Origin of the sequence: Ensifer adhaerens, from assembly GCF_001270265.1 — a bacterium.
In the GTDB taxonomy this organism is placed as follows: Bacteria; Pseudomonadota; Alphaproteobacteria; order Rhizobiales; family Rhizobiaceae; genus Ensifer; species Ensifer adhaerens_B.
Window position 1 is genome coordinate 679,133 of sequence record NZ_LGAP01000001.1, and the last position, 55,890, is coordinate 735,022.

52 protein-coding genes, 4 tRNA genes and 2 pseudogenes (2 of these 58 only partly in view) are annotated in these 55,890 nt (G+C 60.9%); 27 read left to right on the forward strand and 31 right to left on the reverse strand.

All coding sequences use genetic code 11. The annotated features are described in order from the left end of the window. On the reverse strand, positions 1-1,062 hold the 5' portion of the coding sequence (locus AC244_RS03280; protein ID WP_053247355.1) for a D-alanine--D-alanine ligase family protein. Its footprint begins 15 nt before the window's first position; 1,062 of the gene's 1,077 nt are visible here — the first part of the coding sequence; it begins with the start codon at positions 1,060-1,062; the stop codon falls past the left edge of the window. A gap of 118 nt (positions 1,063-1,180) precedes the next feature. Next, positions 1,181-1,771, reverse strand: a complete 591-nt coding sequence (locus tag AC244_RS03285; RefSeq protein ID WP_053247662.1) for a histidine phosphatase family protein — start codon at positions 1,769-1,771, stop codon at positions 1,181-1,183. 721 nt (positions 1,772-2,492) lie between these two features. Here AC244_RS03285 and AC244_RS03290 point away from each other — a divergent pair. Further along, the gene (locus AC244_RS03290; protein WP_053247356.1) at positions 2,493-2,789 is read left to right on the forward strand and encodes a hypothetical protein; all 297 of its coding nucleotides are present in this window, start codon (positions 2,493-2,495) and stop codon (positions 2,787-2,789) included. Between the two features lie 40 nt (positions 2,790-2,829). Here AC244_RS03290 and AC244_RS34960 read toward each other — a convergent pair. The 4 genes and pseudogenes from AC244_RS34960 to AC244_RS03305 all read right to left on the reverse strand — a co-directional run. Next, a pseudogene (locus AC244_RS34960) lies at positions 2,830-2,919 on the reverse strand (flavin-dependent oxidoreductase); the annotation flags it as partial. Between the two features lie 195 nt (positions 2,920-3,114). Further along, positions 3,115-3,191 (reverse strand) — tRNA-Arg (locus AC244_RS03295). A gap of 37 nt (positions 3,192-3,228) precedes the next feature. Further along, entirely contained in the window at positions 3,229-3,534 is a 306-nt protein-coding gene (locus tag AC244_RS03300; protein WP_053247357.1) for an ETC complex I subunit, read from the reverse strand. 291 nt (positions 3,535-3,825) lie between these two features. Then, a tRNA-Pro gene (locus tag AC244_RS03305) sits at positions 3,826-3,902 on the reverse strand. Positions 3,903-4,121: 219 nt separating this feature from the next. Between AC244_RS03305 and AC244_RS03310 the strand changes: the two genes are divergently transcribed. From AC244_RS03310 to AC244_RS37900, 3 genes are all read left to right on the forward strand, one after another. Continuing rightward, a complete protein-coding gene (locus tag AC244_RS03310; protein WP_053247358.1) occupies positions 4,122-5,303 on the forward strand; it encodes a GGDEF domain-containing protein in 1,182 nt (393 codons plus the stop codon). Positions 5,304-5,582: 279 nt separating this feature from the next. Continuing rightward, on the forward strand, positions 5,583-6,587 hold the full coding sequence (locus AC244_RS03315; protein ID WP_053247359.1) for a GlxA family transcriptional regulator: 1,005 nt from the start codon (positions 5,583-5,585) through the stop codon (positions 6,585-6,587). Positions 6,588-6,952: 365 nt separating this feature from the next. Beyond that, positions 6,953-7,291 (forward strand): hypothetical protein, encoded by a 339-nt coding sequence (locus tag AC244_RS37900; protein ID WP_082366715.1) that lies wholly within the window; start codon positions 6,953-6,955, stop codon positions 7,289-7,291. Positions 7,292-7,311: 20 nt separating this feature from the next. Here the strand turns inward: AC244_RS37900 and AC244_RS03320 are convergent, their stop codons facing one another. From AC244_RS03320 to AC244_RS03335, 3 genes are all read right to left on the reverse strand, one after another. Beyond that, a complete protein-coding gene (locus tag AC244_RS03320) occupies positions 7,312-7,500 on the reverse strand; it encodes a hypothetical protein (RefSeq protein WP_053247360.1) in 189 nt (62 codons plus the stop codon). A 355-nt stretch (positions 7,501-7,855) separates the two neighbouring features. After that, positions 7,856-8,683 carry a DUF4238 domain-containing protein gene (locus AC244_RS03330; RefSeq protein WP_053247362.1) on the reverse strand — a complete coding sequence of 276 codons (828 nt, stop codon included), beginning with the start codon at positions 8,681-8,683 and terminating at the stop codon, positions 7,856-7,858. Positions 8,684-8,841: 158 nt separating this feature from the next. Beyond that, a tRNA-Lys gene (locus tag AC244_RS03335) sits at positions 8,842-8,917 on the reverse strand. A gap of 191 nt (positions 8,918-9,108) precedes the next feature. On the opposite strand from AC244_RS03335, the gene AC244_RS03340 reads away from it, so the two are divergent. Then, positions 9,109-9,855, forward strand: a complete 747-nt coding sequence (locus tag AC244_RS03340; RefSeq protein ID WP_053247663.1) for a cytochrome c biogenesis CcdA family protein — start codon at positions 9,109-9,111, stop codon at positions 9,853-9,855. 210 nt (positions 9,856-10,065) lie between these two features. After that, a complete protein-coding gene (locus AC244_RS03345) occupies positions 10,066-11,028 on the forward strand; it encodes an AEC family transporter (protein WP_053247363.1) in 963 nt (320 codons plus the stop codon). On the opposite strand, the gene AC244_RS03350 is transcribed toward AC244_RS03345, so the two are convergent. Beyond that, positions 10,996-12,207, reverse strand: coding sequence for a UbiH/UbiF family hydroxylase (locus AC244_RS03350; protein WP_053247364.1), 1,212 nt, complete (start codon positions 12,205-12,207; stop codon positions 10,996-10,998). The genes AC244_RS03345 and AC244_RS03350 overlap by 33 nt on opposite strands. A 280-nt stretch (positions 12,208-12,487) precedes the next feature. On the opposite strand from AC244_RS03350, the gene pcsA reads away from it, so the two are divergent. The 8 genes from pcsA to AC244_RS03390 all read left to right on the forward strand — a co-directional run bounded on the left by pcsA (position 12,488) and on the right by AC244_RS03390 (position 21,494). Continuing rightward, complete coding sequence (pcsA, locus tag AC244_RS03355; RefSeq protein ID WP_053247365.1) at positions 12,488-13,213, forward strand: phosphatidylcholine synthase; 726 nt, start codon at positions 12,488-12,490, stop codon at positions 13,211-13,213. A gap of 10 nt (positions 13,214-13,223) precedes the next feature. Continuing rightward, a complete protein-coding gene (locus tag AC244_RS03360) occupies positions 13,224-14,201 on the forward strand; it encodes a quinone oxidoreductase family protein (RefSeq protein WP_053247366.1) in 978 nt (325 codons plus the stop codon). A 49-nt stretch (positions 14,202-14,250) separates the two neighbouring features. Next, complete coding sequence (locus AC244_RS03365; protein WP_053247367.1) at positions 14,251-15,825, forward strand: ABC transporter ATP-binding protein; 1,575 nt, start codon at positions 14,251-14,253, stop codon at positions 15,823-15,825. Then, positions 15,815-16,909: an ABC transporter permease gene (locus AC244_RS03370; protein WP_053247368.1), complete on the forward strand. Its 1,095-nt coding sequence runs from the start codon at positions 15,815-15,817 to the stop codon at positions 16,907-16,909. Before AC244_RS03365 ends, AC244_RS03370 begins: the two co-directional genes overlap by 11 nt. Beyond that, positions 16,909-17,829 carry an ABC transporter permease gene (locus AC244_RS03375; RefSeq protein WP_053247369.1) on the forward strand — a complete coding sequence of 307 codons (921 nt, stop codon included), beginning with the start codon at positions 16,909-16,911 and terminating at the stop codon, positions 17,827-17,829. The genes AC244_RS03370 and AC244_RS03375 overlap by 1 nt, the downstream gene beginning before the upstream one ends. A 48-nt stretch (positions 17,830-17,877) precedes the next feature. After that, a complete protein-coding gene (locus AC244_RS03380) occupies positions 17,878-18,948 on the forward strand; it encodes a BMP family ABC transporter substrate-binding protein (protein ID WP_053247370.1) in 1,071 nt (356 codons plus the stop codon). 330 nt (positions 18,949-19,278) lie between these two features. Then, positions 19,279-20,025, forward strand: coding sequence for a FadR/GntR family transcriptional regulator (locus tag AC244_RS03385; RefSeq protein WP_053247371.1), 747 nt, complete (start codon positions 19,279-19,281; stop codon positions 20,023-20,025). Between the two features lie 176 nt (positions 20,026-20,201). Continuing rightward, positions 20,202-21,494: a hemolysin family protein gene (locus AC244_RS03390; protein ID WP_053247372.1), complete on the forward strand. Its 1,293-nt coding sequence runs from the start codon at positions 20,202-20,204 to the stop codon at positions 21,492-21,494. Between the two features lie 253 nt (positions 21,495-21,747). Here AC244_RS03390 and glp read toward each other — a convergent pair whose 3' ends face one another. The 5 genes from glp to AC244_RS03415 are packed head-to-tail and all read right to left on the reverse strand — an operon-like array spanning position 21,748 to position 27,226. After that, positions 21,748-22,959 carry a gephyrin-like molybdotransferase Glp gene (gene glp, locus AC244_RS03395; RefSeq protein WP_053247373.1) on the reverse strand — a complete coding sequence of 404 codons (1,212 nt, stop codon included), beginning with the start codon at positions 22,957-22,959 and terminating at the stop codon, positions 21,748-21,750. Between the two features lie 6 nt (positions 22,960-22,965). Further along, complete coding sequence (gene moaC, locus AC244_RS03400) at positions 22,966-23,454, reverse strand: cyclic pyranopterin monophosphate synthase MoaC (RefSeq protein WP_053247374.1); 489 nt, start codon at positions 23,452-23,454, stop codon at positions 22,966-22,968. Beyond that, entirely contained in the window at positions 23,454-24,269 is an 816-nt protein-coding gene (gene trpC / locus AC244_RS03405; RefSeq protein ID WP_053247375.1) for an indole-3-glycerol phosphate synthase TrpC, read from the reverse strand. The genes moaC and trpC overlap by 1 nt, the downstream gene beginning before the upstream one ends. 31 nt (positions 24,270-24,300) lie before the next feature. Beyond that, positions 24,301-25,314, reverse strand: a complete 1,014-nt coding sequence (gene trpD, locus AC244_RS03410) for an anthranilate phosphoribosyltransferase (protein WP_053247376.1) — start codon at positions 25,312-25,314, stop codon at positions 24,301-24,303. Between the two features lie 19 nt (positions 25,315-25,333). Next, on the reverse strand, positions 25,334-27,226 hold the full coding sequence (locus tag AC244_RS03415) for a peptidylprolyl isomerase (RefSeq protein ID WP_053247377.1): 1,893 nt from the start codon (positions 27,224-27,226) through the stop codon (positions 25,334-25,336). A gap of 362 nt (positions 27,227-27,588) precedes the next feature. Between AC244_RS03415 and AC244_RS03420 the strand changes: the two genes are divergently transcribed. Further along, positions 27,589-29,235, forward strand: coding sequence for a Na/Pi cotransporter family protein (locus tag AC244_RS03420; protein WP_053247378.1), 1,647 nt, complete (start codon positions 27,589-27,591; stop codon positions 29,233-29,235). Positions 29,236-29,238: 3 nt separating this feature from the next. Here the strand turns inward: AC244_RS03420 and AC244_RS03425 are convergent, their stop codons facing one another. Beyond that, the gene (locus tag AC244_RS03425) at positions 29,239-31,002 is read right to left on the reverse strand and encodes a hypothetical protein (RefSeq protein WP_053247379.1); all 1,764 of its coding nucleotides are present in this window, start codon (positions 31,000-31,002) and stop codon (positions 29,239-29,241) included. A gap of 206 nt (positions 31,003-31,208) precedes the next feature. Here AC244_RS03425 and glmU point away from each other — a divergent pair, with 206 nt between their 5' ends. The 4 genes from glmU (at position 31,209) to AC244_RS03445 (ending at position 35,759) form a co-directional block, all read left to right on the forward strand. Beyond that, positions 31,209-32,579: a bifunctional UDP-N-acetylglucosamine diphosphorylase/glucosamine-1-phosphate N-acetyltransferase GlmU gene (glmU, locus tag AC244_RS03430; RefSeq protein ID WP_053247380.1), complete on the forward strand. Its 1,371-nt coding sequence runs from the start codon at positions 31,209-31,211 to the stop codon at positions 32,577-32,579. Between the two features lie 145 nt (positions 32,580-32,724). After that, entirely contained in the window at positions 32,725-34,551 is a 1,827-nt protein-coding gene (gene glmS, locus AC244_RS03435; protein WP_053247381.1) for a glutamine--fructose-6-phosphate transaminase (isomerizing), read from the forward strand. Next, positions 34,551-35,048, forward strand: a complete 498-nt coding sequence (locus AC244_RS03440; RefSeq protein ID WP_053247664.1) for a GNAT family N-acetyltransferase — start codon at positions 34,551-34,553, stop codon at positions 35,046-35,048. The genes glmS and AC244_RS03440 overlap by 1 nt, the downstream gene beginning before the upstream one ends. 18 nt (positions 35,049-35,066) lie before the next feature. After that, positions 35,067-35,759 carry a DUF502 domain-containing protein gene (locus tag AC244_RS03445; RefSeq protein WP_053247382.1) on the forward strand — a complete coding sequence of 231 codons (693 nt, stop codon included), beginning with the start codon at positions 35,067-35,069 and terminating at the stop codon, positions 35,757-35,759. Positions 35,760-35,763: 4 nt separating this feature from the next. Here AC244_RS03445 and recG read toward each other — a convergent pair whose 3' ends face one another. Beyond that, positions 35,764-37,869 carry an ATP-dependent DNA helicase RecG gene (recG, locus tag AC244_RS03450; RefSeq protein WP_053247383.1) on the reverse strand — a complete coding sequence of 702 codons (2,106 nt, stop codon included), beginning with the start codon at positions 37,867-37,869 and terminating at the stop codon, positions 35,764-35,766. A gap of 118 nt (positions 37,870-37,987) precedes the next feature. On the opposite strand from recG, the gene AC244_RS03455 reads away from it, so the two are divergent. Further along, complete coding sequence (locus tag AC244_RS03455) at positions 37,988-38,293, forward strand: succinate dehydrogenase assembly factor 2 (protein ID WP_053247384.1); 306 nt, start codon at positions 37,988-37,990, stop codon at positions 38,291-38,293. A 4-nt stretch (positions 38,294-38,297) separates the two neighbouring features. Next, the gene (gene mfd / locus AC244_RS03460; protein ID WP_053247385.1) at positions 38,298-41,807 is read left to right on the forward strand and encodes a transcription-repair coupling factor; all 3,510 of its coding nucleotides are present in this window, start codon (positions 38,298-38,300) and stop codon (positions 41,805-41,807) included. A gap of 49 nt (positions 41,808-41,856) precedes the next feature. Here the strand turns inward: mfd and AC244_RS03465 are convergent, their stop codons facing one another. Together AC244_RS03465 and AC244_RS03470 are read right to left on the reverse strand one after the other, a co-directional pair. Continuing rightward, a complete protein-coding gene (locus AC244_RS03465) occupies positions 41,857-42,522 on the reverse strand; it encodes a DsbA family oxidoreductase (protein WP_053247665.1) in 666 nt (221 codons plus the stop codon). Between the two features lie 193 nt (positions 42,523-42,715). Beyond that, positions 42,716-44,530 carry an extracellular solute-binding protein gene (locus tag AC244_RS03470; RefSeq protein ID WP_082366716.1) on the reverse strand — a complete coding sequence of 605 codons (1,815 nt, stop codon included), beginning with the start codon at positions 44,528-44,530 and terminating at the stop codon, positions 42,716-42,718. A gap of 271 nt (positions 44,531-44,801) precedes the next feature. Between AC244_RS03470 and AC244_RS03475 the strand changes: the two genes are divergently transcribed. Continuing rightward, entirely contained in the window at positions 44,802-45,431 is a 630-nt protein-coding gene (locus AC244_RS03475; RefSeq protein WP_053247386.1) for an invasion associated locus B family protein, read from the forward strand. 85 nt (positions 45,432-45,516) lie between these two features. Here AC244_RS03475 and hspQ read toward each other — a convergent pair whose 3' ends face one another. The 3 genes from hspQ to AC244_RS03490 form a co-directional block, all read right to left on the reverse strand. Continuing rightward, positions 45,517-45,846: a heat shock protein HspQ gene (gene hspQ, locus AC244_RS03480; protein ID WP_025427014.1), complete on the reverse strand. Its 330-nt coding sequence runs from the start codon at positions 45,844-45,846 to the stop codon at positions 45,517-45,519. Positions 45,847-46,061: 215 nt separating this feature from the next. Then, a complete protein-coding gene (gene glnA, locus AC244_RS03485) occupies positions 46,062-47,471 on the reverse strand; it encodes a type I glutamate--ammonia ligase (protein ID WP_053247387.1) in 1,410 nt (469 codons plus the stop codon). 66 nt (positions 47,472-47,537) lie between these two features. Continuing rightward, entirely contained in the window at positions 47,538-47,876 is a 339-nt protein-coding gene (locus tag AC244_RS03490; protein WP_025427016.1) for a P-II family nitrogen regulator, read from the reverse strand. Here AC244_RS03490 and AC244_RS36225 point away from each other — a divergent pair. Together AC244_RS36225 and AC244_RS03495 are read left to right on the forward strand one after the other, a co-directional pair. Then, positions 47,854-48,126 (forward strand): hypothetical protein, encoded by a 273-nt coding sequence (locus tag AC244_RS36225; protein WP_152975825.1) that lies wholly within the window; start codon positions 47,854-47,856, stop codon positions 48,124-48,126. The genes AC244_RS03490 and AC244_RS36225 overlap by 23 nt on opposite strands. A gap of 93 nt (positions 48,127-48,219) precedes the next feature. Beyond that, positions 48,220-49,695, forward strand: coding sequence for a bifunctional ADP-dependent NAD(P)H-hydrate dehydratase/NAD(P)H-hydrate epimerase (locus tag AC244_RS03495; protein WP_053247388.1), 1,476 nt, complete (start codon positions 48,220-48,222; stop codon positions 49,693-49,695). Between the two features lie 80 nt (positions 49,696-49,775). On the opposite strand, the gene gpt is transcribed toward AC244_RS03495, so the two are convergent. Next, entirely contained in the window at positions 49,776-50,273 is a 498-nt protein-coding gene (gene gpt / locus AC244_RS03500; RefSeq protein WP_025427018.1) for a xanthine phosphoribosyltransferase, read from the reverse strand. 164 nt (positions 50,274-50,437) lie between these two features. Continuing rightward, positions 50,438-51,193: a competence/damage-inducible protein A gene (locus tag AC244_RS03505; RefSeq protein ID WP_053247389.1), complete on the reverse strand. Its 756-nt coding sequence runs from the start codon at positions 51,191-51,193 to the stop codon at positions 50,438-50,440. Positions 51,194-51,339: 146 nt separating this feature from the next. On the opposite strand from AC244_RS03505, the pseudogene wrbA reads away from it, so the two are divergent. The 3 genes and pseudogenes from wrbA to AC244_RS03520 form a co-directional block, all read left to right on the forward strand. Beyond that, positions 51,340-51,657, forward strand: a pseudogene (gene wrbA, locus AC244_RS03510) (NAD(P)H:quinone oxidoreductase type IV); the annotation flags it as partial. 231 nt (positions 51,658-51,888) lie between these two features. Next, positions 51,889-52,131, forward strand: a complete 243-nt coding sequence (locus AC244_RS03515) for a DUF2188 domain-containing protein (protein WP_053247390.1) — start codon at positions 51,889-51,891, stop codon at positions 52,129-52,131. 92 nt (positions 52,132-52,223) lie between these two features. After that, the gene (locus AC244_RS03520; RefSeq protein ID WP_053247391.1) at positions 52,224-52,442 is read left to right on the forward strand and encodes a hypothetical protein; all 219 of its coding nucleotides are present in this window, start codon (positions 52,224-52,226) and stop codon (positions 52,440-52,442) included. A gap of 93 nt (positions 52,443-52,535) precedes the next feature. On the opposite strand, the gene AC244_RS03525 is transcribed toward AC244_RS03520, so the two are convergent. The 7 genes from AC244_RS03525 to AC244_RS03550 all read right to left on the reverse strand — a co-directional run. Then, positions 52,536-52,620, reverse strand: a tRNA-Leu gene (locus AC244_RS03525). 378 nt (positions 52,621-52,998) lie between these two features. After that, complete coding sequence (locus AC244_RS37400; protein ID WP_202596038.1) at positions 52,999-53,163, reverse strand: hypothetical protein; 165 nt, start codon at positions 53,161-53,163, stop codon at positions 52,999-53,001. Positions 53,164-53,583: 420 nt separating this feature from the next. Next, complete coding sequence (locus AC244_RS03530) at positions 53,584-53,829, reverse strand: DUF982 domain-containing protein (protein WP_053247667.1); 246 nt, start codon at positions 53,827-53,829, stop codon at positions 53,584-53,586. 202 nt (positions 53,830-54,031) lie between these two features. Further along, positions 54,032-54,289 carry a hypothetical protein gene (locus tag AC244_RS03535; RefSeq protein WP_053247392.1) on the reverse strand — a complete coding sequence of 86 codons (258 nt, stop codon included), beginning with the start codon at positions 54,287-54,289 and terminating at the stop codon, positions 54,032-54,034. Between the two features lie 114 nt (positions 54,290-54,403). After that, positions 54,404-55,123, reverse strand: coding sequence for an HAD family hydrolase (locus tag AC244_RS03540; RefSeq protein WP_053247393.1), 720 nt, complete (start codon positions 55,121-55,123; stop codon positions 54,404-54,406). A 4-nt stretch (positions 55,124-55,127) separates the two neighbouring features. Next, positions 55,128-55,718 carry a hypothetical protein gene (locus AC244_RS03545; RefSeq protein ID WP_053247394.1) on the reverse strand — a complete coding sequence of 197 codons (591 nt, stop codon included), beginning with the start codon at positions 55,716-55,718 and terminating at the stop codon, positions 55,128-55,130. A gap of 80 nt (positions 55,719-55,798) precedes the next feature. Beyond that, positions 55,799-55,890, reverse strand: partial view of a TrkH family potassium uptake protein gene (locus AC244_RS03550; protein WP_053247395.1) — the final stretch only. Its footprint extends 1,363 nt past the window's final position; the window shows 92 of its 1,455 coding nt (coding positions 1,364-1,455); the start codon falls outside the window, past its right edge — the gene reads right to left on this strand; the stop codon is at positions 55,799-55,801.

Consider the following 55,890-nt stretch of genomic DNA (forward strand, 5'->3'; position numbering starts at 1 on the left):
GGCTCTTGCCAATCCATGCTCGATCAACAGGCCGACAAGCTCAGTGTAGCGCACGCCGCTCGCGGCCATGGCCTTCGGGTACATGCTGATATCGGTAAAGCCGGGCATGGTGTTGACCTCGTTGATCACAACGCTCAAGTCCGGCCGGACGAAAAAGTCGACGCGTGCCAAGCCTTCGCAGCCGAGCGCGATGAACGCTTGTCCGGCCATGTCCTGCAAGCGTTGCGTTACCTCGTCTGGCAGAACTGCCGGAATGCTGATGGCGGCGCCATCTTCATCAAGGTACTTAGCCTCATAGGTATAAAAACCGTGGCTGGCACTGGTCGCGATCTCGCCCGGGACGGAAACCATCAGGCTTCCGTCTGATCTTTCGAGCACGGCGCACTCAATTTCCCGTGCCTGGACGAATTCCTCGATGAGAACCTTCGTGTCGAACTTGAAGCCTTCGTCGAGCGCTGCGTTGAACTCTTCGGCAGTTCGCGCCTTGCTGACGCCGACCGACGAACCCTGTCGTGCAGGTTTGACGAAGACCGGCTGCCCCAATGCGGCCCTTACACTCTCGAAGTCCGGACGCTGATCGGGCCTTGCGGTGACGGAGCGGGCAACCGGCAAACCTGCCTCGCGCAACAGGCGTTTGGCCATTTCCTTGTCGATGGCCGTGGCGGAGCCGAGGATGCCGCAGCCGACCAGCGGGATATTGCAGACCTGAGCGAGCCCCTGGATCGATCCGTCCTCGCCATGCAACCCATGCAGAACGGGAAACAGAATGTCGATCGCCGGTGGGTGCATCATCGCGCCGGCAGCTTCGTCGAAGGCGATCAGGCGACCGCGGCCGCCGGGCACCAGGCAGACTTTCGTGCCGGCATAGGTGATGTCAGCAGGCAGGCTGCCAGCCGTCATCTCGATCAACAACCATTGTCCGGTACGATCGATGAGGATCGGCACGATCTCGTATTTGGCCGAATCGATCGCTTTCAGGACATTGCGTGCGGAAAGAATGGAAACGTCATGCTCGGCGGATTGCCCGCCAAAGAGCACGCCCACGCGCAATCTCGAGGTCATGAAAGTTCCTTTCCGGGAGAGCGGTTCAATGGATACGCCCCCCGATGTATGCGACCAATTGCAACAGAATTGAGGTGTTCGACGTCAGCGTCGTTTCCCGGCGTTAGGCGCTCTCCGGCTACGCGAACATGGGTGCCGAACCGCTTACAAGACTGAATTCACCGTCGCAAAGGCGATAGAACGCGTCCTGAGGAACGGGCAGCTCCAACATTTCCCGCTTCGAAAGGCCGGAATACACGCCGCGTACCAATCTACCAAACAGCCCGTGAGAAATCGCAATGCTTGGTGAAAGCGTATCTGCGAGCCAGTCCTTTGCACGGCCACAGGCAGCATCAAAACTCTCTCCGTCCGGAGACTTAAAATACCAATCAAAAGCGTCCGAGCCATCCAGCATTGTCGGAAACTCATTGTCGATCTCGAACTTCGTCATACCATCCCAAGAACCGACAGAAACCTCCATCAATCGGGCGTCGTCACGAGCGACCAAGGGCAACACTCGCATCAGGCGATCAGCTGTCTGTCGAGTTCGGCCCAAGGGGCTGACGTCCATTTGGAATGATTGCTGGCTGCCTGAAATCTCTTTCTGAAGGAGTTCAGCGGCGCAATCCGCCTGTTCAATACCGCGCGCCGTAAGCGGGGAATCCAATTGACCTTGGAATCGACCCAAGGTGTTCCACATCGTCTCGCCATGGCGAAGCAGATAAATCAATTGTGTCGCCATATAAGCAGATACCCGCCGCAGTTCACTTCAGAGGTTCGATATCCAGTAGAGCCCGGGATCTATCGAGGATAGGTTCGTCAGCCCCGTAGAACCCGAACAAGGAGAAGTGATGGCGAGCCCTGCAGGATTCGAACCTGCGACAACCCGCTTAGAAGGTATGGATGCGTTTTCCGATTTCATGATTATTTTGTAAGCCGTTAAGCGACATCCGTACCGGTGGTACGGGACTTTTTCCGGGACTTTGCGACCTTTTCCAATGCGTCCGCCACTTCCTCATCGAGTACATGGGCATAGCTTGCGAGTGCGATGCGAGGTGGACCGCAATCCGAGTGCCTCTCTACGGCTGTTGAGAATAGTCAGGAAGCTCCGGCTTCTAGGTCCGATTGCGGTTCTAAATGTAAAGCCGACAGAAGGAACGACCCATATTGCGAGTGCGAGGATGCGCGCGAGGCCGACCCAGACGAACAGTAGCCAATGTAGTGCAGTCAGATCGGTTTGCCGCCATATCCGTTCGTAATACATGAGGCAGCCATGCATCACAGGTACAAGACAAAAGAACATCAAATTTGCCACATTGAAACCGACTGATTGGTGGAACGGTTGCAGCGATCAAGCGTTATTCTTGCCAGGCAGCGTAAGCCCGCAGGCAGAGGCTGCCGGGTATCTCGTTAGGCGGGGCTGAATCCCGACCGGAGATAGGAGCAACGCCATGAGAATTTCCACGAAGATGTCATGGGTCGCATTTGTCGTCACCGTTGCCGGGACCACGGCACCGGCTTTTGCCGATAACTACTATTACGAGCCGGCACCCGGCGGCGTCTATGTCGATCCCATGCCGACGGGCAGTGTGTACCTGGAGCCGGTGCCGATGTACGGTGCTTACGGTTTCTATCGTCCGCCGGCGCGGACTTTGGGTGACGAACGCGAACGCTACACCAACGAGTACATGGGTGGCGGTGAAGGTGATTACTACCAGGGGATCACGCACCCGGCACCAGTTCCCTGAGCGCCCGATCGTTCAGTATGAGGGTACGAGCAGTTGCGGCTCAGCGCCAGCCGAGAGCCGGTGCGAGGTGATGTAGGGTCGCCTCGTTCACATGTGCATTGTGGTCGACGCCCAGCTGGTTTGGGACCGCCTCTATGCCGACAGCATGCGCCGAGGTGACTAAGCGCTCTTGACCTGATTGCGTTTCGGCAACTGGCATCCGCAAAACATAATGGGAACACTCTACGGGATTTTTCCGGGATTCGGGGTGCCAAAACGTTCCGGTTTTGGGTACTTCGCTCGCCGCGCCGATTCTGGAAAATAGGTGTGATTTCCAGAAGGTAGATGGCGACCCCTGCAGGATTCGAACCTGCGACAACCTGCTTAGAAGGCAGGTGCTCTATCCAACTGAGCTAAGGGGCCGTTCCGGGCAGGGCCCGTCGAAAACGGCTCGAGGACCTCAATGGGTCCAGGGCTGCATCCGGCTAAAACGGAAGTTGTCCGGGTAGGACACAGCCTTGCGCGTCGCCTCTTTCGGAGCGATCACACGGTATTCGATGCCGTTGCGCTCGGCATAGGCGATCGCCTGTTCGGCGCTTTCGAAAGTCAATCGCAGCTGCTGCAGCGTATCGCCGGAGCTGGTGTAGCCCATGATCGGATCGATGGTGCGCGGCTTTTCCTGATCGAACTCCAGCAGCCACAGATTCGTCTTGGCTTTGCCAGACTGCATGGCGGTCTTTGCTGGACGATAGATCTTTGCGGACATGGTCTCGAACGGCTCCGTGATTTTCCTGGTGGAGCACTTTTCGGCCCCAGCATGCGTCTTCCCATAGCGCAGAATGATTTAAAACGGAATGACTTTCAGATGGATAAATCTGGCTTTCGTCCGCATTTTGTCGGCAATGGTCGAGCGATCGCTTTGCCATGAGGGGCCGACGGCACCGGCGTGTCGCATGACCTTCGTCTCGACGGGCATAATAGGCTCGCACTGCTCCCACAGATTCGTGGTCAGCAACATTGTGCGCAGCTAATAATCTAATACTTTTGGGGATTTCGTTGGTCGGAGTGGAGAGATTCGAACTCCCGACCCTCTGGTCCCAAACCAGATGCGCTACCAGACTGCGCTACACTCCGTGCCAACGGCGCCGGAGATACACGCTTCACCCACGCCCTGCAACATGAAATTTCGCCTCGACCGAAACGAGGGGCCAAAAGTCATGCGATGGCAGGGTGCAGGGATGATCGACATGCCGGAATTTCGGGCTTTGCAGCCGGTTTCTCATTTCCATTTAGTAATCGCTAAACTCCATGCGATAGAGGCGCGGCGACAAACAACCACGCCGAGCCGGACCGATGACTGCCCAACTTGACCTCGCAACTGTACTGCTGCTTCACAAGTCGTCGTTTCTGGTCGGCGCCCTGTGCTTTCTTTACCTCCGGTGGCAATCGCCCCGGAACGAGGGGCTTGGCATCCTGGCGATTGGTTTTCTCTTTCTTGCTCTGGCTTCAACGCTGGCAGGTTATGGCGAACAGAAGCTGCTGCCGGCTTTTTTATGGACGCTCTCGAGCTTCACGCTCGGCCTTAGCGGCTACGCCCTGTTCTGGATCGGTTTGCGCCGGCTCAGCGGTCAAAGGCTCCGTCGGGCCGATTGGCTGGCGCTCGCCATTCCCTTGATCGGTGCGATCGCCGGCCTGATCACGCATTTCCACGTCGTCAACTACGTGCGCGCAAGCGTATTCAATACCGGCGCCTTCCTGTACCTCGCCGCTTCCGCCTTGGCAGTCGTCTCGGATCGGAAAGACGAGCCGCTGCCGGTGCGGGCAATCTTCGCGGCTTCGCTGGCAGTTGGCGCCGGTCTGTGCCTTGCAGTGGTGGTTGGACTGCTCAAGCCGGACGCACTGCCGATCACGACGACCTACGCCTTCTTCCTCCTGATCATCAGTCACTTCGCGATTGCGCTGTTCGCGCTCGTGTTGGTCAAGGAGCGAGCAGAGGCCGCATTGCGTCGGACCGCCGACACCGACATGCTGACGGGGATCGGTAATCGCCGCTGGTTCCTGTCGCAACTACCGCGTTTCGATTGGAAGGGCGACGCCCTTGCGGTCATGGATTTGGATTTCTTCAAGCGCGTCAATGACCGTTTTGGCCACCAGGCGGGTGACCAGGTGCTGATCGCTTTTGCCGAACTGGTGCGCGCGAACCTGCGCGCGACCGATTGCTTCGCCAGGCTCGGCGGCGAGGAGTTCGGGCTCTATCTTCCGAAAACGAACGAGGCGCAGGCGCGGGCGATTGTCGAACGGCTCCGCCTTGCCACCGAACAATTGGATGTCCGTTTCGACGGCCAGCGCGTTGCCCTCAGCGTCAGCATCGGGGTTGTCGTCGGTCGGGGAGCGGAACACAGCTGGGAGGAGCTCTTCAGCATGGCAGATGCCGCGCTCTACCAGGCCAAGGATGCCGGCCGTAACCGCGTGATCACCTATGCCCCGCCACCGGCTTCGTTCGCCATTGATATCTCGATTGCACGGACAGGTTGAGAGTTGCGTCAAACGGGCGGCGATTTGCCTGTCCGTGCTTCTCTGCCATCTTTATCGGCATCGGCGCATCACTGTTCGTTCGGTGGGCATGGGCGGTGGGATAAAAAAACGGGCCGGCGGAACTGGATCCGGCCGGCCCGTTCCGGCAATCTCGCGGAAAGGGGAACGTCTCTGCGCGGGGCTGCAGCGCCGCGCGAAGGGAGATCGATTGCCACCTGATAATGCCTGAATGCGGCCTAACCAATTGACATTTCACGCCGGAAATTTGACATTTCTCGCATGTCCGCCGCTGAGAAAATACAATCTGTGATCGATGTCGTGGTCGTCGTCCTGCCAGAGTCGTCGATCATGTCGCTCGCATCGGTGCTCGATCCGATGCGCGCTGCCAATCGCGTCTCGGGCCGCGAGGTCTTTCGCTGGCAGCTGCTGTCGGCGGACGGTGAGCCAATCACCCTGACATGCGGCATTCCGATCGCGGTCGACGGCATGTTCACACTGCCACTTGAAGGCGATGTCCTGCTGGCGATCGGCGGCTTCAATCTCGACAGGCATGTCGGACGCAAGTTCATTGCCACGCTTCAAGAAAGCGCCCGCCATTTTGACGTCGTTGCTGGCATCGAATCGGGTTGCTGGCTGCTCGGTCGCAGCGGTCTGCTCAACGGCCGCAAGGCCACCGCCCATTGGGAAGAGCTGGAGGATTTCAGTCAGGCGTTCCCGGCACTCACCGTGCTGGGAGACCGTTTCGTCACCGATGGAAAGTTCTGGACCTCGGGCGGCGCATCGCCGACCTTCGACATGATGCTGCACCTGATTACCCAACGCCTTGGCTCGGCGCTGGCGCTCGATGTGGCCAGCATCTTCGTCTATGACCAGACCCACAGCGCAACGGACGTCCAGCCCGTCGTGTCCCTCGGGAGGATCGAGACCCGTGATCCCGGCCTGGCTGAGGCAATCCGCCTGATGGAGCGAACGCTCGAACGGCCACTGACGGTGTCTGCGCTTGCGCGCCGGCTGTCTGTGTCGCAGCGCAAGCTGGAGGTTCTATTCGCGAAAGGCCTGTCGACCAGCCCCGGCGCCTATTACCTTCGCCTGCGCCTCCAAGCCGCCCATCGGCTGGTGCGCGATTCGGGCAGCCCGATCCGCGAGATTGCCCTTCGCTGCGGCTTCGACAGCTTGTCGGCTTTTTCCCGCGCCTATAACCGCGAATATGGAACGAGTCCGCTGAAGATGCGAAGCAGGCACCGCGGAGCGGTTGCCATGTCGGATGGCGGTGAGGGGATCTGAAGGTGAGCGGCGCGATGCGTTTGGGTTGCCGTATCGGCCCGCTCGCGGGACTGAGGCGCTGAGGCGTTTGAATCGCCGTGCCTGCTGGGTGGATGCGTTCACAGGCGCCGCTGCACGTTGCTACCCGCCACCGCAGGGAGCGGTCTCACCAACTGGCGGCCCTTTATTTCCAGGATGTCGTCAAGCCGTCGCAAAGTAAACTGCCGGAGTCCATTGGCCATTCAATATTGAGTGGGCGCCGCCAACTCTCGCTCATCGCGCGCGAGGGGTTTTCGACACGTGCAGCCTTACAAGCGGCGCGCTTCCGTTCATCGGCGGTTCAGGCTGACAGGCTCAATGTGATAGCTAGTTAGGAGGAGTTTGCGATGAAAAAGCTCTTATCCGCCCTCGCAGCGATTGGCTTAGCTGCGTCTTTCGCCTTGCCGCTAAGCGCCGCTCCGATTTTCGTGCCAAAACCCGAACAAGTGCAGACCGGCACTGTCGAACAGGTCAACCACTGGCGTCATCGCCAATGGCGCGCGGATCGCAGGTGGGATCGCCGCTGGGATAGGCGACACGCCTGGCGTTCATGCGGCTACTACGGCAGGTGCTATCCGCGCCATTACGGCTACTATAATGGATACCGTGACCGTGGGTACTATGGCTACCGTGACCAGTACCGTTACCACCGTCGATCTGGCGTCACAGTCTACTTCGATTTCTAGCGGGAAGCGCGCGCAGCACGCTAGTGCACCGACCCAGACCGCCGCCTGATGTACAGGAGGTTCAGAAGGTCGACGAGATCATCTGCTTGCTCGAGCTCCAGGCCCACCTGCTCGACTTCATTCACGAGCGCGGGCATGCCGGTGAAGATGTCGAACACCGTCCACGTGCCGTCTGATTCTTGGCGAAGGTCGTAGCGATTCTCAGGCATGGCCGCCTCACTGATGGTGGAAACATTTTAGCACGGGAAGCGGCGGATCACGATTTCCAGTTGGTTGAGTGTCGGATCGCCACCATCAGCGTGTCGAGCTTCGAACGTGTTGGGCCGAATCGCTCGTATAGCTCCTCGGCGCGCTGGGTGCCCAGATCATAAACCGCAGCGAGTTCCTTGAGGCTGTAGATCTTGCGGGTTTGCGGGGAGGGTGCGCGATACCTTTGATGTGTGGTCTCCATACGTGAGCAACGTCGAATACACAGGCTGGTTCCACTAGCGGATGTCTGCGGCCGTCATCGCCGCGGCCGAATGACATCGGTATTCTTGCCAAAAAACGGCGCCAGCGAATTAATCAACGCCTCTGATCGCCCTGCAATCTGAGAGCTTTGCTCAAAAATGCCAAGTTCATAAGCCGTACTTGGTCGTCTGTAAGGTCAATGATATGCGTGCCGGCGCCGTAATATCCTGGGCTCACGGCCAGGCTCGGTGTGATTGCGAGCCAGGCATGGACGCGTTCATCAGATAACAGCTTAGCGGTACTAGAGGTGACTTTGACGACCGGGCGGCTGGCGAGGATCAACGACTTTCGAGGATTCACCACGCGGGCGAAAATCAGTCCTCTGCCCGCGAGCGCATTCCGAATTACGGGGCTCTGAGACTTCAAAGTGTTGACGTGGAGGTTATTGCGCGCCGATTTCATTTTGTCAGCGGCGAGATACTTTTCTCGCTCGTCATCACTTACTGGACGAACGTTCTTGCTGAACTCATCAATCGCCTCTTCGATCGCGCGGCGATAGGCTTCTACTGACATCAGGTCGTTGCGAATGTCAGGCACTCGGCGCCACTGCTGCAGGAAAAATTGGTCCCAGATCACGCGCTCGTCTGCCGTAAGTAGCGGGTGGCGATTCTTGGCCGTTGCATCAATCATTTTAGATATGAGGGGATCCGCCAAGCCTTCGAGCCGGCTGAAATCCTGCTCAAGACTCACGTCCTTTACACCGTCCTTCCCCACGTGCATGTAAAGATGCCCCTCGAGAAACAGGTTTCCCGGCATGTCAGCACGGACGCCGTTTTCCGTACGACGCGAGTCGTAAGTCCACAGACCTCCTTGCTCATTTACAAATCGCTTCTGCAGCATCTCCGGCACGAAATGATGCCGCTTGGGAATCGAACGATTCATTTCTCACCCGAATTGAACGTATAATGCCATCCGCCAATTCAGGTGCCATGTGCCAATCATGTGCCGCAAAAGCCGGAAATGTGCCGTAAATATCGTAATTACCGCATACATTGTAGTGGCGGAAAATCCAGAAAAATCAACAAAAACAAGGAATTGAGTGGTGAGCGCGCAGGGATTCGAACCCTGGACCTACTGATTAAAAGTCAGTTGCTCTACCGGCTGAGCTACGCGCTCCCTGGCCGCGACCGTGAGGCCCGGCGGAAGTGGGCGGACATATGCACTTGAGCTTCCCGCCGGTCAACCCAAAAATTACGGCTTTCGTGAAGAAATGGTGCATGGCGCAATGATCGCCAAAAGGTGATTGGTATCATCGCGACCATGCGGCTAAGGAATGGCCCAAATACCGCATGCCGGAGTTCTTGCCGTTGTCGATTGCCGATATTTCGATCTGGACCGCCATTCTCGCTGGCGCGCTGTCCTTCCTTTCGCCTTGTGTCCTGCCGCTTGTGCCGCCCTATCTCTGCTATATGGCCGGGGTGTCGGTCGACCAGTTCCGAAGCGGCGAGGCGGTTTCAGCCCGCAGCACCCGGCGCGCCGTTCTTCCGGCAGCCCTTCTGTTTACGCTCGGTTTTGCAACCGTGTTCGTGTCGCTTGGTGCCGGCGCATCCTCGATCGGCCTGCTTTTGCGCCAGCACATGGATCTTCTGTCGCGCATCGGCGGCGTGGTGATCATCATCATGGGCCTGCATTTCCTTGGCGTGTTCAAGATCGGCCTGCTTGCGCGCGAGGCACGGTTTCAAGGCGGCGGTAAGCCGGCGACGCTGTCCGGCGCCTATATCATGGGCCTTGCCTTCGCCTTCGGCTGGACGCCGTGCATCGGTCCGGTACTTGGCACTATCCTCGGCGTTGCGGCTGCGCGCGATACGGTCACGGACGGCGCCATGCTTCTGGCCGTCTATTCGCTCGGGCTTGCCATACCGTTCTGGATCGCGGCCGGTTTTTCCGGTGCGTTCATGCGCTTTCTCCTGCGATTCCGTCGCCACCTTGGCCTCGTCGAAAAGCTGATGGGCGCGCTTCTGGTGCTCGCCGGTCTTGCCTTCCTCTTCGGCTTCATCAGTTCCGTCGCCATCTGGTTCCAGCAGACGTTCCCGATTCTGATGAAAATCGGCTGAGCGCTTAGCTGATCAATGGATGCGATTGGCCTTGCCGATTGCGCCGCAACCTATTGGAATCGATCGGGTTGATGCTATTGGGGTGAACGGACCCAATCGTGCATCGGCGTGAACGTCGTGCCTAAGACGCAATGCCACGGCAGCGATTGGGCTATGCGCGGGGGACATATTCCCGCTCAGCGTGTCGCATGAGCACGGTCGGGGAGAGGCATGACGGAAATTGCTGGCCTGGTGTTGCCGTTCTTCGGGCTGATCTTCCTCGGCTATCTCACGGCCCGCTTCGTCGAACATCCGGGCGAGGCAATGGGGTGGCTGAACACCTTCATCATCTATCTCGCCTTGCCGGCGCTGTTCTTCAAGCTGGTGTCACGAACGCCGATCGAGCAACTGACCCGCGCCGATTTCATCCTGACGAGCGTCGGTGCGACCTATCTCGTCTTTTCGCTGATCTTCATCGTCGGTCTTTTCGTGCGGCGCAATTCCATCGGCGAGGCGACAATACAGGGGTTTGCCGCAGCCTATGGCAATATCGGTTATATGGGGCCGGGCCTGGCGTTGCTGGCGCTGGGCGACGCGGCGGCGGTGCCGGTCGCACTGATCTTCTGCTTCGAGAATGCAGCGCACTTTACCGTGGCGCCGGCGATGATGGCGCTTTCAGGCGGGCGGAAGGAAAAACCTGCGGCTCTCGCCCTTGGCATCGCCCGCAAGATCATCCTGCACCCATTCATCCTGTCTACCTTTGCCGGGGTCGCAGCTGCATTCTTCGCCGTCCAGCCACCGCTGCCTGTGCAGCGGCTGATCGACTATCTGGCGCAGGCGGCCGCCCCTTGCGCGCTTTTTGCCATGGGCGTGACGCTTGCGCTGCGCCCGATCAAGCGCATCCCGGTCGAGATCGGCTACATCGTGCCGGCCAAGCTGATCCTGCATCCGGTGCTGGTGTTCACGGCGCTCAGCCTGACGGGAAACTATGATCCGGTCTGGGTGCAGACAGCCGTGCTGCTGGCGGCGCTGCCGACTGCGACCAACGTCTTTGTCATCGGTCATCAATATGGTGTCTGGCAGGAGCGCGCCTCGGCAACGATCCTGATCACGACTTTGCTTTCGGTGGCGACGGTGACCGGGCTGCTCTATCTGATCCGCTCAGGCGCTCTTCCGGCCGATCTTTTCCCGTAAGCTGTCCTTCAGCGCGTGAAACGCACTGCCGGGGTGCACGCCTTCGCGCATCACCAGGCTGCGCAGCGGTCCCGCAGCAGACAGGATGTGCAGGCCGACTGCGCGCAGCGCCTGTACCGGCAGGAAACTCGACAGCAACGATCGGTTCAAGAGATCGACGCTCGCCGTGCGGCTGACGATATCGAGGCGGCGGCGGCCGTCGAACCGGTCGCCGATATCGCCCGAAAGACTGTCGCCCGTCGATGCGCCGATCAGATCGACCAGCGTCATCGCGTCGCGAAGGCTCAAGTTGAGGCCCTGGGCGCCAATCGGCGGGAAGGCGTGCGCCGCTTCGCCAACAAGCGCGACCCGGCCCTTGCCAAAGCGATGCGCGCTCATGCCAGACAGTGGGAAGGATTGCGGGGCTCCCTCGACCGTTACCTTGCCAAGGATCGACTGCATCCGGTCCTCCACGGCGCGCGAGAGTGCGGCCAGGTCGAGCGCCAGCGTGGTGGCGGCATCTTCGGGTTTGCGCACCCAGACGAGGCTCGAGCGGTTGCCGGGCAGGGGCACCTGGGTGAATGGTCCGCTCTCCGTGTGAAACTCCGTCGAGGTGTCCTGGTGGGGAAGCTCGTGCGAGAAGTTGAGGACGACGGCGGTCTGCGGATAGGACCAGGTGCTGACGGAAATCTTGGCTGCTTCGCGCACCGGCGAACGACGACCGTCGGCGCCGACAACCAGATCGGCCGTGATATCGCATCCGTCATCGAGCGAGATCCGCGCCTTGTCGCCGGAGAGGTCGAAATCGACCGCCGACACGGTCATGCGATCGAGCGTTGCGATCTCGGACGCCCGCTCGCGCAGAATGTCGAGGAAGGGGGCGTTCGGAATGTTGTAGCCGAAGGCCGGCAGGCCGACTTCCGATGCCCGAAAGTTCACTGTCGGCGCACGCAGCAGGCGGTTGGTTCCATCCAGAATGCGCATCGTCGAGAGCGGCGCCGTCAGCGGCTGCACCTTTTCCCAGAGGTTCAATTTCCTGAGGTATTCGATCGACTGGTCCATCAGCGCGGTCGTCCGGCCGTCGGACAATGCCGGTTCCGGTCCGATCAGCGCAACGCGGTAGCCGCTCTCAGCAAGCGCGATCGCTGCCAGAGAGCCCGCAAGGCCGGCGCCGACGACGGCGATGTCGTAATGATCCATGATGGAAAGAACCCTTTCGCTCGCGCCATCAAGCGCCTGCTGCTTTCATCTCGATCTTACTTCTAGTCCTCGGCAAAGGCGAAATAAATGGGTTGAATCAGCGCAGAAGCAATTTGAAAGTGTCCACAGAACAATCTCCACCGGACAAAGTCGTGCTTGAATTTTGCTGGCGATGCGTTGCAAAGGGTGCATATTACGCGCAATGCGCCGCCAAAGCGGTTGGGGCGGGGGTTACAACCCTGTCTGGGGAAATGCAGAAGGGGATAGGCGGCGTCCGCAGATGAAGTTTTTCAACTACAAAAGAGTCCCCTACGCCGAGATTCGCGCCTTCTCCGTGCACATATTGACCGCTTCCGGGTCATTCCTCGCTTTTCTTGGTGTCGTCGCCGCGGCAGAACATCGCTTCGTCGATATGTTCTGGTGGCTCGGCCTGGCCTTGCTGGTGGACGGCATCGATGGTCCGATCGCCCGCAAGGTGCGGGTCAAGGAAGTGCTTCCCAATTGGTCGGGCGACACGCTCGACAACGTCATCGACTATGTCACCTACGTGCTTCTGCCGGCCTTTGCGCTCTACCAGAGCGGCATGATCGGCGAACCGTGGTCCTTCCTGGCGGCCGGCGCGATCGTCGTCTCGAGCGCGATCTACTATGCCGACATGGGCATGAAGACGGACGAATATTTCTTCTCGGGCTTTCCCGTGGTCTGGAACATGGTCGTCTTTACGCTCTTCGTCATTCAGGCAAGTGAACTGACCGCCTCGATCGTCGTCCTCGTGTCGGTGGTGCTTACCTTCCTGCCGATCAACTTCCTGCATCCGGTGCGCGTCCAGCGGCTTCGTCCGCTCAACCTGGGTGTCTTTTTTCTCTGGTCGGCGCTCAGCATGTACGCCCTGCTTCTGCATTTCGTGACGCCGGCCTGGGTGGTGACCGGTGTTCTTGCAACAGGCATCTATCTCTACGTGATCGGTTTCGTCCTGCAGATCTTCCCCAAGCTCGGCCGGACCTAGGAGCTCTTCGATGGCACAGGCAATTGTCGTACGCGAACTCGGTGGACCCGAGGTCCTGAAGCTGGAGGGCGTTACGCTCTCGCCGCCGGGACCGGGTGAGGTGCAGATCCGCCAGGTGGCTGTCGGGTTGAATTTCATCGACGTCTATTTCCGCACCGGGCTCTACAAGTCCGCCTCGGGCCTGCCCTTTGTCCCGGGCAAGGAAGGCGCCGGGATCGTGACGGCCGTCGGCGATGGCGTCAGCCTCTTTGGCGTTGGCGACCGGGTGGCCTATGCATCGTCGGATGGTGCCTACGCCAGCGAGCGCAACGTCGAAGCTTCGCAACTGGTCAAGGTTCCGGACGGCATCTCGCTTGAGACGGCGGCGGCGATGATGCTGAAAGGCATGACGGCGCAATATCTGCTCAACCAGACATTCCAGGTCGGGCCGGAAACGACGCTGCTCTTCCATGCCGCCGCCGGTGGCGTCGGCTTGATTGCCGGCCAATGGGCAAAGGCTCTGGGTGCAACCGTCATCGGTACGGCCGGATCGCAGGACAAGATCGACCTGGCACTCGCCCATGGATACGACCACGTCATCAACTATCGCACGGACAATTTCGTTGCGCGGGTCAAGGAACTGACAGACGGCAAGGGTGTCGATGTCGTTTACGATTCGGTCGGGAAGGACACCTATCCGGCCTCGCTCGATTGCCTGAAATCGCGCGGTCTTTGGGTGAGCTTCGGCAACTCGTCGGGCCCGGTCGACGCCTTCAGCATCGGTATTCTGGCACAGAAGGGTTCGCTGTTTGCAACGCGCCCGACACTCTTCGGTTATGTGTCGACGCGGCCTGCGCTTGAAGCGTGTGCAAACTCGCTCTTTGATATTGTGCAAAGCAACAAAGTGCGTATCAATATCAATCAGACTTATCCGCTTGCCGACGCCGGTCGCGCGCATACGGATCTTGAGACAAGAAAAACGAGTGGAACAACACTGCTGATTCCGTGATCGAAGCCTTAAGGCGGACGGGGATCGACAGAGGGGAAAAGAGGGCAGCGTGCCTGTTGAGGGAGCAACCGCGAACGGTCCGTTGTTGGCTGTGAGCAACCTGACGAAATTGTTCGGCTCGTTTGCGGCCTGCAATGAGATCAACCTGCAGATAGACCAGGGCGAAATCCACGCCCTTCTCGGCGAAAACGGTGCCGGAAAATCGACGCTGGTGAAGATGTTGTTCGGCGTTCTCGCGCCGACGGGCGGCGAGATCGTGTGGCAGGGGCGCAGCGTGCGCATCGCCAGCCCCGCGGCCGCTCGCAAGCTCGGCATCGGCATGGTTTTTCAGCATTTTTCGCTGTTTGAGGCGTTGACCGTCGCCGAAAACATCGCGCTGTCGATGGACGGCAACATCTCGCTCGCCAAGGTCGCGGAAGAAGCCTCGCGCCTGTCGCACGCCTATGGCCTGCCGCTCGATCCCAAGGCGCACGTGGCTGATCTTTCCGTCGGCGAGCGCCAGCGCATCGAGATCGTCCGTGCATTGCTGCAGAACCCGCGTCTGATCATTCTCGATGAGCCGACGTCGGTCCTGACGCCGCAGGAGGCCGATCGACTGTTCGAGACCCTCAACAAGCTCAAGGCGGAAGGGCGTTCGGTCCTCTACATCAGCCACCGGCTCGAGGAGGTGCAGCGCATCTGCGACCGCGCGACCGTGCTTCGCCACGGCAAGGTCACCGGCGCCTGCGACCCCAAGGTCGAAACACCAGCGTCTTTGGCACGCATGATGGTGGGAAGCGACGTAGCAGCAGTGACCGCCGAGGGCACCAGCACCAAGGGCGACGTGCAACTGGAAGCGCGCCACCTTTCCGTTTCCGCGCGCACGCCGTTTGCCGTTTCGCTGAAAAACATCTGTCTCAAGGTGCGTGCCGGCGAAGTGCTGGCGATCGCCGGTGTGGCCGGCAACGGCCAGGGCGAGCTTTTCGACGCGCTTTCCGGCGAGTATCCGGTTGCGGACGACGCTGCGGTGCAGATCAGGCAAAAGCCGGTCGGCAACAGGAACATCAACGCGCGACGGCTGATGGGCGCCGGTTTCGTTCCCGAAGAGCGCCACGGCCATGCTGCGGTTTCAGCCATGCCGCTCTCCGACAATCTGGTGCTTGCCAGAAGCCGGTCCGATGCCAAGGCCTTCCTCGGTGGCTGCTTCCTCAACATCATCCGCCGAGATGCGGTGACGACGGCAACCAAACGCATCTCCGAAGCAATGGACGTGCGCAAAAGCGGCGAAGACCCGCCGGCCGGATCGCTCTCGGGCGGCAACCTGCAGAAATTCATCGTCGGTCGCGAGCTCGACCGCCAACCGGCCGTCTTGATCGTCAATCAGCCGACTTGGGGGGTGGATGCAGGTGCTGCAAGCCGGATCCGGCAAGCGCTCGTCGATCTCGCCAAGGCTGGGTCCGCCGTGCTGGTGATCAGCCAGGACCTTGACGAAATCTTCGAGGTGGCGACCGAAATCGCGGTGATCAGCGAAGGGCGGCTCTCCGATCCCTATCCGGCGCGCGAGCTTTCTCGTGAGAAGATCGGCCTCCTGATGGGCGGCATGTACGGCAAGACGGAAGGCACGGGGGCTGTGCATGCGCATTGAACTGGAAAAGCGCGCCAAGATATCGGCGCTGTTCTCGATCCTGTCTCCGTTCATCGCCTTCCTGCTGACGATCATCTTCGGCGGCATCATGTTCGCGCTTCTCGGCAAGAACCCGGTCACGGCGCTTTACAGCTTCTTCGTCGAGCCTCTGAGCGAGGTCTGGTCGCTGCACGAACTCGCGATCAAGGCCGCGCCGCTGATCCTGATTGCTGTCGGCCTTTCCGTCTGTTTCCGCTCGAACAACTGGAACATCGGCGCCGAGGGGCAATTCATCATGGGCGCAATCGCCGGCTCGACCCTGCCGGTCGTGTTTTACGAGTGGCAGTCGCCGCTGGTGCTGCCGCTGATGATGCTGATGGGCATGCTCGGCGGCGCGCTGTTCGCCGCCATTCCCGCCTTCCTCAAGGCGCACATGAACACCAACGAGATCCTGACGAGCCTGATGCTGGTCTATGTCGCCCAGCTGTTTCTCGACTGGCTCGTGCGCGGCCCCTGGCGCAACCCGGGGGGCATGAACTTTCCGGAGACGCGCACCTTTGCGCCTGACGCAATCCTGCCGGAACTGATCGCATCGGGGCGCACCCATTGGGGCTTTGCCTTCGCCATCATCGCGGCGATCCTCGTCTGGTTCATGATGCGCTACACGCTGAAGGGTTTCGAGATTTCGGTTCTCGGCCAGTCCGAGCGGGCAGGGCGTTTTGCCGGCTTCTCGTCCCGGCGGATGATCTGGTTTTCGATGCTTTTGTCAGGTGCGCTTGCCGGTCTTGCTGGCATTTCCGAAGTCAGCGGCGCGATCCAGCAACTGCGCCCGGTGATCTCGCCCGGCTACGGCTTCACCGCGATCATCGTGGCGTTTCTCGGTCGGCTCAATCCGCTTGGCATCATTGCGGCCGGTCTCGTGCTGGCGCTGACCTATCTCGGCGGCGAAGCCGCACAGCTATCGCTCGGGGTGTCGGACAAAGTCACCCGCGTCTTCCAGGGTCTTTTGCTGTTCTTCGTGCTCTCCTGCGACACACTCATTCATTATCGCATCCGGCTGGTTTGGTACCGGTTTACTGCGTCAGATCTGGACCGGAGCCGCTGATGGGGATCGTCGAAGCCATATTGCTGAGCGTCATCACTGCCGCAACACCGCTCGTCATTGCTGCGCTGGGCGAATTGGTAACGGAACGCTCCGGCGTGCTCAACCTCGGCGTCGAAGGCATGATGGTGATGGGCGCCGTTTGCGCCTTCGTCGCGACCCAGATCACCGGGTCGCCCTATCTCGGGATTCTTGCTGGGATCGTTTGCGGTGCGGTATTCTCCCAGCTCTTCGCGTTCCTGACCCTGACGCTGGTTGCCAACCAGGTGGCGACCGGCTTGGCGCTGACGTTGCTCGGCCTCGGCGTTTCCGGCATGCTCGGCGAGAGCTTTCTCGGCATGCAGGGTATCAAGCTGCAGCCGATCGTCATTCCGGTGCTGGCCGATATCCCGTTCATCGGACCGCTCCTGTTCCGTCAGGACATCATCTTCTATCTTTCGATCGCGCTGGTCGCAGGCGTTCACTGGTTCCTGTTCAGGAGCCGCGTGGGCCTGAAGCTGCGCGCCGTCGGCGACAGTCATGCGTCTGCCCATGCCCTTGGCGTCAACGTCATCAGGACGCGCTATCTTGCGGTGATGTTCGGCGGCGCCTGCGCGGGTCTTGCAGGCGCGCAATTGTCGCTCGTCTACACCCCGCAATGGGTCGAGAACATGTCGGCCGGGCGTGGCTGGATCGCGCTGGCGTTGGTGGTCTTCTCGTCCTGGCGCCCGTGGCGGCTCATTGCCGGCGGCTATCTGTTCGGCGCCGTTTCCATCAGCCAGCTTCACGCACAGGCCTTCGGTATCGGTATCCCGTCGCAATTCCTTTCGTCGCTTCCCTATCTCGCGACGATTGTCGTGCTCATACTCATTTCACATAACCGGCGCACGACCCTGATCAATACGCCGGCATCGCTCGGTAAGCCGTTTGTGCCAGATCGGTGACAATAACAATCCAGACGGACGTTTCTCAAACCGACAGAGGTCAAGAAAATGAAAAAACTACTGCTCGCTCTCGCAAGTACCGCGGCCGTCATCGGCTTTGCCAGTGCTGCCGCCGCCCAGGAAAAGGCCAAGGTCTGCTTCGTCTATGTCGGTTCCAAGACCGACGGCGGCTGGACGCAGGCACACGATATCGGTCGTCTGGAGCTGGAAAAACAGCTCGGTGACAAGATCGAGACGCAGTTCCTCGAAAACGTACCGGAGGGTCCTGACGCCGAGCGTGCGATCGAACGCATGGCCCGCTCCGGCTGCGGCCTGATCTACACGACGTCGTTCGGCTTCATGGACGCGACGATCAAGATCGCGCAGAAGTTCCCGGACGTGAAGTTCGAGCACGCGACCGGCTACAAGAGCGCGCCGAATGTGGCGACTTACAACAGCCGCTTCTATGAAGGCCGCTACATCCAGGGCGTGATCGCCGCCAAGATGTCCGAGAAGGGCGTCGCCGGCTACATCGCCTCGTTCCCGATCCCCGAAGTGGTGATGGGCATCAATGCCTTCGTCATCGGCGCGCGCTCGGTCAACCCCGACTTCAAGATCAAGGTCGTATGGGCCAACACCTGGTTTGACCCGGGCAAGGAAGCCGATGCTGCCAAGGCGCTGGTCGACCAGGGCGTCGATATCCTGACACAGCACACCGACACGACGGCGCCGATGCAGGTTGCCGCCGAGCGCGGCATCAAGGCCTTCGGCCAGGCATCCGACATGATCGCCGCAGGCCCGAAGACACAGTTGACGGCAATCGTCGATACCTGGGGCGCCTACTACGTCAAGCGGACGCAGGCTTTCCTCGACGGCAAGTGGGAAACCACATCGAGCTGGGACGGCCTGAAGGATGGCATCCTGACCATGGCGCCCTACACCAACATGCCTGACGACGTGAAGAAGCTGGCCGAAGACGCGGAAGCGAAAATCAAGTCGGGTGAGCTGAAGCCGTTCACCGGTCCGCTGAAGAAGCAGGACGGCAGCGAGTGGCTGGCGGCAGGCGCGTCGTCGGATGACGGCACGCTGCTCGGCATGAACTTCTACGTCGAAGGCGTCGACGACCAGCTGCCGAAGTAAAAACGGCGAAAGAACGCAGCAAATGTGCAACCCCCGCCGCGACGGCGGGGTTTGTCGTTTTTATCGGCTGGTCGAGACACGAAGCCGCGGCTTGTTGACACCGGGATCCCGGCATTGGTTGGCTTGCTGAGAACGGCGCAATCAACGGTCGTGCGGGCCGGATTCGGCCATAGTGCAGCTTCGCTGCATTTCGTGTAATGCTTGAGGAATCGGGTGGCTGTTCCCAGGCCAACTCTTCCTGTTCGTCGGGATGGGTGGATCGACGGGGTATGGCATGTTGAGGCGCCGCATCTGGCGCTGTCAGGCAAGGGAGTGCCTGGAGGAGGTGGGTTGAACAGGAGCTTGCTGGAGACTGTCCTTTCCGGGACGCGGAAGCGCACCAGTCATGCGCATGTGGTCGACCAGCTTGGCAAGGCGATCGTTTCAGGCGAGTTCCCGATCGGGTCGATCCTGCCCGGCGATCCGGAGCTTGCGGCGCGGTTCAAAGTGTCGCGCACGGTTCTTCGCGAAGCGATGAAGACGCTTGCCGCCAAGGGTCTGGTCGTTCCACGCGCCCGTATCGGCACGCGCGTCACGCCCAGAAACGATTGGAACCTCTTCGACAACGATATCCTGACCTGGCATTTCGAATGCGGTGTGGACGAGGAATTCCTCTATCACTTGAGCGAAGTCCGCCTGGCCTTCGAACCGCATGCGGCTGCCCTTGCCGCAAGGAATGCGTCTGACGCAGAGATCAGCCGCATGATGCGCCTGGCCGTCGCCATGGGTGAAGCCGGCCATACGGCCGAGAGCCTCGCCTATGCCGACCTGAAATTCCATCTGTCGATTGCCGAAGCCTCGGGCAATCCGTTCATGCGGACGGTCGGGGGTCTGATCGAGGCGGCGCTGGTCGGCATCTTCAAGCTCAGCTCACCGGTCGCTGAAAAAGGCGGCGTTGATGAAGTCGCCCGCAACCACATCCGGATCGTCGAGGAAATCGGCCGGCGTGACGAGGCGGGCGCACGGGCCGCGATGGAAAATGTCATCAAGATCGGGCGCGAGCGCGTGCGTGGCGCCCTGCGATCGGGCGAAAACTGAACCGATACTGGCAGGCTCGCTCGAATTTCGGGCCGCGTCTCCTCGCGAAATACGGGTGAAGCGCATTTGGTGACACGGATTTCGAGACTTGACCTTGCTCGGATCGCCCACTGGCCTTATTTGGTGAACGGTCGCTCTCGATTGGGCGACTTTTCGTCAACGGTGACTTGGAGACCATGTCCGAATTTTTTGTCATTTTCGTCCTGCTTTTGATCAACGCATTTTTTGCTCTCTCGGAAATGGCAATCGTCTCGGCAAGCAAGCCATTGCTTCGCCAGATGGCAAGACAGGGAAATCTCCGCGCCGAAGCGGCACTGAAGCTTGCGGAAGATCCCGGCAAGTTTCTCTCCACCGTTCAGGTGGGCATCACGCTGGTCGGCACGCTTGCCGGCGCCTATGGTGGCGCGACGATCGCGGCCAAGTTCGCCCCCTTCTTCGACAGCATCGCCTGGATCAACCCCTACGGTCATCCCGTGGCCGTGGCGATCGTGGTAACGCTCATCACCTTCCTCTCCGTCGTCATCGGCGAGTTGATCCCCAAGCAACTGGCGTTGAAGAACTCGGAAGGCTTCGCGATGTTCGTGGCGCGGCCGATGACGCTTCTGTCGCGTATTGTGGCGCCGGTCGTCTATCTCTTCGAAACCTCGGCGGCATTGATGATGCGCCTGCTCGGCATACGCCCGGATGATCCGGACCATGTGACGGAAGAGGAAGTCCACGCCATCATGGCGGAAGGTGTCGAGAGCGGCGCGATCGAAAAGTCGGAGCACGAGATGCTTCGTCGCATCATCCGTCTCGGCGACCGCAACGTGAAGTCGATCATGACGCACCGCACCGAGATGAGCTTCATCGATATCAATGACAGCCTGGATGTCATTGGGGAGAAGATCCGGCAATACGGCCATTCCCGTTATCCCGTCGTTGACGGACCGAGCGGTGATGTCCTTGGTGCGGTTCTGGCGAAGGAAATCCTCAACGCGCCGACTTCGGTTCCGCTCGACGTCCGCAAATACGTGCGCGAGATCCATACCCTGCCGGAAACCGCGTCGTGCCTGAAGGCGCTCGATGCTTTCAAATCGTCGAGCATCAACATGGCGATGATCGTCGACGAATACGGTAGCACCGAAGGCATTATCACCATTGCCGATATTCTGGAGGCGATCGTCGGCGTGCTGCCGTCGAACTATGACGACCTCGAGCACGCCCTGATCCGCCAGCGCGAGGATGGAACCTACCTCGTCGATGGACGCACGCCGATCGATGAGATCCATCTGACCATCGGCATCGATGGCATCGATGCAGACGGAAATTTTGAAACGATCGCAGGCTTTCTGGTCCAGCAGCTGCGCAAGACACCGGAAGAGGGCGATATCGCCATTGCCCATGGCTATCGCTTCGAAGTCATAGATATGGATTCCCGCCGTATCGACAAGATCCTCGTCAGCCGCTGCGAAAACACCGCCGCTTAGTGCGGGGAGGACGACGCGACGCCGCCTGGGCGTCGCTACAAAAGCAAAAGGTCGGGCAATACCCGACCTTTCCCTCAAATCATCACGACGCCTGCTAGTACATCCGTAGTCATTCGCCTTGAGCGATGATTGAATGACTGTGTTATTAAAGGGCTACCGTGTCGGGCATATGACAATGGGCAGAAAATATACTTTGTTTCTGCTGGGGTGGACCAAAGGCGGGACCTGCATATCCCGATGCTTTCCCCGAAAGTTATCTGAGCCGGACGATTTGGCAGGACGTACCAGAGGGGGCCTCTTCGGCGTTCGGCACGCGAACGATCAGGCAATCGGACTGGGCAAAGACCTTCATCATTGACGAGTCCTGGCGCGGGAAAGGATGGGCGACAAGCGAGCCGTCCGCATCGCTCGAAAGTCGCGCCCGCACATAGTCCTGGCGCTTGTCGTTGGCGGGTAGCGGCGCGGCGAGGCGGGCGGTCGTCAGGCGATCGCGCCCCGGCAGTCTTGCCAGTTTGCGGGTCAAGGGTTCAAGGAACAAGAGAGCGCAAACGAGGCTCGAGACAGGATTGCCGGGCAGGCCGAGCACCGCCATGTCACCGAGTTGCCCGACCATCAGAGGCTTTCCAGGCCTCATGGCGATCCGCCAGAAGTCGAGCGTCATGCCACTCGCAACCAATGTCGACTGCACGAGATCATGATCGCCGACCGAGGCGCCACCAAGTGTGACGAGCACATTGGCTCCCTTTGCCTTTGCCCGCTCGACGGCCGCTGAAATCGCCTGGCTGTTGTCCGGGACGATGCCGAGGTCGATGATCTCGGCGCCGTTTTCACGTGCAATGGCGGCAACACCGAATGTGTTGGAGGCGATGATCTGATCGGCGCCGGGTACGCTACCGGGCGTCAACAACTCGTCGCCGGTGGCAAGGATTGCGACCGTTGGTTTTTTGAATACCGGCAGGGTCGGATGGTTCATGCCGGCGGCGAGCGTCAGGCGACCGGCGTCCAGAACGTCGCCCGCGTGCAGCACCGTCTCGCCGGTTGTAAAATCCTGGCCGGACAGCCGGATATGTCGCCCTTTGCCGGGCGCAAACAAGGTGCGGATCTTGCCATCGGCAAGCTGTTCGGTGTCTTCCTGGATGATGACTGTGTCGGCGCCGGCGGGAAGCGGTGCTCCGGTGAAAATGCGAACCGCCTCTCCGGACTTCACCTCGCCACCGAAGCCATGGCCGGCGGCGGATTGGCCGATGACCGTAAGCTCGGCGCCGGCAGTATGGATATCCTCATGACGAACCGCATAGCCATCCATCGCGGAATTGTCGAAGGCGGGATGGGTGACGCGCGCGGCGATATCTTGCGCGAGCACACGACCGAGCCCCTCATGCAGATCGACATGTTCGATTGCCTGCCGGGGCCTGGCGCTGTCGAGGATCCTGTTAAGCGCTTCTTCGACGGAAAGCAGCGACATCGGCGGTCAGTCTCCCTGGCGTCGGTAATCGCCGGAGCGTCCGCCGGGTTTACTGACGAGCTGGATGCCGCCGATTTCCATTTCACGATCCGCAGCTTTCGCCATGTCGTAGATCGTCAGGCAGGCGATGCTGACGGCGGTCAACGCCTCCATCTCGACTCCGGTCTTGCCGGTCAACTTGGCAAGCGCTTCGACACGCAGGCCGGGCAGAGCCGGATCAGGCGTGATGTCGACCGACACTTTCGTCAACATAAGCGGATGGCAAAGCGGGATGAGATTTGACGTCTGCTTGGCGGCCATGATGCCGGCGAGCCGCGCGGTGCCGATCACGTCGCCCTTCTTGGCGTTGCCCTCGAGGATCAGCGCCAGCGTCTCCGGGCGCATGCGGACATGGCCCTCCGCCGTGGCACTGCGGACGGTTTCGGCCTTGTCGCCGACGTCGACCATGTTCGCTTCGCCGCCGCTGTCGAGATGCGTAAGTGTGGTCTTGCTCATCACTCGGCCGCCAGCACGCTTTCGGAGCCGGTCAGGAGTGCGCGCGTTGCCGCCTCAACATCGCTCTTGCGCATCAGGCTTTCGCCGACCAGGAAGGTGGTGATGCCGCTCTTTTCCAGACGCTTGCAATCGTCGTGGGTAAAGATACCGCTCTCGCCGACGAGCAACCGATCGGACGGAACCATCGACGCCAGTTGCTCGGATACGGCTAGATCGACGTCGAATGTTCTCAGATTGCGATTGTTGATGCCGACCAGCGGCGAGGTAAGCTTGAGCGCACGTTCCATCTCTTCGCCGTCGTGGACTTCGATGAGCACATCCATTCCAAGCGTAAGCGCGGTCTCTTCGAGGCGTCGAGCGTCATCGTCGCTGAGCGAAGCCATGATCAGCAGGATGCAGTCAGCACCCCAGGCACGAGCCTCGAACACCTGGTAGGTGTCGAACATGAAGTCCTTGCGCAATGCCGGAAGCGCGCAGGCCGCGCGGGCGGCTTCAAGAAACGCCGGTGCACCCTGGAAGCTCGGTCCGTCCGTCAGCACCGAAAGACAGGCAGCGCCACCGGCCTCGTAGGCCCTGGCCAGAGCCGGCGGGTCGAAATCAGGACGGATCAGGCCTTTTGACGGGCTCGCCTTCTTTATTTCCGCGATCAGGCCGAAACGGCCCTGTCGTTGGCGCACGGCCAATGCCGCATGGAAGCCGCGCGGAGCGGACTGATCGGCGATGCGGGCCTTCAGGTCCTCGATCGACGTTTGCGATTTGGCCGCTGCGATCTCGTCGCGCTTATAGGCTTCGATCTTGCGCAGGATATCGGTCATGGCGCGGTTCCTTGTTTAAAGCTGCGTTGTCTCAGGCAGCGTTCGAAACGCTGATCAGGCGCTGCAGCGCCGCCTTGGCGCCGCCGCTCGAGAGCGACTGGCGAGCGAGCGTCATGCCTTCACCAAGATCTGCGGCCTTGCCGGCAATCATCAGCGATGCAGCCGCATTGGCAAGCGAAATGTCCCTGTAGGCGTTTTCCGCGCCGTCGAGAACAGCCTGGAGTGCGACGGCATTGTAGGCGCCATCGCCGCCCTTCAAGGCGTCGAGAGACACTGTCGGCAGGCCGAAGTCCGCCGGCGTCAGCGTGAAGGCGGTGATCTTGCCGTTTTCGAGAGCCGCCACCTGCGTCGTGCCGGTGGTGGTGATCTCGTCGAGACCTTCGCCGTGCACGACCCAGACATTCTCCGAGCCGAGGTCGCGCAGGACTTCCGCCAGCGGCTGCACCCATTGCGGCGCGTAGACGCCGACCAGTTGCCGCTTGACGCCGGCGGGATTGGAGAGCGGGCCGAGCAGGTTGAAGATCGTGCGGGTGCCGAGCTCGACCCGTGTCGGCCCGACATGACGCATGGCGGAATGATGCTGCTGGGCAAACATGAAGCCGACGCCGGCTTCGCGGATGCAGCGCGAAATCGCCTCAGGGCCGATATCGAGCTTGACGCCGAGGCATGACAGGGCGTCGGCCGTGCCCGACTTCGAACTCAGCGCGCGGTTGCCATGCTTGGCGACCGGTACGCCCGCACCCGCAACGATCAGCGAGGCGAGGGTCGAGATGTTGTAGGTACCGGCGCCGTCGCCGCCGGTACCGACGATATCGACGGCATTGGCCGGAGCGTCGACCGGCAGCATGCGGGCGCGCATGGCGGCAACCGCGCCGACGATTTCATCGACGGTCTCGCCGCGGACACGGAGCGCCATCAGGAAGCCGCCGATCTGCGATGGCGTGGCCGCACCCGACATGATGATCTCGAAAGCCGCTCGTGCGTCTTCGCGGTTGAGGGCCTCGCCGGCGGCGACTTTGGCGACGAACGGTTTCAGATCACTCATCGGTTGCTTTCCTTGCCGCTTATCTCTGTGCCAAAGCCGTTTCGGCAAGCGTCTGATTGATCGAAACACCGTAGGCCGACTGGAGCGTCGATACCATCTGGTCGAGAATATCGTCGCCGCTGGCACGGGCCATGGCCTGGATCTGCCGGCTGTCGTCCTCCAGGGCGTCGGTCGGGCCGTTGTTCTCGATCGAGGTGACCCGCAGCAGGATCTGACCATCGCCACCGATGCCGGCGGCATTGGCGACGTGGCCGTCCGGACCACTGAAGGCAACTGCAACAGCAGCCGGGCTCAGCGCCGCATCCGACGTCGACCGGGTCAATCCGGTCTTCGTTTCGACGGCAAGGCCAAGTTCCGCGGCGATATCGGCGAGCGTCGCACCCTTTTCGATCCGCTGCTTCAGCTCGGCAGCCTTTGTGGCAAGCGCCGTGCGCTGCTGCTCTGCGGTCCAGTCTGCTGCGACTTCGTCGCGTGCTTCGTCAAGCGTGCGATCGCGGGCCGGAACCACTTCGTCGAGGTCGAACCAGACATAGCCGTCGCGCCCGATGTTCACCGGCAGGGTTTCGCCGCCCACTTCAGCCTTGAAGGCCTCCTGCAGCAGAGCAGCCGGCTCCGGCAGGCCCGGGACTTCATCGCCATTCATGTCCTTGCCGGTTGCGTCGATGCCATCGACGGTCGCAACCTTCAACTTGAGTGTCTCGGCGAGGTCTTTGAGCGAGGCGCCGGCAGCGCGCTCGTCCTCGATCTTGTCGTGAAGGCCGATGATTTCGTTCTGCGCATTGGCAAGGGCAATCTCCTTGCGCAGTTCTTCCTTCACTTCATCGAAGCTGCGAACCGTTTCCGGGCGAATGTTCGTTGCGCGGAGGATCACCGGTCCGAAGGCGCCATCGATGACGGGCGACGTGCCGCCATTGGCGGCGATCGCGAAAGCGGCTTCACCGATCTTGGCGTCCGGGACGCTGGCCGAAGTGAAATCGCCAAGCAGGACGTCGGCAGACGTCTTGCCTTCTGCTTTCACGAGGTCGTCATAGGATGTGCCGGCTGCGAGCTTGGCTGCCGCGGCGTCGGCTGCCTCCCGCGACGGGAAGGCGAGCTGTTCGATCGTGCGTGTCGCTTCAGTGCGGAAGTTGTCCTTGCGCTTGTCGTAGTCGGCACGAACGTCGGCATCGACCACCGTCGTCGCATCGGCGAGATCCTCGGGCGCGAGCTTCAGATAGGTGATCTTGCGGTATTCCGGCGCGCGGTAGTTTGCCTTGCGGCTGTCGTACCAGGGGGCGAGAACGTCGTCGCCCGGTGCCTTCACCGGATCGATGTTGGCGTTCGACAGCAGGACGTAGTCAATCGTGCGCTTTTCGTGGCGATAAGAGCCGATCGCGTCGCTGAGCACCTTTGGTGCGACATAACCGTCGGACAGCGCGTCGACGATCTGCGAGCGCACGGCGACCTGGCTGCGGTTGTTGATGTAGTCCTGTTCGCGAAGGCCGGCATTGCGCAGCACGCTCGAGAACGTCAGGCGATCGAACTGGCCGTTGACGCTGTGGAAGGCCGGGTCTTCGGCGATGAGCTTGGCCAGCCGGTCTTCCGAAAGGCCGAGGTTCATGTCGCCGGCCAACTGATCGAGGGCCGCACCCGCGACGAGCTGGGAATAGACCTGCTGCTCGATGCCGAATGCCTTTGCCTGCTGCGGCGTCAGGCGGGTGCCGAGCTGGCGCGAAACGAGCGCGAGCTGACGCTCGTAAGCGAGCCGGAAGTCCGGAGCCTTGACCTTGACGTCACCGACGACGACCACAGCATCCGACTGGTTCGCGATCATCGATGTCGATGCGCCCCATACCATGAAAGACAGCACGAGAATGACGAGCAGGCCTTTGACGACCCAGGTCTGGGCGGCTTTTCTCAGGAATTCGAGCATGGGGGCAGAAACCTCGTTGCAGTGCGGTGGCTGTTGGCCAAACGAGTTCGTTCCTTAGAACAAACGAAACAGGAAATGAAGGGCGCAATGGCGCAAATTGCGCGCCAGCAGAAGATCACGGCGGATGGTGCGAACAGGGGGAGCTTCGGACCTGAGGCTTGGTCGGGCTGCTTGCAATGCCGACGGTCGTCCGTGGAGGGGCGCTGCTGGCAAAATCGATGTCGGATTTATTAGCCGGCAACAGAAATTTATCTGTCAAAGTGACGAAATCGCCGTCGTCGGATTGAGGTCGAAAACACTTCGGAACTATGGTTGTGTGTATCGGGCGGGGCGATTCATGCGGCCCTGCGGAAAGACATGCCATGCAATCGACAATCGTGATGGTAAACCTGTTCGGAGCGGTGGCGCTGCTGCTGTTCGGCCTTTCGCTGGTCAAGGATGGGGTCACCCGCGCCTTCGGGGCGAAGCTGCGGGCCGGCCTGGCCCAGGGGACGAGCGAGCCGACGCGATCGTTCCTAACGGGCCTTGTTGCCACACTCGCTCTGCAAAGCTCGACTGCGACGGCATTGATGACGGCCTCTTTCGTGGAGAAGGGGCTTATTCGCTCACGCATGGCGCAGATCGTCTTGCTCGGCGCCAATCTCGGCACGGCGGTCACCGCCTGGATCGTCGCGACCGGCATCGAATGGCTGTCGCCGATGATCATTCTGGTCGGCGTGGTGCTGCACCGCGTCAGCCGCTCGAACGCCCGCCAGGGCCTTGGCGCGGCCTTCGTCGGGATCGGTCTGATGCTGCTGTCGTTGCATTTGCTTGGCCTGGCCACCGAGCCGATGCGGGAATCGGCGGCGCTGGCAGCGTTTCTCGGCATGCTCGACAGCGCCTGGCCAGTCGCTTTGATCATTTCCGCGGGCCTTGCCTTCGCCTCTTCCTCCAGCCTCGCGGTGGTGATGCTGGTGCTTTCCCTTTCCGCCGCCGGCGTTCTCTCCGTCGGGTTGACGGTTGCGCTTGTGCTGGGCGCCAATCTCGGCGGGGCGATCCCGCCTGTCATGGCGACGCTATCTTCGGCGCCGCCGGCGCGGCGCGTCACTCTTGGCAATCTCGTCGTCCGTGCCATCGGATGTCTGATCGCGCTGCCGTTGACCGGTGTCAGCGTCGAGCTCCTGCAAAGTCTGCCGTTGCCGAAGCAGAACCTGCCGGTCGATATCCATCTGGCGTTCAATCTTGCCGTGGCGATCCTCGCCTGGCCGTTTGCCGGCCTGCTGTCCCGCCTGATGATCCGCTTCATCCCCGACAACGAGACGGACGAAACCGGGCCGCGCTATCTCGACGAGAACGTGCTGCACACGCCGGTCATGGCCCTTTCGGGTGCGACGCGGGAAGTGCTGCGGGTGGGCGACCTGATCGAGATGATGCTGATCCGCGCCCAGACCGCCTTCAACAACAACGATCTGTCGGAGATCCGCGATATCGGCAAGCTCGAGAAGCAGGTCGATCTGCTGCAGCAGGAAGTGAAGATTTTCCTGTCACGCCTGGGTCGCGACGGCCTGAGCCCGGAGGATGGGCGCCGCTCGATTGTGATCATCGACTACGCAATCAATCTCGAGCACATGGGCGATATCATCGAGAAGGGCCTCTGCGAGCAGATCGGCAAGAAGGTCAACAATGGCCTGAAATTCTCCGAGGACGGCTATCAGGAACTGAAGAGCCTCTTCAACCTGACGATCGACAATCTGCGGGTCGCCCAGACCATTTTCGTCACCCGCAACGCCGATCTCGCTCGGCAATTGATCGAGGTGAAGGTCAATGTCCGCCACATGGAGAAGCGGTCGGCCGAACGGCATATCGAGCGGCTACGCGATGGACTTCTGGAAAGCCTGCAGACCAGTTCGCTGCATCTCGACATGTTACGCGATTTGAAGCGCGTCAACGCGCATATTGCGTCGGTCGCCTATCCGATCCTCGAGGAAAGCGGGCTTTTGACCGAGAGCCGGTTGCGACCGCAGGCGTGATCTCTACGAACCGGCGGCCGTTTCACCGGGACGCAAGCCGTTCCGGACAAACGCGTCGTAGCACGGCGTCAGCGTGATGCGCGTGTGGCCTGCCTCGAGGCTCGGCAGGTAGAGCGCCAGCAGTGTCCTGTTGACATTTGTCGGTGGGCAAGTCGGCACGAGCGCGATGTCGACGGCAGCCACTGCCGCGCGCACCTTAGCGTCCGGCGGCGGGATCGCCCGGAAGGGGTCTGCTCCGATGGCGACGCGTTTCGGCGCGTGGCGATCCATCAGCCAGGGAAACGGATTGGCGAAATCGATATTGAAGATGGTTTCAAAGCGGACGCCGTTGGCGGCCTCGTAGGCGCGCAGGGCATCGACGGCGCCGTCGACATTCGTCAGCCAGGCGGTCTGGAAGTCGAAATCGCTGTAGAGCAGGAATGACGGCAACTCGCCTGCGTCCGCGAGCGTATCGAAGGCGCCGCGCTGCGTGATATAGGCATCGCGCATGTGCTCGGCCCGCAGTGCCAGGATCGGGCGGACATTCACCGCACCCATCGTTTTCAGGTTGCGGCTCTCGATCCGGACATTGTTGACGGCGCCGATCCAGGCGCGTGCGCTCTTCTGGGCGACGACGGTCATCGGTGGCAGCGCCGCCGCGGTGGCAAGGAGCGAAACCGTTATTGTCAGCCGCTTGGACGTGCTCTTGGCGGCGAAGTCGAGGACGATCCTGAGAAGCAACGGATAGAGGAAGATGAAGGCCTGGCTGCCGGTGTTCTGGCTTTCGAACAGGATGCCGGCCACCAGGAAAGCGGCGAGCCAGACGAAGTTCTGGTCGAGGACCTGGTTGATGCCGACGACCGAAGGTCTGCGGCAGGCGGCCCGCAACGACGCGGCGAAAGCTGGCAGGTTCGCAAAAAAGAGGGTCAGGCACAGAATGCCCGCAGGCAGAAGAAGGCCCGCGTTCAGCGACGCTGCCTGAAAAAGGCGCGGCAGCAGGCTGCCGTCATTGACGTCGAGCAGCGCCAGGATATCGGCGACATAGGCCGATGCCGCACCAAGCGAGAACTCGATAGCGGCAAGGACGCTGAAGAAGATCAGAGCCGACGTGACTGCCGAGCGCAGACTGATCCGCCCGGCCGCGAATGCCGTCAGGCACAAGATCACGCCTGCGACTGCCCCAGTAATCTTCACGAAGAAGAGCGCGATCATCGCTCCGGCGACGACAGTCGCCAGAATGCGCGGATTGCTGACATAGATGAGTGCCGCGGCGAGCACGTAGAGTAACTGGCAGACCTGGCGGTTGTAGATGCCGAAGCCGTCGGATCCCGGGTAGGGATAAAAGTCGCCGGTGTTGAACGGAAGCACGGAAAAGAGAAGGAACGGCAGCAGGATGGCGTAGGCCAGTGCCCGTGAACGCTTCTGAATGTCGAGCATTATCAGGCCGATCAACGGGCCAGTGACGATGAGAAGGCACCAACTCGCCAGCAGCAGGGGATGGCCGCTCGGGAACGCCGCTTGCAGCGCTGCGAACAGGTAGTACCCGAGCCCGCCGACGGGCGCGAAGAAATCGACGGACGGGATCTGTCCGTCAGCAAGCCGGTTGGCGGCATCAAGATAGAGATAATGATCCCAGAACATCGGCCCTATCGGCTGTGGGATCGTGACAGTCAGCAGCAGCGAGAGCAGGGCAAGCGCCAGAGCGAGTGCTGCAAGCGGCGAGCGGATGGCAGCCAGAGCGATATTGTCCGGCTTTGCCGCTGCGTCGAGATCGGTGCTGGCATGCATTGCTGCTTCTCTCCCCGAGGGAGCGATGCACGCGCATGGGTTGCCGAGGCAGGCTCCGCTTCCCCTTATGCCATCATCGGGTTTTAAGCCGGTTAACGCGACGTGATTGTGCGAATTATGCTTCCCGCAATATGTTGCTGATATGAAGGGGCCGAATCGGGCAGCCGGATATCGGCCCTCAAAAAAAAGACCAAGGAGTTCATTGGATGGAACGGAGTTGCCTGGCGATTGTACTGGCTGCGGGTGAAAGCACGCGGATGAAATCGTCCATGTCGAAGGTGCTGCATCCGGTGGCCGGCCGGCCGATGATTGCCCATGTGGTGGCCGCGCTCTCGCGCGCATCGATTTCCGACGTCGCTCTCGTTGTCGGACGCGACGCCGAGGCTGTTTCAGGTGCTGCCGGCATCGACGGCGTATCGATCGCTTCGTTCCTGCAGAAGGAGCGTCTTGGCACCGGACATGCGGTGCTGGCGGCGCGCGAAGCGATATCCAGGGGTTTTGACGACATTCTGGTTGTCTTCGGCGATACGCCGCTGATCACGCCTGAGCCGCTCAAGGCAGCGCGCGATGGCCTGGCCGCCGGCAACGATGTGGTCGTCATCGGCTTCGAGGCTGCCGATCCCTCGGGTTATGGCCGGCTGATCGTCGACGACGGCGCGCTGATCGCGATCCGCGAGCACAAGGATGCAACCGAGGAAGAACGCCGCATCACCTATTGCAATGGCGGGCTGATGGCGATCAATGGCCGCAAGGCGCTTGATCTGCTCGACCGCATCGGCAATGCCAATGTCAAGGGCGAATACTACCTGACAGACCTGGTCGAGATCGTGCGGGCGATCGGCGGTCGCGCCATCGCCGTCGAGGCGCCTGAGGAGGAGCTGACCGGCTGCAACACCCGCGCCGAACTCGCCTATATCGAGCGGCTCTGGCAGCAGCGCCGCCGTCACGAGCTGATGTTGTCCGGCGTGTCTATGATCGCGCCGGAAACTGTTTTCCTCGCCTGGGACACGGAATTGCAGCAGGATGTGCTGATCGAACCGAATGTCGTGTTCGGCCCGGGCGTCCGCGTCGAGAGCGGCGCGATCATCCATGCCTTCTCGCATGTCGAGGGAGCGACGGTGCGTGCCGGCGCAACCGTCGGCCCCTATGCCCGTCTGCGGCCCGGTGCCGATCTCGGCGAAAAGTCGAAGGTCGGTAATTTCTGCGAGGTCAAGAAGGCGGAAATCGGCGCTGGCGCCAAGGTCAACCATCTGACCTATATCGGCGATGCCTTCGTCGGCGCCGGCTCGAACATCGGTGCCGGCACGATCACCTGCAATTATGATGGCGTGAACAAGCACGAAACCCGCATTGGTGAGAATGCCTTCGTCGGCTCGAATTCCTCGCTGGTCGCACCGGTGACGATCGGTGACGGCGCCCTGGTCGCCTCCGGCAGCGTCATCACCGAGGACGTGCCGGCCGACGCCGTTGCCTTCGGCCGCGCGCGCCAGGAGATCAAGCCGGGCAGGGCGCGTGTCCTGCGTGAACGCTACGAGGCACTGAAGGCTGCGAAAAAGGCGGCCAAGGCGGCCAAATAGGTTCGCGTTAAATACTGAAACCGAAAGTGAAATCGGGGCGGATTGCCTCGTCCGGCAAATGCGTTACCAAGGCAACGCGCCGGGCGGGACTTCCGCCCTGTCGATTGGGGCGTCGAAACGGCGCGGGACGAATTCGGAGACGACTATGTGCGGAATTGTTGGCATTGTTGGAAACCAGCCGGTCTCGGAGCGACTGGTCGATGCGTTGAAGCGCCTGGAATACCGCGGCTATGATTCGGCCGGGGTCGCGACCGTCAATGCCGGCGCGCTTGAGCGCCGCCGGGCCGAAGGCAAGCTGGTCAATCTGGAAGCCCGCCTGCGCGAAGAGCCGCTGGCCGGCACGATCGGCATCGCCCACACCCGCTGGGCGACGCACGGCGCCCCGACCGAACGCAATGCACATCCGCATTTCACCGATGGCGTTGCTGTGGTTCACAACGGCATCATCGAGAACTTCTCTGCGCTGAAGGACGAACTGATTGCCGCCGGTGCGACGTTCCAGACCGAGACCGACACGGAAGTGGTGGCGCATCTCCTGGCAAAGTTCCGTCGTGACGGTCTTGGCCGGCGCGAGGCCATGCATGCGATGCTGAAGCGGGTGACCGGCGCCTATGCCTTGGCCGTGCTCTACCAGGACGACCCATCGACGATCATGGCCGCCCGCAACGGTCCGCCGCTGGCGATCGGCCACGGCAAGGGCGAGATGTTTCTGGGCTCCGATGCGATCGCACTGGCGCCGTTTACCAACGAGATCACCTATCTGATCGACGGCGACTGGGCGGTGATCGGCGCCAATGGCGCCCATATCTTCGATCTCGCCGGCAATGCCGTCGATCGCCCGCGACAGATCTCATTGGCAGCCGCCTACATGATCGACAAGGGCAATCACCGGCACTTCATGGAAAAGGAAATCTACGAGCAGCCGGAGGTGATCTCCCATGCGCTCGGCCATTACATCGACTTTGCCGAAAACCGGGTGAAGGCCCTCACGGGCTCGATCGATTTTGCCGGTGTGCCGAGTCTGGCGATCTCTGCCTGCGGCACCGCCTATCTTGCCGGTCTCGTCGGCAAATACTGGTTCGAGCGCTATGCCCGCCTTCCGGTCGAAATCGACGTCGCCTCCGAGTTCCGCTACCGGGAAATCCCGCTGTCGTCGCAGTCGGCAGCCCTGTTCATCTCGCAGTCGGGCGAGACCGCCGATACGCTGGCGTCGCTCAGGTATTGCAAGGACCATGGCCTGAAGATCGGCGCGGTCGTCAACACCCGTGAATCGACCATCGCGCGTGAATCCGACGCCGTGTTCCCGATCCTCGCCGGCCCCGAGATCGGCGTTGCCTCGACCAAGGCGTTTACCTGCCAGCTGGCGGTGCTTGCCGCGTTGTCGATCGGCGCCGGCCGAGCCCGTGGCACGGTCTCCGCCGACGAGGAACAGGCGCTCGTTCGCCACCTCGCGGAAATGCCGCGGATCATGGGCCAGGTGCTGAATACCATCCAGCCGAAGATCGAGATGCTGTCGCGCGAACTCTCGAAGTGCCGCGACGTGCTCTACCTCGGCCGCGGCACCAGCTTCCCGCTGGCGATGGAAGGCGCGCTGAAGCTCAAGGAAATTTCCTATATCCACGCCGAGGGCTATGCCGCCGGCGAACTGAAGCACGGCCCGATCGCGCTGATCGACGAAAACATGCCGGTTATCGTCATCGCCCCACATGACCGCTTCTATGAGAAGACCGTGTCGAACATGCAGGAGGTGGCAGCCCGCGGCGGACGGATTATTCTGATCACCGACGAAAAGGGCGCAGCCGCCTCGAAGCTCGAGACGATGGCGACGATCGTTCTGCCGAACGTCGACGAAATCATCGCGCCGATAATCTTCTCGCTGCCGATTCAGCTGCTTGCCTACCACACGGCCGTGTTCATGGGTACCGACGTCGATCAGCCCCGCAACCTCGCAAAATCGGTAACGGTCGAATGATCGTCATCCGACCGGAAAGAAAGGGCGACGAGCGGGCGATCCACGACGTAACTGCCGCTGCTTTCGAAGGGCATCCGCACAGCGACCAGAGCGAGCCCTTCATCATCGAGCGCCTTCGGGACCAGGGCGCACTGACGCTCTCGCTCGTTGCCGAGGATGAAGGCCAGATTGTCGGTCACGTCGCCTTCTCGCCGGTAGCACTCACGCCGCCGTCATCGGGCTGGTTCGGGCTTGGCCCCGTGGCGGTTTTGGCGGGGCGACAAGCGCAGGGCGTGGGCAGCCGACTCATCCGCGAGGGGCTTGCGATGCTTACCGCCGCCGGGGCGTCGGGTTGCGTGGTCGTCGGTGATCCCGACTATTACCAAAAGTTCAGATTCCGTAACGAATCTTCTCTTGTATTCCCGGGTTGTGCGCCGCAATACTTCATGGCGCTGGCCTTCTCCGGCGCGGTGCCGGCAGGCACGGTTGCCTATCATCCGGCTTTCGGTTCGGAGTGAGGTTTAAACGGAAGAGGCATGACGGAAAATTCGAAGAGCAGCTTCATTGCGACCCGGTTGCGGAACTATTTCCTGACGGGGCTGATCATCTGTGCGCCGCTGGCCATTACCGTCTGGTTGGTCCGCACCTTCATCGAATGGGCCGACGGATGGGTGAAGCCTTATCTGCCGAATTTCTATAATCCTGACACCTATTCGCCAGTGGCTATTCCCGGCTTCGGGCTTTTGGTCGCGCTCATCGTGATCACATTGGTCGGCTTCCTCACCGCCAACCTGGTGGGGCGGTCGATCGTTGCCTTCGGCGAGTCCCTTGTCAGCCGGACGCCGCTCGTTCGCACCATCTACAAATCGCTGAAGCAGATCTTCCAGACGGTGCTTCAAGAGCAATCTTCGTCGTTCAAGAAGGCGGGCTTGATCGAGTATCCGAGCCCTGGCCTCTGGTCGCTCGTCTTCATCGCAACGGATGTGAAAGGCGAGGTCGCCGCCAAATTCGCCGAGCGTGGCATGGATATGGTGACCGTGTTCTTGCCGCCGACGCCGATCCCGACGGCCGGCTTCCTGTTGTTCGTGCCCCGCGACAAGATCATCCCGCTTGAAATGAGCGCCGAGGATGCGGCCAAGCTGCTGATCTCCGGCGGCCTCGTCGCTCCCGACTACAGGCCACTTGCCAACGCTCCACCGCGCAAGATCGCCCAGCAGAAAACCGCCTGACGATTCAGCCGGCGCGCAGGAAGCGGATCGCTTCGTCGCGGCGATGAAGATAAAGCAAGGTTCGGAGCGCTTCGCCACGCGGCGAGGTGAGATCCGGATCGCGCTCGATCATATAGGCGGCGTCCTTGCGGGCGATCTCGAGCAGGTCACCATGTGCTTCGAGGCTGGCGATACGAAAGCCGGGCGTGCCGGATTGGCGCGTTCCCAGCAACTCACCTTCGCCGCGCAGCTTCAGATCTTCCTCGGCGATCAGAAAGCCGTCCTCGCTGTCGCGCAGGATCGAGAGCCTTGCACGGCCGGTTTCGCCAAGTGGGCTCTTGTAGAGCAGGATGCAGGTCGAGGCCTCGTCACCACGACCGACGCGGCCACGCAACTGGTGCAATTGCGCCAGGCCGAAGCGTTCCGCATGCTCGATGACCATGATGGTGGCATCCGGTACGTCGACGCCGACTTCGACGACGGTCGTCGCGACGAGCAGGCGGATTTCACCGTTCTTGAAGGCGAGCATGACGGCGTCTTTTTCCGCGCCGTTCATGCGGCCGTGCACAAGGCCGACATCCCGACCGAAGCGTCTGGAGAGCCCCTGGTATCTTTCATCGGCGGACATGACGTCGATGGCTTCGGATTCTTCCACGAGCGGGCAGATCCAGTAGGCTTTCTTGCCTTCCTTGAGGGCTGCAGAGAGGCGGTCGACGACCTCGTCGGTCCGCTCGGTCGGAATGGTGACCGTCTGGATGGGTTTTCGCCCGGCCGGCTTTTCCGTCAGCTTGGAAACATCCATGTCGCCAAAGGCGGCAAGCACCAGCGTGCGCGGGATCGGCGTTGCCGTCATGACGAGCATATGCGGGGAAATGCCCTTGGCGGTCAGGCGCAGACGCTGGTGGACACCGAAGCGATGCTGTTCGTCGACGACCGCAAGCGTCAGCCTGTCGTAATTGACGGTGTCCTGGAAGAGGGCATGCGTGCCGACCACGATCCGCGTCTCGCCGGAGGCGATGCGCTCCAGGATCGCATCGCGTTCCTTGCCCTTGGTGCGCCCGGTCAGAACGTCCATGGTGATGCCTGCAGGAGCCGCCATTTTCGACAGCGTCGCGAAATGCTGTCGAGCGAGGATTTCCGTTGGGGCCATCAACACCGCCTGGCCGCCTGATTCGACCGCCGCCAGCATCGCCATCAGCGCGACCATGGTCTTGCCGGAGCCGACGTCGCCCTGCAACAGCCGCAGCATCCGGTCGCTTCCGGACATGTCCTTGAGGATGTCGGCAATCGCGGTCGACTGGCTCGCCGTGAGCGAGAAGGGGAGAGCGGCGATAACGGGGCCGGAGAGTTTGCCCGTTGCATGCACCGGTGTGCCGGCGACCTTGCGAAGACGCTGGCGAACGAGGGCAAGGGACAGTTGGCCGGCCAGGAACTCGTCATAGGCGAGTCGCCTGCGCGCCGGCGCCTGCGGGTCGATATCAGTCGCGTCGCGAGGTTCATGCAGCGCACGGAAGCTGTCGGCTGCACTTTGAAAACTCTGCTTCGAAGCGAGTGTCTCGTCGATCCACTCCGGCATCTCTGGCACGCGGGCAACGGCCGCCTCGATCGATTTGCGCAATATGCGGGCGGAGAGGCCGGCTGTCAGGCCGTATACGGGCTCGACGAGCGGCAGGTTATCCGCCTCGCTCGCCTTGACCATATAGTCCGGATGAACCATCGACGGCCGGCCGTTGAACCAGTCGACCTTGCCGCTGACGATCACGGTATCGTCGAGCGGCAGCGATTTTTCCAGCCAATTGCCTTTGACGCGGAAGAAGGTGAGCGCCAGTTCTCCGGTGTCGTCATGCAGGAAGATGCGGTAGGGCAGGTTCTGCTTTCCCGGCGGCGGCGGCTGATGGCGATCGACCCGACCGGTGATCGTGACTACGACGCCTTGCGGTGCATTCGCGATTCCCGGCTGCTGCCGTCGATCGATCAACGAATGCGGTGCATGGAATACCAAGTCGACGACGCGGCAGTCTTCGATGTTTTCACGGCCGAGAAGGCGGGCATACAGCTCGCCGATCTTCGGGCCGATGCCGGGCAAAGTATTGAGCGGTGAAAAGAGCGGGTCGAGCAGGGCAGGGCGCATGGTGGTGAAATTGCGACGACAATTCGAGGTTTGGCAAGGCTGACAATCATCTATTCAGCGTTTATAGAGCCCATTGACGACAAACCGTACCTCCTCGGGCGGCAGGAAGGAATCCCCCATGACTGGCATTTCACGCACCAGCGCCGATCTCGATCCGCGTCGCCGCCGGATTCTGTTTCGCGCCTGGCATCGCGGCATCCGCGAAATGGACCTGATCCTCGGACAGTTCGCTGAAGCCGAGCTTTCCGGCTTGTCTGAGGTTGAGTTGGACGAGCTCGAAACCATCATGGCCGAGGAAGACAACGATCTCGTCAAGTGGATCATCGGCGAAAAGCCGGTGCCTGAGCGCTACCAGACGGCGATGTTCGAGCGCATCGCTGCCTACCGCCCCGATTTCGAGCGGCTCCCCGAAGAGATGAAATAGATCGATGCTGGCTGGCCTTGACCCGAAGAAGATTGTCGCTGCGACGCGTGAAGTCACGATTGGCCCGGTTCCATCCGGCGCCGAAGCGCTGGTGCTTGCCGATCTGGCGCGTGCCGGTACGCCGGTCGCCTACATCCTCTCGGATGGGCAGCGCATAGCCGATCTGGAGCAGGTCCTCGGTTTCGTCGCCCCCGATATTCCGGTCCTGACTTTGCCGGGTTGGGATTGCCTTCCCTACGACCGTGTATCGCCGAGTGCTGATACGTCAGCGCGCAGGCTCGCGGCCCTGAGCGCCTTGATTGCTCACCGCAAGAAGCCGCATGCCGCCATCGTGCTGGTGACGGTCAATGCGGCGCTGCAGAAGATTTCACCGCAGGATGTGATCGAAAGCCTCGCCTTCTCCGCGCGCCCGGGCAACCAGGTGCGCATGGACGATGTCGCAGCGCGTCTGGAACGCAACGGCTTCGAGCGGGTGGCCACCGTTCGCGAAGTCGGCGAGTACGCCGTGCGCGGCGGCATCCTCGACGTCTTCGTCCCCGGCAGCGCCGATCCGCTCCGGCTTGATTTCTTCGGCGACACGCTTGAGACGATCCGGTCCTTCGATCCGGCCAGCCAGCGCACGACCGGCCAGGTTCGTTCGCTCGACCTCAATCCGATGAGCGAGGTGTCGCTGACGCCGGATACCATCAGCCACTTCCGCAAGCAGTATCTGTCGCTCTTCGGCGCCACGACCCGCGATGATGCGCTCTACCAGGCCGTCTCCGAGGGGCGTCGTTATGCCGGCATGGAACATTGGCTGCCACTCTTCTACGATCGCCTCGAAACCGTGTTCGATTATCTCGACGGCTTCCGCATCGTCACCGATCATCTGGCGCGGGAAGCCGCCGCCGAACGCTCGAAGCTCATTCTCGATTATTATGACGCACGCCATACGGCGGCATCGCCGGGCAAGTCGCTCGCGACACAGGGCACGCCCTATAAGCCCGTGCCGCCGGAGTTCCTGTATCTGAACTCTGAAGGATTTTCCGCCGCGCTCGCTGAGCGCAACGCCGTCCGGCTCACGCCCTTCAACGAGCAGGAAGGCGAGGCCCGCCAGGTCGTTACCGTCGATGCGCGGCAAGGCGTGCGCTGGGCAAAGACGGCTGGCGAAGGCGAGGCCGAGAGCGATCGCGTCAACGTCTTCGACCAGGCGGTCAAATACATCGCCGAGAAGCGCTCCAAAGGTCTTAAGGTCGTTATATCAGGCTGGAGCGAGGGGTCTCTCGATCGTCTGCTGCAGGTGCTGGTGGAACATGGTCTCGGCAACATTCGCCAGATCAAGGCTCTGGCCGACGTCAAGACGTTGAAGCCGGGCGAAGCTGCATCGGCGGTTCTCAGCCTTGAATCAGGCTTTGAAACGGGCGATCTCGTCGTTATCGGCGAACAGGATATTCTCGGCGACCGCATGGTCCGCCGCTCCAAGCGGCGCAAGCGTGGTGCCGACTTCATTGCCGAGGTCGCGGGCCTTGATGAAGGCAGCTACGTCGTGCACGCCGAACACGGTATCGGCCGTTTCGTCGGACTCCGCACGATCGAAGCTGTCGGCGCGCCGCACGACTGCCTTGAGCTCGTTTATGCCGACAACGCCAAGCTCTTCCTCCCGGTCGAAAACATCGAGCTCCTGTCCCGCTACGGTTCAGAGGGTACGGACGCGATCCTCGACAAGCTTGGCGGCGTCGCCTGGCAGGCCCGCAAGGCGAAGCTCAAGAAGCGTCTGCTCGATATGGCGGGTGGCCTCATCCGCATCGCAGCCGAGCGCCATACCCGGCATGCACATGTGCTGGTGGCCCAGGATGGCGTCTATGACGAGTTCGTCGCGCGCTTCCCCTATGACGAGACCGAAGATCAGCTGAACTCGATCGACGCCGTGCGCGAGGATCTCGGCAGCGGCCGGCCGATGGACCGCCTTGTCTGCGGCGACGTCGGCTTCGGCAAGACGGAGGTTGCGTTGCGGGCAGCCTTCATTGCGGCAATGAACGGGGTTCAGGTCGCCGTCGTCGTGCCGACGACGTTGCTTGCACGACAGCATTTCAAGACATTCACCGAACGTTTTCGTGGCCTGCCGATCCGCATCCAGCAGGCCTCGCGCCTTGTCGGCTCCAAGGAACTGGCGTTGACAAAGAAGGAAGTGGCAGACGGCAAGACCGACGTCGTGGTCGGCACCCATGCCCTGCTCGGAACGACGGTCAATTTCGCCAATCTCGGGCTGCTCATCATCGACGAGGAGCAGCATTTCGGCGTCAAGCACAAGGAACGGCTGAAGGACTTGAAGTCGGACGTGCATGTGCTGACGCTGTCGGCGACACCGATCCCGCGCACGCTGCAACTGGCGTTGACCGGAGTGCGCGAACTGTCGCTCATCACGACGCCGCCTGTCGACCGCATGGCGGTCCGCACCTTCATCTCGCCGTTCGACGCGCTGGTGATCCGCGAGACCTTGATGCGGGAGCATTATCGTGGCGGCCAGAGCTTCTATGTCTGCCCGCGCCTCAGCGACCTCTCGGAGATCCATGATTTCCTGAAATCCGACCTGCCGGAGCTGAAAGTTGCCGTCGCCCATGGCCAGATGCCGGCAACGGAGCTCGAAGACATCATGAACGCCTTTTATGAGGGGCGCTATGACGTGCTGCTGTCGACGACCATCGTCGAATCCGGTCTCGATGTGCCGACGGCCAATACCTTGATCGTGCATCGCGCCGACATGTTCGGTCTGGCGCAGCTTTATCAGCTTCGCGGCCGCGTCGGTCGTTCGAAGGTGCGCGCCTTTGCGCTGTTCACACTGCCGGTCAACAAGACGCTGACGGCGACAGCCGAGCGACGGTTGAAGGTGTTGCAGTCACTCGATACGCTCGGCGCCGGCTTCCAGCTGGCAAGCCACGACCTCGACATCCGCGGCGCCGGCAACCTGCTTGGCGAAGAACAGTCCGGTCATATCAAGGAAGTCGGATTTGAGCTCTATCAGCAGATGCTCGAGGAAGCGGTCGCAGAACTCAAGGGCGAGGAAGAGGTTCACGATACCGGCTGGTCGCCGCAGATCTCTGTCGGCACGCCGGTGATGATCCCGGAGCACTATGTGCCGGATCTGCATCTGCGGCTCGGTCTTTACCGCCGCCTGGGCGAGTTGACGGACCTCAAGGAGATCGACGGTTTCGGCGCGGAGATGATCGACCGCTTCGGCCCGCTGCCGATCGAGGTGCAGCACCTCCTGAAGATCGTCTATATCAAGTCGCTCTGCCGGACGGCCAATGTCGAAAAGCTCGATGCCGGTCCGAAGGGCGTGGTCGTGCAGCTCCGCAACAAGGAATTCCCGAACCCTGCAGCGCTGGTTGGCTACATCGCCAAGCAGGGCACACTGGCGAAGATCAGGCCGGATCATAGCATCTTCTTCCAGCGCGAGCTGGTTACGCCTGAAAAGCGCCTGTCGGGCGCGGCGATGGTGATGACGCAGCTCGCAGGATTGGCGAAACAGGCATAATCACGTTCACGCCGCCGCCCAGTGGCGGCGTGAAAGAACTTCAGCCATGCTAATTCGGCGCGCCGCTCGCTTTCATCTGAGCGATTTCGCGCAAGGCGTTGCTGAGCACGTCGACCGATTGCGCACCCATCACGGCATATTGCCCGTCGAGGATGAAGCAGGGGACGCCGGTCACGCCCATTTCGCGCGCCATGCCGATCTCTTCCCTGACGGCATCCTTGTCGGCATCCGAGTTGAGGAGCGCCGCGATCACTGGTCGGTCGAGGCCGGCCTCGGCGGCGATATCGAGCAGAACCGACTGATCGCCGACATTGCGGCCCTCCTCGAAATTCGCCTTGAAGAGCAGGCCGACGACGGCCGACTGCGCCACTTCGCCATTGGTCGCTGCCCATCGAATGAGCCGGTGCGCGTCGAGCGTGTTCGGGCTGATCTTCACGGCATCAAAATCGAAGGCGATGCCATCGGCATTGCCGAGTGCGTTCAGCGTTTCATGTGCTCGGTCGACCGCTGCCTGACCGCCGAGCTTGGCGGCGAGATGTTGCTTGTGATCCACGCCTTCCGGCGGAAGGTCGGGGTTGAGCTGGTAGGGGCGCCACTGTATGGCGACCTGTACTTCCGAGCGGACATTGGCGATCGCCTGATCGAGTCTGGCCTTGCCGAGATAGCACCAGGGGCAGACGACGTCGGAGACGATATCGATGCTGACGGTTTGCATGATGTAGGTGCCTTTCCTCTTGGACAAAGCTGCGAGATAAGCCGGTTCCAACAGGCTTTCAGTGCGTTACCTTCTGCATGTTTTATCCCTAAATCGCATTCGATTTAAGGATAAAACATGCAGCAATTCAAAGTGCTACAGCGACCTTGGCGCGTCTGATAAAACGCGCGGCTCTGTAGAGGGAGCCGACCCTTTATTGGACGTTCTCGTCCCACCATGCGGGCAACTGGTAGCCGTAGAGAGGTACGGCGGCCGGCCGGCCGATATGCTTGCGCCGCGCGACCCACTGGGCATCCAGATGGTAGAGCGGCACAAGATAGGAATTGTTGATCAGCAACCGGTCATGGGCACGAACGGCCGCAGTGAAATCCTCTGTCGTTCTGGCCTGCAGGATATTTTCGACCATCCGGTCGACGTCCTTGTCGGCAACGCCGGCAAAGTTGTCGCTGCCCTGACGATCGCGCGACTGCGAGGTCCAGCGCCCGACCTGCTCGATGCCCGGCGAGAGCGTGGAGGGGAACGACTTGATGATGACGTCGTAGTCGAACGACTGGCTGCGCTGCTGATACTGCGAATCGTCGACCGTGCGCACGGAGGCCTTGATGCCGAGCGGCGCCAGGAAGCGCTGGTAAGCAAGGGCGATCTTCTCCTGGCCGGCATTCTGGCTCATGATCTCGAAGGCGAGCGGCGCCCCCTTGGCATCGACCATCTTGCCGTCCTTGATCTGATAACCGGCCTCGCGCAGGAGCGAGACGGCGACGCGCAGCACATTGCGGTCGCGGCCCGATGCATCCGTCACCGGCAACCGATATGTACCGTCGAGGATCGCCGGGTTGATGTGTTCGCGCACGTCACCGATCAGCCCGAGTTCGCGGTCGTCCGCCGCGGCGCCCAGGAACGAAAGTGCCGAGTTCTGCCAATAGCTTTGGGTCCGCGTATAGGCGCTGTCGAACAGGTTCTTGTTGACCCACTCGAAGTCGAACACCAGCGCCAACCCCTGGCGGAGCTTGAGGTTGTCAAACATCGGCTTGCGCGTGTTGAAGACGATGCCGAGCATGCCCGACGGCGTTTTCGGCGTGAAAGTCTCCTTGACGACGTCACCGGAGCGAACAGCGGGAAAATCGTAGCCGCGCGCCCATTTCGTGGCGCTGCCCTCCGGGTAGATGTCGATTTCGCCCTTCTTGAAGGCTTCGAAGAGGGAGTTCTCCTGGAGGAAGTACTCGACGGAGATCTCGTCGTAGTTGTCGAACCCGACTTTCGAAGGCAGGTTCTTTGCCCAATAGTCCGGGTTGCGGCGATAGACGATGCGTTCGCCCGGTTTTACCTCGGCAACGCGATAGGGGCCTGAACCAAGCGGGGCTTTAAGCGTCGTCTGGTCGAAGGTCGCCACGTCGGTTGCATGTTTCGGCAGGACTGGAGAAAGTCCAAGCAACAGCGGCAGTTCGCGGTCAGCATCTTCGTTGAAGGTGAAGCGGACGCTGAGGTCGCCGACCTTTTCGAGTTTGGCCACCTTCGCCATGCGGTTGGCGAAGGGAACCCGACCCTTGTCGCGCATCAGCTCGAAGGTGAAGATGACATCGTCCGCTGTTACCGGTTGCCCATCGGCCCAGCGCGCATCGGGATTGATGTTGAACTGAATGAACGTCCGGTCGTCGTCCCATTCCACCGTCTGGGCGAGCAGGCCGTACATCGTGAACGGTTCGTCGCGGGAGCGCTGCATCAGCGATTCGTAGACGAGATTGCCGTATTCCGGATCCCACATGCCGCGCGCCGTCGTGCGCATGCTCTTCAGGATGAAAGGGTTGAGGCTATCGAAGGTCCCGACCACGCCGTAGGAAATCTTGCCGCCCTTCTTTACATCGGGATTGACGTAGGGGAAGCTCTTGAAATCCGCGGGCAGGGCGGGCTCCCCGTGCATCGAAATGGCGTGCACGGGAGCGGCCGTCGCGGCGCCACCGAATGCGGTTGCGGCCAACAGGATGGCCAGACCGGAAAGAATTGTGCGCAACGTTATCTCCAGTGAAGTGGCATTTGGCCGATTCCCGGCACGTTACCAATGCCGGTCGACAATTCCAACCGACGCTATACCCAAATTCCGGCAGGCAAGAGGTCAAAAAAAAGCAAGAAACACTGGATAAACCGTACGAGCCAATGTAACAGGTGTTTCCGGAAACGGGGTCATGCATTTGCCTTATTTGGCCAACAGGACAACGGCGGCTGACGATACTCACCTGCGGAACGAATTGTTCCGTTACCGGATTTCAGGAGACGGAATCACAATGATCTTCAAGTCGAACTTCACCAAACGTGCGGGACTGGCAACGCTGGCGCTCTCTGTAGCAGCTGCGGGTGTTCCGGGCGTTGCATCTGCCCAGCAGGCAGGTGGCAAGCCCCCGCAGGGTTGGTTCAAGGTCTGCACCAAGCAGGAAGACAACGATGTCTGCATCGTTCAGAACCTGCTGACGGCAAACAACGGTCAGCTCATTACCGCAGTGGGCCTCATCACCGTCACGGGCAAGGTCAATCGCAAGGTTCTGCAGATCTCGGTTCCGTCCGCGCGGCTGATCCCGACCGGCGTTCAGATGCAGATCGACGGCGGCAAGCCGGTGAAGCTCGACTACGCCATCTGCATGCCTGACAAGTGCGTGGCTGAGGCTCCGCTGTCCGACCAGCTGATCGCAAGCCTGAAGAAGGGTAACGAGGTGGTCTTCACCTCCGTCAACTTCCAGCGCGCTCCGAACCCGATCAAGATGGGCCTCGAAGGCTTTACCGGCATTTTCGACGGCGAGCCGATCGAACAGTCGCAGCTCGAAGAGCGTCAGCGCCTGCTGCAGGAAGAAATGCAGAAGAAGGCTGAAGATGCGCGCAAGAAGCTTGAAGAAGCCCAGAAGGCCGCAAAGCAGAACTAAGCCCTTCGGCTCACGTCAAGAATAAAGAAACGCCCGGACGAAGTCCGGGCGTTTTTCATTTGAGCGAGTGCAACAGGCCAAGCCACTAGTGGCGGAACGTCACCTTGGGCTTGTAGTGCCCGATGTCGTCCTTCTCGAACAGGGCGTCGACTTGGGCGTGGCGTATCGGCCGATCGCTTTCGTCGGATACCAGGTTCTGTTCGGACACATAGGCGACATACTCGCTGTCGTCGTTCTCGGCGAACAGGTGGTAGAAGGGCTGATCCTTGCTTGGGCGGATCTCCTGGGGGATGGCATTCCACCATTCCTCGGTGTTTGCGTATTCCGGATCAACGTCGAAGACGACGCCGCGGAACGGGAAAACCCGATGGCGAACCACCTGTCCGATCTCGAATTTCGCGTTTCTCTGTTTCATGACGCAACACATCCTTTCAAGGGATTATCTGGGTTGCCAAACCCAAAACATCAATAGGGTGCCATGCACGGCTTCGTGTACGCCTGCCTCGTCCTCTTCCGCTTCGCGGCAGCATGCCCCCCAAAAAACAAGCCGGCGGGGCTCCTTGAACCCCGCCGGCTTGCCGCGTCTCGCTTTCAGACCGGGCGCGGCATCCGCCGCCCGGCCCGTCGGTCTTAGACCGAGTAGTACATGTCGTACTCGACCGGGTGCGGGGTCATATCGTAACGCATGACTTCCTGCATCTTCAGTTCGATGAAGGAATCGATCTGATCGTCGTCGAAGACGCCGCCGGCGGTCAGGTATTTGCGATCCTTGTCGAGGCTTTCGAGCGCTTCGCGCAGCGAGCCGCAAACGGTCGGGATCTTCTTCAGTTCCTTCGGCGGCAGGTCATAGAGGTCCTTGTCCATGGCCTTGCCGGGATGCAACTTGTTCTTGATGCCGTCGAGGCCGGCCATCAGCATCGCTGCGAAGGCGAGGTAGGGGTTGGCGGTCGGATCCGGGAAGCGGACTTCGACGCGCTTGGCCTTCGGGTTGGTGCCGAACGGAATGCGGCACGAAGCCGAACGGTTGCGGGCGGAGTAGGCGAGCAGGACCGGGGCTTCGTAGCCCGGGACGAGACGCTTGTAGGAGTTCGTCGACGGGTTGGTGAAGGCGTTCAACGACTTCGCATGCTTGATGATGCCGCCGATGAAGTAGAGGCAGCTTTCCGACAGGCCGGCATATTCGTCGCCTGCGAAGGTCGGTTTGCCGTCCTTCCAGATCGACAGGTGCACGTGCATGCCCGAGCCGTTGTCGCCGAAGATCGGCTTCGGCATGAAGGTTGCGGTCTTGCCGTAGGCATTGGCAACCTGGTGCACGACGTACTTGTAGATCTGCATCTTGTCGGCGTTGCGAACCAGCGCGTCGAACTTGACGCCGAGTTCGTGCTGGGCAGCCGCCACTTCATGGTGATGCTTTTCGACCGTCACGCCCATTTCGGAGAGAACCGTCAGCATTTCGGAGCGCATGTCCTGGCAGCTGTCGATCGGCGGGACCGGGAAATAGCCGCCCTTGACGCGCGGGCGGTGACCAAGGTTGCCGGTCTCATAGTCGGTGTCGTCGTTGGACGGCAGTTCCGAGGAGTCGAGCTTGAAGCCGGTGTTATACGGATCGGCCTTGTACTTGACGTCGTCGAAGACGAAGAATTCGGCTTCCGGGCCGACAAAGACGGTGTCGCCGATCCCGGAGGCCTTGAGGTAGGCTTCGGCCTTCTTCGCCGTGCCGCGCGGGTCGCGGTTGTAGGATTCGCCCGAAACCGGATCGAGAATGTCGCAGATGATGACCATCGTCGACTGCGCGAAGAACGGGTCCATATGCGCTGTTTCCGGATCGGGCATCAGCACCATGTCAGACTCGTTGATCGCCTTCCAGCCGCCAATCGAGGAGCCGTCGAACATGACGCCGTCGGCGAACATGTCTTCGTCGACACAGACGACGTCCATCGTTACGTGCTGCAGCTTGCCCTTGGGGTCGGTAAAGCGCAGGTCGACGAACTTGACGTCGTTGTCCTTGATTTGCTTCAGAATATCGCTTGCAGTCGTCATTTTCCGTAATTCCCTGTGTGAGATGACGAGGTTTGAAAAGTGGCAGGGCCGAGCGGCCCTTGAGGATTAGATGGCGTCGAGGCCGGTTTCGCCGGTACGAATTCGGATGACTTCCTCGATGTTGGAAACGAAAATCTTTCCGTCGCCAATTCGGCCGGTTTGTGCGGCATTGCGGATCGCCTCGATGACAGCCTCCGCGTTTTCGTCAGCCAGCACCACTTCGACCTTTACCTTCGGCAGGAAGTCCACGACGTATTCGGCGCCGCGATACAGCTCCGTGTGACCCTTCTGTCGACCGAAGCCCTTTGCTTCCGTGACGGTAATGCCCTGCAGGCCGACTTCCTGAAGGGCTTCCTTCACTTCGTCGAGCTTGAAGGGTTTTATGATCGCTTCGATCTTTTTCATGAGAAAATGTCTCTCCGCTTCTCCCTTTAAAGCAGGATCATGCCCGCTCGCCGCTCAATATGCACGTTGCATGCCAGTTTTTCTGCAAAATGATTGCCAAGCGGCAAAATTTCTTGCCGTCGCGGGGTGGGGGCTGCTTTGCATACCTTTGCCACCAGGCAATCTGCCTATTTTTTATGAGTTTTCCGCCGGTGTCGCCGGGTTTGAGATGATAGTCGCGCCATTGGGGGCGATGCAGCACGTTATTTGAGCAATATTTATGTGCAAATGCACGAATTATGAGCATGTGGCATTTCGTGTGTGCCACTTGCCGAAGACCGGTGCAGAGGGATAAGTCTGAGATATGCACTCTTCGCTTTGTGATCTGTTGGTTACCCCGGCCGAAATGGCGGCAATAGACTTGGCGGCCGCGCAATCGGGGATCGACAGCTTCCTGCTCATGCGCAGTGCCGGGTTGGCGGTGGCTGCGGCGGCACTCAGGCTGTTTCCGCAGGCGCAACGCTATGTCGTGCTGTGCGGACCCGGCAACAATGGTGGCGACGGCTATGTCGCGGCATCAGCCCTGTCGGAGAACGGCGCCAACGTTGCCGTGTTCGCCTTCGGCGATCCGGCCGCGCTTGCCGGCGACGCCGCCCGTGCGCGGCTGCTGTGGACTGGTCCGATAGATCCGCTTGATTCCTTCTTGCCGCAGGGCGGAGATGTCATCGTCGATGCGCTCTTCGGCGCAGGCCTCGCGCGGGATCTGCCCGAGCCGGTGAGGGAAACGATCGAAAGCATCAACGAGCAGGGCTTGCCCATCATTGCTGTCGACTTGCCGACCGGCGTTGATGGGCGAACGGGACAAATTCGCGGCGCGGCATTGGCCGCCAGCCACACAGTCACCTTCATGGCGAAGAAGCCGGGCCATCTGCTGTTTCCGGGCCGTTCCTTGTGCGGCACGCTCGACGTCTTTGATATCGGTATTCCGGCACGAATCGTGCGGGCCGGAGGGCGTGGTTTACGCATCAACACGCCGGCGCTCTGGTTGGATCAGGCGGCGTGCCTCGACGCGTCGACACACAAATTCCGCCGCGGCCATCTCGTCGTCTTCTCGGGCGGGGCGCGGGCGACCGGTGCTGCGCGGCTGTCGGCTACGGCCGGCCTCGCTGCCGGGGCCGGTCTGGTGACGGTAGCGTCACCGAAATCGGCTCTCGACATCAACGCCGCGCACCTGACCGCCGTGATGCTGAAGGCGGTTGACGACCGGAAGGAGCTCAAGCGCTGGTTGGAGGACAACCGGCTCGGCGCTTTTGTCCTTGGTCCAGGGTTCGGAGTTGGTGATCGAGCGCGCGACTTTGCGCTTGAGCTATGCGGCCGCGCGCTCGTTCTCGATGCCGACGGCATCACCTCTTTCCAGGAGCACAGGTCAGAATTGTTCGGGCGGCTCGCCGCGGCTGCGGGCAGGGTGGTGATGACGCCCCACGAGGGCGAATTTTCCCGGCTCTTTCCCGAGATCGCCCGCGACGAGAAACTGTCGAAGATCGAAAGGGCGCAGGCGGCGGCTCGGATGAGCCACGCCACGATCGTCTACAAGGGAGCCGATACGGTTATCGCCGGCGCGGATGGGACGGTTGCTGTCAATGCCAATGCTCCACCGTCGCTGGCGACGGCGGGATCCGGAGACGTTCTTGCAGGCATTATCGGCGCGCACCTGGCGCAGGGCATGCCGGCGTTCGAGGCGGCAGCGGCCGGTGTCTGGCGCCATGGCGCTGCCGGCACGAAGGCCGGGACAGGGTTGACTGCCGAGACGCTGGTTGCGTCGATCCCGTCGCTTGGCTGAAGCGTTTGACCCCAGTCGTCACTGAGCGACAAATAAAGCGCCCTCGGCTCGCCAGCGCGAGCCGAGGGCGGGTGCCGGTGTTAACCGCGCGTTCCCTTGGCGATCGGCTCCTGATAGGTGAAGCCCAGATCCCAAGGGAAGTAGATCCAGGTGTCCTGGCTCACTTCGGTGACGAAAGTGTCGACCATTGGCCGGCCCTTGGGCTTGGCATAAACGGCGGCAAAATGCGCCTTCGGCAGCATGGCGCGAACTTCGGCTGCCGTCTTGCCGGTATCGGTCAGATCGTCGATGATCAGCACGCCTTCGCCGCCGTCCTTCGCGATCTCAGGCGCGATGCCTTTCAGCACCTTCATCTGCCCCTGTGTGTCATAATCGTGGTAGGAGGCGATGCAGACCGTCTCGATCATGCGGATATTGAGCTCACGGCAGATGATGGCCGCCGGCACCAGGCCGCCGCGCGTGATGCAGACCATAGCGCGCCATTCCTGCCCTTGATCGGCCAGCCGCCAGGCAAGCGCACGCGCATCGCGGTGGAACTGATCCCAGGAAACGGGGAAGGCTTTATCGGGCAGGGACATTTCTGGGCTCCGGCTTGTCTGGACGAGGTAAGGGCGAAGCATCCGGCAGATCGGGCAGGCGCAGACGCTTCATCCTGATTTGCCGACATGCAATAGCGGCAATGACGGCCGATGCGCAAGAGCTTCGCGCCCAACCCCTATCTGCCGCTGCTTCCGTCAGATTGTCAGCCTTTGGCGCGGGATGTGGTAATCGCCTCGATCATTGCCTGTACCTCTGCGGCCGCCGCCGACAGAGCCTGCGGGTCGCGGGCCCGCACGACGATATCGGTGGAGAAGACCTTGCCGTCGAACTTGGGGTAGGATCCGATGCTGGTCTCCGGATGGTTCTTCTGCACTTCGGTCAGTGGCGTGCCGATATCGCCTTCGCCATAGGGCGAACGAACCGATTGCGAGAGCAGCGGCGTACCGGCCTGCAGGTGTGGCATGATCGCGTCGAGCATCGCCTGGAACACCTGCGGCACGCCGGCCATCACGTGCACATTGCCGATAGCAAAGCCAGGCGCGGTGGAGACCGGGTTGGGGATCAACCGCGACCCTTCCGGCATGCGCGCCATGCGCTTGCGGGCGTCGGAGAATTCCATGCCGCTGCGTTCGTACATGGCGCTGAGCAGCGCCATCGCCCGCTCGTCATAGATACAACTGACGCCGAAGGCCTTCGACACCGCGTCGGCCGTGATGTCGTCATGCGTCGGGCCGATCCCGCCTGAGGTAAAGATGTAATCGTAGCGCGTGCGCAGGGCGTTGATGGCTTCGACTATTGACGCTTCCTCATCGGGGACGATGCGGACTTCGCGCAGATCGATCCCGACCATCGTCATCATGTCGGCGAGATGGCCGATGTTCTTGTCCTTTGTTCTGCCGGACAAGAGTTCGTCGCCGATAGCGACCATGGCGGCAGTAACGATCTTGGGGCTGCTCATTGGCGATCCTGCTTATGTGAGACGATTGTTCAGTAGTTTCTCGTGATTGTTCGAGAATTGAGAACGCTCTGTTGACCGTACGGCTGCTGGCAGCCGGACACATTCTGATAAGTCTTGGCGGCGACGGTGATCAAGCGGAATTGCACAACTTCATCGACCAGACCGGCGCGCTCTGGGCCCAGGGCAAGTGGGTCGGCAAGGTCGGCTCGTTTTCACATCGTCGGCAACGCAGCATGGCGGCCAGGATTCTCGGCTTCATTCCGACCCTGATGCACCACGGCATGATCGTTGCCTATGCCTTCCAGGGGCAGATGGGTCTTGAGGAGATCAAGGGCGGTTCGCCCTACGGGGCTTCGACCATCACCGGCGGCGACGGTGCGTGCCAGCCTTCGGCGGTCGAGCTCGATTCCGCCCGCTATCAGGGTGCGCATGTCGCCAAGATTGCGGCGAAGCTGCCGGCATAAGCCGCGGAAAAGACTTGAAAAACTGCAAAGAAAGCGCTCCCTGCAAAGTGCCGCTTTCTCGTCTTGACACGCCCTGTCACATAATGATTCGTGAAAGTGGCCTATCGGCCTATTCCTGTGTTAATATCCGCCCCGTTCGGCATGAGAGTGCCATTGACGAGGAGGAATATTGGGCCGGGCGGAACGGCCCGCGAAAGGCGGGATTGCCTTTCGGAGTGCAGGGAGAGAAGCATGGCGCGCATTACGTACTCCATCGTTCCCCACGACGGCGGTTGGGCCTACAAGGCAGCCGACGCCTTTTCGGAACCCTTTCCCAGCCGAGAAATGGCGCTGGCGGCCGCCAAGGCCGCGGCAGCCGAGCAGCAGGTCGGCGGCGACGACGAGGATATCAGTTTCCAGGACGAAAAAGGAAACTGGCACTTCGAGCATACCGATGGCGGCGACCGCCCCGAGGCAACCGTCGAGGACGGTTGATAGACTTTCCGGACGGGCCTTCATCCGTCCGATCTATATCTGAGTTCAGCGAGAGTATTGCGTCCACGCGTCTGCATAGCGGAGGATTTTCAATGCAACACTACAGCGTTCAGATCTTCACCTGGACCGCCCGCAACGGCGTGCAGCAGGTAGGGTCGGCAATTGAAGTCGATGCACTCAACCCGAAGGCCGCAGCGGTTTCGCTGCTTGGTCTGCGGCTAGAGGACAAGGGAGCCTGCTCGAAACTGGCGGTCAGGGTCTGGCACGACGATGTCCAGCGAGCCGAATGCGACTGCTTCTACTATCACTGAGCGGCAAATCGATTTAAGGCGGGTATGCGAAACCGTCCGTTGAGCGGGCGGGGGTGAAGCATTGCGTGTGAAGAATTTTCCATAGCGGCCATCTGGTGCGGGCGGCGGGGATCGAACCCGCACAGCCGAAGCCGAGAGATTTTAAGTCTCTTGCGTCTACCAGTTTCGCCACGCCCGCACTGAGTGTTTTCAGTACCTTGGGCTCTTCGGTTTTGGAAGGCCTGTACAGCGGATTTTTCGCTGTTCAGTTCTTGTGGCTGTGTGCCCAACGCACTATCCTGCCCCCTCGCAACCAAGCTACGTGCCGTTCTCCTGGAGTTTTTGAGGGATAAGCCTTGGTGCAATCAGCGCCTCGAATCCATTTCGGATAGGGGGCCGAAAGTGGTGTACTCCACACCCTCTGCTGTGGTGTCGGTAGCATCGAGGACGAATGTATCCCCCTGCATATCAACGATTCTTCTTGCATCAAGAAGTTGAGGGAGCCGACGGAAATGGGGGGCCGGCAATCGTACCCGCCGACTGTCGACTACCGCCAGCCTGGTCGCCTGAGTCAGGCTTAGTAACCCGCGCCCATGCTTTCGTTGCCGGTGCCCGTGGGATCGATATCGGGGTCGACCCCTTGGGCTTGTGAGTAGGTCGTATTGCCGGCGCCACTGGTCGCACATCCTGAAATCGCCAAGAGTGCTGTTACTGCCATTGCCGTGAGAAGTCTGATGGCCATGATGTTCTCCAGTTTGGGGGCTGTTGTGCGGCCCGGTTGCCCGGCAGCGGCTTCAACCTGTGCTGGTCGACAGGTTCACCCACACGGCCGGAAAACGCAAGCGAGCGTACTATTGCCCGGCCGCCGCAGTCTCTGTGGTGGATGCCGATCTTCACCACTTGTTCTTCCCTCAAATGGGTTACTTGGAGGAGAGCAGGCCGGGTTCGTACTGGGGATGTTCGCCCCTCGTTCGACGTGTTTTAGGTGTCGCTTTAAAGTGGGCGCGACCAATTTCAGTTTAGCCGGCAACAGAGATTTGACGCCATCGGTGGAGGAAACCGTTGCTTCCGCCAGAGCGGCACCTGAAGTCGGCGGCGCGTCGTCTGCCATGTCACAGACCGGAAGATGCACAGACGCGACCAACCAGGCCGTGCTGCCAGGTTATTCCTTAATGAGAATCCCGGCCTCACGCGCAGCATCGATGAAGGCCTGGCGGGCGGCCTCTGCCGATTGCTTCCCCTCGATCACCGCCGCGCATGTATCGAGCGCTCGCGTCAACAGCGCGCTGTCTTCGAGCGGCCAGTCTTCGATCATTGCCCAGGACGCTTCGGTCGTGTTCGAGATGGTCGTGTATTTTTCCGGCCCCTCCAGGGCCAGGGTCACGGGCTTTTCCCAATTTTCGGCCATGTCGGTCACCTCGATTTCGATTGGTGGCGGCACATAGCATAGATCAGGCCGATTCCGCGAGCCGCGAGAACGGCCGCCTGTGCCGTTGCTGTGTCGAGCCATGTCGGCGCCGAAGGCGGCGGGCCACTTCGTCAGCCGCGCAGCCGCACGGGCGAATGTTTGGAAAGGAGCAAAGCGGGCGGTGCTGTGAATCGAGAGGGCCTTACGTATCCTGTTCCGTGGGCCGCAAGATATAGAAGAGCGTACCGGCGATGAGTGCTCCGAGCCCACAGGCAAAGAATGCCTCGAAATAGGGCGCGCGTGACGCGAGAATGTAAATCGGCGGTGCCACAAACAGCAACATTGCCAAGCCAACAAGGCGGGAGGAAAGAACGCTCATCCGGGAGAGTTTCCTGACGATCCATCCGAGCAGCATCCCCGCGAGCGCCATCGCAACTACGGCTCCGAACACTTGCGCCATGGTCTCCTCCTTCGATGTGTCGTCCGGCCCGGCACATTTCTCCGGTTCGTTAGAACGTCATGGCGCCGGTCGCCATCTGGCGTCTTTTGGGGCAGGACCGCTCGCTGCCGGTGATCAATGATGATACCCCTCGATATCCAGCGTTTGCAGCACACCGGACAGACCACCGAGATCGGCGACCTCGCGGAAGCGTGGATGGCTGACGGGTTTGTCGTGATGCTCGAATGCCCAGGTGAGGGCATGCGGCACGTAGATGCCCCAGCTGCCCGCATCGAGTGCAGGGACAATGTCGGATTTCAACGAGTTGCCGACCATCAGGCTTTTCGATGGGCCGTCGCCGTGGCGTGTGAAGATGCGGTCATAGGTGGCGACCGTTTTGTCGCTGACGATCTCGACCGCGTTGAAGTAGTCTCCCAATCCCGATGCGGCAAGCTTGCGCTCCTGGTCGAAGAGGTCGCCCTTGGTAATCATCACCAACCGGAAGGCGCCATGAAGCGCCTCGAGCGTTTCCTTGACATGCGGAAGCGGCTCTACCGGGTGGACCAGCATCTCGCGCCCGGCTGCAAGAATTTCGGCAATCACCGATGACGGTACGCGGCCGTCCGTCACATCGACGGCGGTCTCGACCATCGACAGCACGAAACCCTTGATGCCAAAACCGTAGAGGCCGAGGTTGCGCCTTTCAGCGGCCAGCAACCGTGCGGGGAGATCATCGATGTCGGCGTGGTCCTTGAGCAGTTCGGCGAAGCGCACCTCGGTGAGGCGATAGAATTGTTCGTTCTGCCAAAGCGTATCATCGGCATCGAAGCCGATCGTCGTAATCATGTCGGGCATCGTCTCACGGTCCGGCGATCTTGAACGGCTGGTCAATCGTCGCCGTCTTGCCGCTGTTGATATCGTTGAAATGGAAGCGCAGCACGTAGTCGCCGGCCGGGGCTCCGGATACATCGATCGTCAGGGTCGAATAGATCTCCTGGTTCTTGAGATAGCCGGTGAAGGTGAAGTCGCCGAATGCTTTTTGGCCGGCGAGGATCTCGCCCTTGGGATTGAGGATGTCGAAATCGACGGTAAAATGCGTTTCCAACTTGCCCTTGGCGGTCGCACCCTTCCAGGTCAGGCCGACCGGTTCGACATAGGATACGAGCGCTTCCCCGGTCTTGAAGACGGTCCCCTCCTTCGGCTCGTACATGGCATAGCCGGCGGGCTCCTTGGTGATGAAGACGGCCTTGCCGATCGAGAACGGCAGGGTTTGCGAAAAGTCGCCGACGGCCTGCCGTAGGAGTTCCCGCGCTTTGGCTGCGTCGCCGGAGGTTGCCAGTTGTTCCGCCTTGGTGGCGGCGTCCACAAGCGGTCCAGCCTTTGCCTCAATACTTATACAGAGCATGCTTGCTGCGGCCAGCACCGCCAGCAGTGACCGATGTTTCGCCATGACGCTCCCCTTTGTCCGGTTGATTCGACTTTCGGCATTTGCCGCATCGAGTCAAGACGATAGGGCCGGCGTGGCAATGGTCAATGTTTCCAGAAGATTGGCGTCAGAATCACGAGCACCGTCAGCACTTCCAGGCGCCCGAGCAGCATCATCAGGGAAAGAAGATAGAGCT

What these genes read in the sequence shown, in the direction of transcription:
- trpD (WP_053247376.1), bottom strand. Translation starts at nt 25,314, where the DNA reads ATGAGTGATCTGAAACCGTTCGTCGCCAAAGTCGCCGCCGGCGAGGCC.
- AC244_RS03545 (WP_053247394.1), bottom strand. Translation starts at nt 55,718, where the DNA reads ATGGCGAAACATCGGTCACTGCTGGCGGTGCTGGCCGCAGCAAGCATG.
- moaC (WP_053247374.1), bottom strand. Translation starts at nt 23,454, where the DNA reads ATGAGCAAGACCACACTTACGCATCTCGACAGCGGCGGCGAAGCGAAC.
- AC244_RS37400 (WP_202596038.1), bottom strand. Translation starts at nt 53,163, where the DNA reads ATGGCCATCAGACTTCTCACGGCAATGGCAGTAACAGCACTCTTGGCG.
- AC244_RS03345 (WP_053247363.1), top strand. Translation starts at nt 10,066, where the DNA reads ATGACGGAAATTGCTGGCCTGGTGTTGCCGTTCTTCGGGCTGATCTTC.
- AC244_RS03350 (WP_053247364.1), bottom strand. Translation starts at nt 12,207, where the DNA reads ATGGATCATTACGACATCGCCGTCGTCGGCGCCGGCCTTGCGGGCTCT.
- AC244_RS03360 (WP_053247366.1), top strand. Translation starts at nt 13,224, where the DNA reads ATGGCACAGGCAATTGTCGTACGCGAACTCGGTGGACCCGAGGTCCTG.
- AC244_RS03520 (WP_053247391.1), top strand. Translation starts at nt 52,224, where the DNA reads ATGCAACACTACAGCGTTCAGATCTTCACCTGGACCGCCCGCAACGGC.
- AC244_RS03425 (WP_053247379.1), bottom strand. Translation starts at nt 31,002, where the DNA reads ATGCATGCCAGCACCGATCTCGACGCAGCGGCAAAGCCGGACAATATC.
- AC244_RS03445 (WP_053247382.1), top strand. Translation starts at nt 35,067, where the DNA reads ATGACGGAAAATTCGAAGAGCAGCTTCATTGCGACCCGGTTGCGGAAC.
- AC244_RS03300 (WP_053247357.1), bottom strand. Translation starts at nt 3,534, where the DNA reads ATGTCCGCAAAGATCTATCGTCCAGCAAAGACCGCCATGCAGTCTGGC.
- AC244_RS03455 (WP_053247384.1), top strand. Translation starts at nt 37,988, where the DNA reads ATGACTGGCATTTCACGCACCAGCGCCGATCTCGATCCGCGTCGCCGC.
- AC244_RS03490 (WP_025427016.1), bottom strand. Translation starts at nt 47,876, where the DNA reads ATGAAAAAGATCGAAGCGATCATAAAACCCTTCAAGCTCGACGAAGTG.
- AC244_RS03475 (WP_053247386.1), top strand. Translation starts at nt 44,802, where the DNA reads ATGATCTTCAAGTCGAACTTCACCAAACGTGCGGGACTGGCAACGCTG.
- AC244_RS03420 (WP_053247378.1), top strand. Translation starts at nt 27,589, where the DNA reads ATGCAATCGACAATCGTGATGGTAAACCTGTTCGGAGCGGTGGCGCTG.
- AC244_RS03495 (WP_053247388.1), top strand. Translation starts at nt 48,220, where the DNA reads ATGCACTCTTCGCTTTGTGATCTGTTGGTTACCCCGGCCGAAATGGCG.
- glnA (WP_053247387.1), bottom strand. Translation starts at nt 47,471, where the DNA reads ATGACGACTGCAAGCGATATTCTGAAGCAAATCAAGGACAACGACGTC.
- AC244_RS03320 (WP_053247360.1), bottom strand. Translation starts at nt 7,500, where the DNA reads ATGCCTGAGAATCGCTACGACCTTCGCCAAGAATCAGACGGCACGTGG.
- trpC (WP_053247375.1), bottom strand. Translation starts at nt 24,269, where the DNA reads ATGACCGATATCCTGCGCAAGATCGAAGCCTATAAGCGCGACGAGATC.
- glmU (WP_053247380.1), top strand. Translation starts at nt 31,209, where the DNA reads ATGGAACGGAGTTGCCTGGCGATTGTACTGGCTGCGGGTGAAAGCACG.
- AC244_RS03530 (WP_053247667.1), bottom strand. Translation starts at nt 53,829, where the DNA reads ATGGCCGAAAATTGGGAAAAGCCCGTGACCCTGGCCCTGGAGGGGCCG.
- AC244_RS03465 (WP_053247665.1), bottom strand. Translation starts at nt 42,522, where the DNA reads ATGCAAACCGTCAGCATCGATATCGTCTCCGACGTCGTCTGCCCCTGG.
- AC244_RS03290 (WP_053247356.1), top strand. Translation starts at nt 2,493, where the DNA reads ATGAGAATTTCCACGAAGATGTCATGGGTCGCATTTGTCGTCACCGTT.
- AC244_RS03505 (WP_053247389.1), bottom strand. Translation starts at nt 51,193, where the DNA reads ATGAGCAGCCCCAAGATCGTTACTGCCGCCATGGTCGCTATCGGCGAC.
- AC244_RS03380 (WP_053247370.1), top strand. Translation starts at nt 17,878, where the DNA reads ATGAAAAAACTACTGCTCGCTCTCGCAAGTACCGCGGCCGTCATCGGC.
- glp (WP_053247373.1), bottom strand. Translation starts at nt 22,959, where the DNA reads ATGTCGCTGCTTTCCGTCGAAGAAGCGCTTAACAGGATCCTCGACAGC.
- AC244_RS03315 (WP_053247359.1), top strand. Translation starts at nt 5,583, where the DNA reads ATGTCCGCCGCTGAGAAAATACAATCTGTGATCGATGTCGTGGTCGTC.
- glmS (WP_053247381.1), top strand. Translation starts at nt 32,725, where the DNA reads ATGTGCGGAATTGTTGGCATTGTTGGAAACCAGCCGGTCTCGGAGCGA.
- pcsA (WP_053247365.1), top strand. Translation starts at nt 12,488, where the DNA reads ATGAAGTTTTTCAACTACAAAAGAGTCCCCTACGCCGAGATTCGCGCC.
- AC244_RS03310 (WP_053247358.1), top strand. Translation starts at nt 4,122, where the DNA reads ATGACTGCCCAACTTGACCTCGCAACTGTACTGCTGCTTCACAAGTCG.
- AC244_RS03415 (WP_053247377.1), bottom strand. Translation starts at nt 27,226, where the DNA reads ATGCTCGAATTCCTGAGAAAAGCCGCCCAGACCTGGGTCGTCAAAGGC.
- gpt (WP_025427018.1), bottom strand. Translation starts at nt 50,273, where the DNA reads ATGTCCCTGCCCGATAAAGCCTTCCCCGTTTCCTGGGATCAGTTCCAC.
- hspQ (WP_025427014.1), bottom strand. Translation starts at nt 45,846, where the DNA reads ATGAAACAGAGAAACGCGAAATTCGAGATCGGACAGGTGGTTCGCCAT.
- AC244_RS03370 (WP_053247368.1), top strand. Translation starts at nt 15,815, where the DNA reads ATGCGCATTGAACTGGAAAAGCGCGCCAAGATATCGGCGCTGTTCTCG.
- AC244_RS03515 (WP_053247390.1), top strand. Translation starts at nt 51,889, where the DNA reads ATGGCGCGCATTACGTACTCCATCGTTCCCCACGACGGCGGTTGGGCC.
- AC244_RS03540 (WP_053247393.1), bottom strand. Translation starts at nt 55,123, where the DNA reads ATGCCCGACATGATTACGACGATCGGCTTCGATGCCGATGATACGCTT.
- AC244_RS03330 (WP_053247362.1), bottom strand. Translation starts at nt 8,683, where the DNA reads ATGAATCGTTCGATTCCCAAGCGGCATCATTTCGTGCCGGAGATGCTG.
- mfd (WP_053247385.1), top strand. Translation starts at nt 38,298, where the DNA reads ATGCTGGCTGGCCTTGACCCGAAGAAGATTGTCGCTGCGACGCGTGAA.
- AC244_RS37900 (WP_082366715.1), top strand. Translation starts at nt 6,953, where the DNA reads ATGAAAAAGCTCTTATCCGCCCTCGCAGCGATTGGCTTAGCTGCGTCT.
- AC244_RS03535 (WP_053247392.1), bottom strand. Translation starts at nt 54,289, where the DNA reads ATGGCGCAAGTGTTCGGAGCCGTAGTTGCGATGGCGCTCGCGGGGATG.
- AC244_RS36225 (WP_152975825.1), top strand. Translation starts at nt 47,854, where the DNA reads ATGATCGCTTCGATCTTTTTCATGAGAAAATGTCTCTCCGCTTCTCCC.
- AC244_RS03375 (WP_053247369.1), top strand. Translation starts at nt 16,909, where the DNA reads ATGGGGATCGTCGAAGCCATATTGCTGAGCGTCATCACTGCCGCAACA.
- recG (WP_053247383.1), bottom strand. Translation starts at nt 37,869, where the DNA reads ATGCGCCCTGCCCTGCTCGACCCGCTCTTTTCACCGCTCAATACTTTG.
- AC244_RS03390 (WP_053247372.1), top strand. Translation starts at nt 20,202, where the DNA reads ATGTCCGAATTTTTTGTCATTTTCGTCCTGCTTTTGATCAACGCATTT.